General features: G+C 47.6%; 47 protein-coding genes and 1 riboswitch (2 of these 48 running past the window's edge). Of the genes, 20 read left to right on the top strand and 27 right to left on the bottom strand.

The window, feature by feature from the left end; translation table 11 throughout:
- The 4 genes in view from BUB18_RS14755 to BUB18_RS14740 are tightly spaced (at most 13 nt apart) and all read left to right on the top strand, a layout consistent with a single transcriptional unit that may run on beyond the window.
- A protein-coding gene (locus BUB18_RS14755) for a SusC/RagA family TonB-linked outer membrane protein (RefSeq protein WP_245805675.1) crosses the window boundary here: on the top strand, positions 1 to 1188 show its end. It extends 2532 nt beyond the left edge of the window; only the last 1188 of its 3720 coding nucleotides appear in the window; its start codon lies off the left edge, out of view; it ends in the stop codon at positions 1186 to 1188.
- A gap of 11 nt (positions 1189 to 1199) precedes the next feature.
- Positions 1200 to 2651, top strand: coding sequence for a RagB/SusD family nutrient uptake outer membrane protein (locus tag BUB18_RS14750; RefSeq protein WP_073082345.1), 1452 nt, complete (start codon positions 1200 to 1202; stop codon positions 2649 to 2651).
- Between the two features lie 13 nt (positions 2652 to 2664).
- A complete protein-coding gene (locus BUB18_RS14745) occupies positions 2665 to 3996 on the top strand; it encodes a zinc-binding metallopeptidase (protein ID WP_073082343.1) in 1332 nt (443 codons plus the stop codon).
- Positions 3997 to 4001: 5 nt separating this feature from the next.
- Entirely contained in the window at positions 4002 to 5318 is a 1317-nt protein-coding gene (locus BUB18_RS14740; protein WP_178372144.1) for a DUF4302 domain-containing protein, read from the top strand.
- Between the two features lie 228 nt (positions 5319 to 5546).
- On the opposite strand, the gene BUB18_RS14735 is transcribed toward BUB18_RS14740, so the two are convergent.
- The 10 genes from BUB18_RS14735 to BUB18_RS29385 form a co-directional block, all read right to left on the bottom strand.
- Positions 5547 to 6524, bottom strand: a complete 978-nt coding sequence (locus tag BUB18_RS14735; protein WP_073082337.1) for an MBL fold metallo-hydrolase — start codon at positions 6522 to 6524, stop codon at positions 5547 to 5549.
- 149 nt (positions 6525 to 6673) lie between these two features.
- Positions 6674 to 9145, bottom strand: a complete 2472-nt coding sequence (locus tag BUB18_RS14730; RefSeq protein ID WP_073082335.1) for a glycoside hydrolase family 31 protein — start codon at positions 9143 to 9145, stop codon at positions 6674 to 6676.
- Between the two features lie 105 nt (positions 9146 to 9250).
- Positions 9251 to 10801: a RagB/SusD family nutrient uptake outer membrane protein gene (locus tag BUB18_RS14725; protein WP_073082332.1), complete on the bottom strand. Its 1551-nt coding sequence runs from the start codon at positions 10799 to 10801 to the stop codon at positions 9251 to 9253.
- Positions 10802 to 10830: 29 nt separating this feature from the next.
- Entirely contained in the window at positions 10831 to 13785 is a 2955-nt protein-coding gene (locus tag BUB18_RS14720; RefSeq protein WP_073082330.1) for a SusC/RagA family TonB-linked outer membrane protein, read from the bottom strand.
- Between the two features lie 392 nt (positions 13786 to 14177).
- On the bottom strand, positions 14178 to 15782 hold the full coding sequence (locus BUB18_RS14715) for a DUF6377 domain-containing protein (protein ID WP_073082327.1): 1605 nt from the start codon (positions 15780 to 15782) through the stop codon (positions 14178 to 14180).
- Positions 15783 to 15833: 51 nt separating this feature from the next.
- On the bottom strand, positions 15834 to 16298 hold the full coding sequence (locus tag BUB18_RS14710) for a copper resistance protein NlpE (protein ID WP_073082324.1): 465 nt from the start codon (positions 16296 to 16298) through the stop codon (positions 15834 to 15836).
- A gap of 43 nt (positions 16299 to 16341) precedes the next feature.
- Positions 16342 to 17484 (bottom strand): esterase-like activity of phytase family protein, encoded by a 1143-nt coding sequence (locus BUB18_RS14705; RefSeq protein ID WP_073082322.1) that lies wholly within the window; start codon positions 17482 to 17484, stop codon positions 16342 to 16344.
- A 90-nt stretch (positions 17485 to 17574) separates the two neighbouring features.
- Positions 17575 to 18402, bottom strand: a complete 828-nt coding sequence (locus BUB18_RS14700) for a ferritin-like domain-containing protein (protein ID WP_073082319.1) — start codon at positions 18400 to 18402, stop codon at positions 17575 to 17577.
- Positions 18403 to 18420: 18 nt separating this feature from the next.
- Positions 18421 to 19122: a ferritin-like domain-containing protein gene (locus BUB18_RS14695; protein ID WP_073082316.1), complete on the bottom strand. Its 702-nt coding sequence runs from the start codon at positions 19120 to 19122 to the stop codon at positions 18421 to 18423.
- Positions 19123 to 19323: 201 nt separating this feature from the next.
- On the bottom strand, positions 19324 to 19476 hold the full coding sequence (locus BUB18_RS29385) for a lmo0937 family membrane protein (protein WP_143159953.1): 153 nt from the start codon (positions 19474 to 19476) through the stop codon (positions 19324 to 19326).
- 256 nt (positions 19477 to 19732) lie between these two features.
- Here BUB18_RS29385 and BUB18_RS14690 point away from each other — a divergent pair, with 256 nt between their 5' ends.
- Positions 19733 to 20194: a ferritin-like domain-containing protein gene (locus tag BUB18_RS14690; RefSeq protein WP_073082313.1), complete on the top strand. Its 462-nt coding sequence runs from the start codon at positions 19733 to 19735 to the stop codon at positions 20192 to 20194.
- A gap of 399 nt (positions 20195 to 20593) precedes the next feature.
- On the opposite strand, the gene thiH is transcribed toward BUB18_RS14690, so the two are convergent.
- The 7 genes from thiH to thiS form a co-directional block, all read right to left on the bottom strand.
- Positions 20594 to 21700 carry a 2-iminoacetate synthase ThiH gene (thiH, locus tag BUB18_RS14685; RefSeq protein WP_073082310.1) on the bottom strand — a complete coding sequence of 369 codons (1107 nt, stop codon included), beginning with the start codon at positions 21698 to 21700 and terminating at the stop codon, positions 20594 to 20596.
- 17 nt (positions 21701 to 21717) lie between these two features.
- On the bottom strand, positions 21718 to 22491 hold the full coding sequence (locus BUB18_RS14680) for a thiazole synthase (protein ID WP_073082307.1): 774 nt from the start codon (positions 22489 to 22491) through the stop codon (positions 21718 to 21720).
- The gene (locus BUB18_RS14675; protein WP_073082304.1) at positions 22479 to 23123 is read right to left on the bottom strand and encodes a thiamine phosphate synthase; all 645 of its coding nucleotides are present in this window, start codon (positions 23121 to 23123) and stop codon (positions 22479 to 22481) included. Before BUB18_RS14675 ends, BUB18_RS14680 begins: the two co-directional genes overlap by 13 nt.
- A complete protein-coding gene (locus BUB18_RS14670) occupies positions 23120 to 23896 on the bottom strand; it encodes a hydroxymethylpyrimidine/phosphomethylpyrimidine kinase (protein ID WP_073082302.1) in 777 nt (258 codons plus the stop codon). The genes BUB18_RS14675 and BUB18_RS14670 overlap by 4 nt, the downstream gene beginning before the upstream one ends.
- Positions 23887 to 24504 (bottom strand): thiamine phosphate synthase, encoded by a 618-nt coding sequence (locus tag BUB18_RS14665; protein ID WP_073082299.1) that lies wholly within the window; start codon positions 24502 to 24504, stop codon positions 23887 to 23889. The genes BUB18_RS14670 and BUB18_RS14665 overlap by 10 nt, the downstream gene beginning before the upstream one ends.
- Positions 24501 to 26357, bottom strand: a complete 1857-nt coding sequence (gene thiC / locus BUB18_RS14660) for a phosphomethylpyrimidine synthase ThiC (RefSeq protein WP_073082297.1) — start codon at positions 26355 to 26357, stop codon at positions 24501 to 24503. Before thiC ends, BUB18_RS14665 begins: the two co-directional genes overlap by 4 nt.
- A 77-nt stretch (positions 26358 to 26434) precedes the next feature.
- A complete protein-coding gene (gene thiS / locus BUB18_RS14655; RefSeq protein WP_073082771.1) occupies positions 26435 to 26638 on the bottom strand; it encodes a sulfur carrier protein ThiS in 204 nt (67 codons plus the stop codon).
- A 56-nt stretch (positions 26639 to 26694) separates the two neighbouring features.
- Positions 26695 to 26796: riboswitch (TPP riboswitch) on the bottom strand.
- Between the two features lie 70 nt (positions 26797 to 26866).
- Between thiS and BUB18_RS14650 the strand changes: the two genes are divergently transcribed.
- Positions 26867 to 27343, top strand: coding sequence for a lipocalin-like domain-containing protein (locus tag BUB18_RS14650; RefSeq protein ID WP_083550014.1), 477 nt, complete (start codon positions 26867 to 26869; stop codon positions 27341 to 27343).
- A gap of 9 nt (positions 27344 to 27352) precedes the next feature.
- Here the strand turns inward: BUB18_RS14650 and BUB18_RS14645 are convergent, their stop codons facing one another.
- From BUB18_RS14645 to dnaN, 3 genes are all read right to left on the bottom strand, one after another.
- Positions 27353 to 27604, bottom strand: coding sequence for a hypothetical protein (locus BUB18_RS14645; RefSeq protein ID WP_073082294.1), 252 nt, complete (start codon positions 27602 to 27604; stop codon positions 27353 to 27355).
- 20 nt (positions 27605 to 27624) lie between these two features.
- Positions 27625 to 28422: a sterol desaturase family protein gene (locus BUB18_RS14640; protein WP_073082292.1), complete on the bottom strand. Its 798-nt coding sequence runs from the start codon at positions 28420 to 28422 to the stop codon at positions 27625 to 27627.
- A gap of 356 nt (positions 28423 to 28778) precedes the next feature.
- Positions 28779 to 29897, bottom strand: a complete 1119-nt coding sequence (gene dnaN, locus BUB18_RS14630; protein WP_073082286.1) for a DNA polymerase III subunit beta — start codon at positions 29895 to 29897, stop codon at positions 28779 to 28781.
- Between the two features lie 383 nt (positions 29898 to 30280).
- Here dnaN and BUB18_RS14625 point away from each other — a divergent pair, with 383 nt between their 5' ends.
- From BUB18_RS14625 to BUB18_RS14600, 6 genes are all read left to right on the top strand, one after another.
- The gene (locus BUB18_RS14625; protein ID WP_073082283.1) at positions 30281 to 31540 is read left to right on the top strand and encodes a pyridoxal phosphate-dependent aminotransferase; all 1260 of its coding nucleotides are present in this window, start codon (positions 30281 to 30283) and stop codon (positions 31538 to 31540) included.
- Positions 31541 to 31939: 399 nt separating this feature from the next.
- Positions 31940 to 32545, top strand: coding sequence for a TetR/AcrR family transcriptional regulator (locus tag BUB18_RS14620; RefSeq protein WP_073082280.1), 606 nt, complete (start codon positions 31940 to 31942; stop codon positions 32543 to 32545).
- Positions 32546 to 32554: 9 nt separating this feature from the next.
- On the top strand, positions 32555 to 33169 hold the full coding sequence (locus BUB18_RS14615; protein ID WP_073082277.1) for a TetR/AcrR family transcriptional regulator: 615 nt from the start codon (positions 32555 to 32557) through the stop codon (positions 33167 to 33169).
- Between the two features lie 27 nt (positions 33170 to 33196).
- Positions 33197 to 34552, top strand: a complete 1356-nt coding sequence (locus BUB18_RS14610) for a TolC family protein (protein WP_073082275.1) — start codon at positions 33197 to 33199, stop codon at positions 34550 to 34552.
- Positions 34553 to 34610: 58 nt separating this feature from the next.
- Positions 34611 to 35681 carry an efflux RND transporter periplasmic adaptor subunit gene (locus tag BUB18_RS14605; RefSeq protein WP_073082273.1) on the top strand — a complete coding sequence of 357 codons (1071 nt, stop codon included), beginning with the start codon at positions 34611 to 34613 and terminating at the stop codon, positions 35679 to 35681.
- 37 nt (positions 35682 to 35718) lie between these two features.
- The gene (locus BUB18_RS14600; protein WP_073082271.1) at positions 35719 to 38901 is read left to right on the top strand and encodes an efflux RND transporter permease subunit; all 3183 of its coding nucleotides are present in this window, start codon (positions 35719 to 35721) and stop codon (positions 38899 to 38901) included.
- A 221-nt stretch (positions 38902 to 39122) separates the two neighbouring features.
- Here BUB18_RS14600 and BUB18_RS14595 read toward each other — a convergent pair whose 3' ends face one another.
- From BUB18_RS14595 to BUB18_RS14565, 7 genes are all read right to left on the bottom strand, one after another.
- Entirely contained in the window at positions 39123 to 40037 is a 915-nt protein-coding gene (locus BUB18_RS14595) for a glycosyltransferase family protein (protein ID WP_073082269.1), read from the bottom strand.
- 206 nt (positions 40038 to 40243) lie between these two features.
- Complete coding sequence (locus BUB18_RS14590; protein ID WP_073082267.1) at positions 40244 to 41659, bottom strand: nicotinate phosphoribosyltransferase; 1416 nt, start codon at positions 41657 to 41659, stop codon at positions 40244 to 40246.
- A 12-nt stretch (positions 41660 to 41671) separates the two neighbouring features.
- The gene (locus BUB18_RS14585) at positions 41672 to 42583 is read right to left on the bottom strand and encodes an NUDIX domain-containing protein (RefSeq protein ID WP_073082265.1); all 912 of its coding nucleotides are present in this window, start codon (positions 42581 to 42583) and stop codon (positions 41672 to 41674) included.
- Positions 42584 to 42679: 96 nt separating this feature from the next.
- Positions 42680 to 43366: an NUDIX hydrolase gene (locus tag BUB18_RS14580; protein ID WP_073082263.1), complete on the bottom strand. Its 687-nt coding sequence runs from the start codon at positions 43364 to 43366 to the stop codon at positions 42680 to 42682.
- Between the two features lie 11 nt (positions 43367 to 43377).
- A complete protein-coding gene (locus BUB18_RS14575; RefSeq protein WP_073082261.1) occupies positions 43378 to 43782 on the bottom strand; it encodes a hypothetical protein in 405 nt (134 codons plus the stop codon).
- Between the two features lie 11 nt (positions 43783 to 43793).
- Complete coding sequence (locus BUB18_RS14570; protein ID WP_073082259.1) at positions 43794 to 44189, bottom strand: nuclear transport factor 2 family protein; 396 nt, start codon at positions 44187 to 44189, stop codon at positions 43794 to 43796.
- A 114-nt stretch (positions 44190 to 44303) separates the two neighbouring features.
- A complete protein-coding gene (locus BUB18_RS14565) occupies positions 44304 to 45659 on the bottom strand; it encodes a M20/M25/M40 family metallo-hydrolase (RefSeq protein ID WP_073082257.1) in 1356 nt (451 codons plus the stop codon).
- A 203-nt stretch (positions 45660 to 45862) separates the two neighbouring features.
- Here BUB18_RS14565 and gcvT point away from each other — a divergent pair, with 203 nt between their 5' ends.
- The 8 genes from gcvT to BUB18_RS14525 form a co-directional block, all read left to right on the top strand.
- Complete coding sequence (gene gcvT / locus BUB18_RS14560; RefSeq protein WP_073082255.1) at positions 45863 to 46945, top strand: glycine cleavage system aminomethyltransferase GcvT; 1083 nt, start codon at positions 45863 to 45865, stop codon at positions 46943 to 46945.
- A gap of 109 nt (positions 46946 to 47054) precedes the next feature.
- Positions 47055 to 47528, top strand: a complete 474-nt coding sequence (locus BUB18_RS14555; RefSeq protein ID WP_073082252.1) for an SRPBCC family protein — start codon at positions 47055 to 47057, stop codon at positions 47526 to 47528.
- 16 nt (positions 47529 to 47544) lie between these two features.
- Positions 47545 to 48282, top strand: a complete 738-nt coding sequence (locus BUB18_RS14550) for a 2-phosphosulfolactate phosphatase (protein WP_073082249.1) — start codon at positions 47545 to 47547, stop codon at positions 48280 to 48282.
- A 598-nt stretch (positions 48283 to 48880) separates the two neighbouring features.
- Positions 48881 to 52618, top strand: coding sequence for a DEAD/DEAH box helicase (locus BUB18_RS14545; protein ID WP_073082247.1), 3738 nt, complete (start codon positions 48881 to 48883; stop codon positions 52616 to 52618).
- 493 nt (positions 52619 to 53111) lie between these two features.
- Complete coding sequence (locus BUB18_RS14540; RefSeq protein ID WP_073082244.1) at positions 53112 to 53453, top strand: DUF7674 family protein; 342 nt, start codon at positions 53112 to 53114, stop codon at positions 53451 to 53453.
- A gap of 193 nt (positions 53454 to 53646) precedes the next feature.
- Positions 53647 to 55365, top strand: a complete 1719-nt coding sequence (gene kdpA / locus BUB18_RS14535) for a potassium-transporting ATPase subunit KdpA (protein WP_073082241.1) — start codon at positions 53647 to 53649, stop codon at positions 55363 to 55365.
- A 20-nt stretch (positions 55366 to 55385) separates the two neighbouring features.
- Positions 55386 to 57419 carry a potassium-transporting ATPase subunit KdpB gene (kdpB, locus tag BUB18_RS14530; RefSeq protein WP_073082238.1) on the top strand — a complete coding sequence of 678 codons (2034 nt, stop codon included), beginning with the start codon at positions 55386 to 55388 and terminating at the stop codon, positions 57417 to 57419.
- Positions 57420 to 57436: 17 nt separating this feature from the next.
- Positions 57437 to 57671, top strand: partial view of a K(+)-transporting ATPase subunit C gene (locus BUB18_RS14525; protein ID WP_073082234.1) — the 5' portion only. 329 nt of this gene lie beyond the right edge of the window; 235 of the gene's 564 nt are visible here — the first part of the coding sequence; its start codon is at positions 57437 to 57439; the stop codon falls past the right edge of the window.

Here is a 57671-nt window from a genome sequence, read left to right as displayed (position 1 = left end):
GAAGATTTCCTGAAGGATAACCGCAATATCAGTTTCCTTAAATTACGCGGGTCTTATGGTTTAACCGCCAGCATCGGTAGTGCTACCAATTCTACTGTAGTATTTGAAAACAGTTCTTCTATCCGTCCGCGTCAGTCCGAACTGGAGCCAAGAATCGAAATCAAAAATCTGGAAAACTCCGAACTGACCTGGGAAAAACAATATGAAGGCAACATCGGTGTGGATGCAGGATTCTGGGGCGATAAGCTGAGCATTTCAGCAGATATCTATCAGAGAAATGGCTTTGATCTGATCAGCAACATGCGCACCTCCGGTATTGGTGGTGAAGGTACCAAACAGGCCAACTATGCAGATATGAAATCCCGCGGTGCGGAATTAACTATTGGCGGCCGTGTGATTAAAACCAAGCGGTTCAACTGGTCTACCAACTTCACCTTTGGTTATAATAAGAATGAAATTACCAACCTCAAAAGTAAGCCACGTATCTACGACCTGATTATTCCTGAAGGTGGCGCAACGGAAGGGCATGCGGTACGTGGACTCTATTCAATCGACTTTAAAGGATTGAATGAGATTGGTAAACCCACATTTATAGATGAAAATGGTAAGGAGGCTAATGGCGTGTATGTACAGAGTACCAATAAAAATTATCTGATTTATGAAGGTACTGTAGATCCAACTATTACAGGTGGCTGGAATAATACATTTAGCTATAAAGGATTTGTGTTGAACTTCTTCTTCTCTTATCAGGCAGGAAATAAAATCAGGCTGAATAATGAATTTGCACTCAACTACTCCGATGCGAACGCAATGCCTAAAGAGTTTCTTGACAGATGGACTTTACCACTGGACGAAAATGTTACAAATGTTCCATCCATCGCTGATTACCTGACAAGAACCAGCATTGGTTCTGTATATCCCTATACTGTTTATAACTATACCTCTGGCCGCGTGGCAGATGGAAGCTTTGTCCGGCTGAAGCAATTATCCCTGGCTTATAACCTGCCAGCTAATGTAGCAAGGCTGATTCGCGCAAACAACATTGGTATTAAACTCCAGGGAAACAACCTGTGGCTGGCATATGCTGATAAGAAACTGAAAGGTCAGGACCCTGAGTTCTTTACTTCCGGTGGTGTAGCCATGCCGTTGCCACGACAATTTACATTCTCCCTAAAAGTTGGATTCTAATTGTAGAAACTATGAAAAGAAATTATTTATATATCGCAATGCTTGCCTTGGTAGCTGGTACCAGCTGTAGCAAATACCTGGAGCATGCTCCTGATCAAAGGGCGGAGCTAAATACGCCGGAAAAGGTGGCTGAATTACTTACCTCTGCCTATCCCAGTGCGAACTACTTTGTTATGGCAGAAGCAAGATCTGATAACCAGATGGATGTAAGTGCCACTGGTATTCAAAATCCGGTGAACTCAGATTCCTATTTCTGGAAAGATGTTACTTCTACCAGCCAGGACGGAGCCACCTACTACTGGAATGCCTGCTATTCGGCAATTGCCGCTGCCAATCAGGCATTGGAAGTATGTAACAGTGCCGCCAATCCTAAAGAATATGAAGGGTCGAAAGGTGAAGCATTGCTGGCAAGAGCATACGCACATTTTATGCTGGTAACCCTTTATGCTAAGGCATATGATCCTGCAACGGCAGCTACAGATCCGGGTATTCCCTATGTTACCGTTCCGGAGAGCGTAGTGATAAAACAGTATGATCGTAAAACAGTAGCCTATGTGTATGAGATGATTGAAAAGGATATCAAAGAAGGTATGCCTTTGATCAACGATAAATATGTAATTCCAGCTTATCACTTTACCAGGAGAGCTGCACATGCATTCGCTTCCCGGTTTTACTTGTGGAAAAGAGAATGGCAAAAGGTTATCGATGAAGCCAACCAGGCTTTCCCTGCTAACGATTTTGCAGCAAACGTAAGACCATGGCTTAATTACCAGGGAGCTACCGTGACTACGAACGACCTGCAGGCGTTTTATACCAACGCTACTAACCCGGGTAACCTGTTGTTGGGTGAAACGGTTTCCTCTCTTGGTATAAATTATTATCGCTACCAGTATGCAATGACGCAACCAAGGCTGAATCAGATCATTGCGCCTTTAGGTATTTCATGGAGTGCACTTAAAACCTATAGCAATAGTTCCACCTTTTATTTTGTAATGAAATACCTGGCCTATTTCAAACGCTCCAGCCTGAACGCTACCACTGGTGTGTATTACACTATGGTGCCCCTGTTAACTACCGAAGAGGTACTGTTAAACAGAGCAGAGGCCTTGCTCATGAGCGACAGATATAGTGAAGCTCTGGATGATTTGAACACCATGGCCAAAACGCGCATTAACAACTACAACGCTACTACCCACGGGTACACGGAGACGAAGATTACCAAATATTATGAAACACGAACTACTGATAAGAAAGAAGCCTATCGTATGGCCATCCTCGACATCAGACGTGCAGAGTTTGTGAATGAAGGTATGAGATGGCTGGATATTCTCCGCCTGCAAATGCCGGTAACACATACCACCAGCAAAGGTGAAGTATATGAACTCGCAGCGGACGACAAGAGAAAATTATTGCAATTGCCGGAGGAAGTAACCTTATCCGGAGTACCTCTTAATCCTCGTTAATCTTATTGATCGTATGAAAAAATATTGCTTACATATATTAGTGCTCGCAGCCATTTTCATGGCTTCCTGTAAAAAGGAGGACAACCTGGACAAACCATTGGTAGGTCTTGGTGGCGATACCTGGGCTAAAACAGCATTGGATAACTGGCTGTACTCCACCTTTACACAACCTTATAACCTGGAAGTTAAATACAGGTGGGATGGTTCAGAACTGGATCCTACAAAAACCCTCGTACCTCCCGACAGTAGCAGGGTGAGACCCTTAATGGAGATGGTAAATTCCTCATGGATTGAACCTTACGTTTCCGTAAAGGGTGCTGAATTTATTAAACGCTATTCTCCCAAACAATATATGTTGGTAGGTAGTGTGGAATACAATACTGGTGGTACTGTAAAACTCGGGGAAGCCGAAGGCGGATTCAGGGTAACCTTGTATAATGTAAATAACTTTGTGAAGTCAAATCGTGCTAATGCGCAGCAGGTGCTGAAAACCATCCATCACGAGTTTACACACATCCTTCATCAAACTGTGGAAATCCCTAAGGAATATCCATTGTTGACAGGTGGTAGTTACACCTCCGACTGGAACAACCAAACCTTAACGGAGGCACTGTCTTTAGGATATGTATCCCAGTATTCACGAGCAGCTCCCAATGAGGACTTTGCGGAAATGGTATCCATTATGCTTACACAGGGACGTGGCGGTTATGAAACACTTCTTCGTACCGCAGGTACTAACCTCACGGTGATTCGTAAAAAAGAGTCTATAGTTATTGGATACTTTAAACAAACCTGGGGGATAGATTTTACCACGCTGCAAACCAAAGTTCAGAAAGACCTGAACAGCTACTCCAAAGCACCGGTATTTTCTCAGATTGGTTTTGGTAAGGCGTTTTCGTCAATTACCATCACCCCGGCACAAGTAGGCGGCCAATCGGATAAATTCAATACTGCGTGGGAAACTGCCAAAGCCAGTTTTCAGAAATATAGCTCCACAGCTGTATATGCATTGGAAAGCATGAACATCGTGTTTGCAACAGCTACTACAATGCAACTGAAGGTTAATTTCCGCGCTACCGCCGGAGCAAACCTGGGTACGCTGTACACTGCTACGTATACCTACAATGTGGCTGCAAATGCCACCGCTGAAACCTACGCATTCGCCTATGCAAGTGCTGATGCCAATGGCACCAGCCTCGCCGCCGCAGCAAAACCACTGACCGATTACTTCACTGGTAATTTTGCAATGAAATATTTCTACGGCAGCGACGCTGCAGTGGAATTCGGTGGTGTGCAAAAAGCTGATGATGCCACTTCATTTACATTCGGAATCTTAAACCTGTAATGAACATGATTAAAAAACTAGCGCTATATATAGTCCTTTCAGGAATGGCTCTTTCTGGCTGCAACAAAACGGATGATCCCTTTATGGATGATCCGGATACCAGATTAATGGCCAGGTTAGCAGAAAATGAGCAATTACTTACCAGTGCTGAGTTCGGCTGGAAAGCTACCATCTATCCAAAAGGAGGGAAAGGGTTTAGCTACTACTTCAAATTCGGCAAGGATAATTCAGTAGAAATGTTGAGTGATTTTGATGCGGTTACAGCTACCGAACTTAAATCATCCACTTATCGATTGAAAGCTCTGCAATGGCCCACATTGATTTTTGATACGTACAACTACATCCATCTGCCCAATGACCCGGCTCCAGGAGTAAGCGGTGGTACCGCAGGTGCAGGATTACAATCCGACTTCCAGTTTGCCATGGATAAGATGGTGGGTGATACCTTTTTTCTGAAGGGAGTCGACCGTCAAAATGTGATGACCATGGTTAGACTTACCAGTGCAGAACAGAAGGAAATCCTTGCTGGTAAAATGGCTGGAAGTATGGTTAATATGTTCTCTTATGCATTGGCGGTGCGCTACCCTACTGTTACCTTCAAAGATGGTAAGCTAATGGATCTGGCCCTGAATCCTGCAACACGTCGTATCCGTATTGGTTATATGCTGGATGAGACCAATGTATTCAGCAAAACAAGAGGCTATGCTTACACCTATAGGGGTATAATTCTCGACTCAGCAGTGGTATACAATGGGTTTGTTGTGAAAGAGTTGATATGGGATGAGGCTAAACTAACCTATGCCATAAAAAGCGGAGAAACCACCCTTTATGCCGCGGGTGGTGTAATTCCCGCAGTGCCATTGGCACCAGTGTTCGGCGTGGGTAAAGATTATACCTCTATCGATTACACACCGGCTACACTAAAGGGGACCCTGGGTACAGACTTCGACGCGGCATTTACATCCAGCGCCAACCTGTTCAAGGGTGCCAATGGTACGCTGAACACAGTGAAGATTATTATCAACGGAGATAATACCTACACACTGAGGGTTAACTACGTGACTACAGCAGCTTTTGCGGCCAACCTGATTTTTACGGTTACCAAAAATCCTGATGGCTCTTTCAAACTGGTATTTAATTCCCAGGATGGAAATGCTACCACCAGAGCTACACTTATCCAGCCACTGAAAACTTACTTCGAAAGTAGTAGCTGGAAAATCCGTTGGGTAATTAATACTATCCCAGGTTCTTCCCTTACGCTTGGCGGACTTGCGAAAGCCAATGACGATACACAGTATTTCTATGGGGTAGCAGGTAACTAACAACGATTATGATACAACAGATAATATTATGGGTTTGGGGGATCACTATTTTCATCGCTTTAATAGTAAGGTTAATACCCGCTCATATATACAAAAAGCGTGACTGGGATAAGGACCGGGCCCGGCTACTCTCCCTCTACAGTATGGGAGGCATGGCAGTACTCTGGTTTTTCTTCAGGCATTACCAATAAAAAGTAAAAAGCGCTCAGGTTTTCCTGAGCGCTTTTTTTATTCAGGATAAGCATAAGTTTCTGCTACCCATTCAAACGCCTCATCCTTCTTCCGCGCATGCCCGATTCCCGGCCATGGCAAGTGATAGGCAAATATCGGTGTAGCCGATGCCGTTAACTTTGCCAATACTTTTTTACGGGTAGCCGCTGCTAACTGTAAATCTGTATCTCCATTAAAACCCCACTCAGGATGCGGAAATAACAGCACATCAGAATGTATCAGGTCAGCCACATGCACCATGGATTTTCCTCCGGAATAAATATGCGTGATCGTGTGGCCAGGCGTATGCCCCGGCGTAATTTCCAGCCTGATGCAATCGTGCAGTACCTGCCCGTCTTCAAACAAATGCAGCTTAGGTTTGATAGTAGTCAGCACACGCTGGGTAGCTTTGGTAAACACTTTCAGCAGCGCCTTATCTTCAAAGGCTGATTTACTGAAGTCCTGTGTGTCGGCCATCCAGAAGTTGTGTTCAATGCGGGAAATATAGTATTCCGCATTGGGGAAATTCAGGGAGCCGTCATCTTTCAGTACACCGCCAATATGATCGGGGTGGCCATGTGAAATAATTATTGTGGAGATGTCGGTAGCCCGTATGCCGGCGTCTGCAAGGGAGTTCAGCAGCCAACCGGAATTTTTACCGAAGGCATTACCAGTGCCGGTGTCGATCAGTATTATTTTATCCTGCTTTTTCACCAACAGCATATTCATACCCAGGTCCACATGATCTGTGGGGCGGAAACTCTTTTGCAGCAAGTCATTCACCTGCTTAGCGGCCACACCTGGCGCAAAGTTAGGCTGTACCTTATCCATGTGGATAAACCCATCTGTAACTGTAATTAATTCAAGCTCTCCCAGCTGAAACTTATGAAAGGGGCGCGCAACGGGCGTTGCAACGGAGGCCAGCAAACTTTTAAGTGGTAAGGAGGCGCCCACGCCTGCCAGTAGCATATTTCGGATTAACGCTCTTCTGTTCATCGATGGAAATTTTTATCAAAGGTATTCGCATCGCCTGTCAGCAACAAGTAGTTACTAAAAAGAAAGCTACTTACTAAAAAGGTACTATTGCTGATTATCAGCACAATAAAGTAAGGGCCTCCCTGAAAGCAGGGAGGCCGTATCCCTACTTATAAATCCACGTTAATAAGCTGATTGGAATTGGCAATGGTCAACTGCTGTACCGGACAGCTATCAGCCGGAACAAATGATCCCTGGGGATCAAATCTGGAAATGGGCGACAGGAAAGAGAAGGAAACCTGCTCCACTGGCTGCGCCGATCCGTTTACCCGCAGCTCCTGCTTCTTATCGAAGCCGTGAAGCATCAGTTTAATGTAACGGAACTGGCTGGCCATACTTCCTGAAGGCACATCCAGCGTCAGCTTTGCGGCTGAAGGCTGATAGGTGATACTACGCTTGTAAAAACCGCCTTTTTCATAATCGAAGCTTTCTCCATCATCTTCATAATACACGAAAGTGTTCGCGTCCGAACCCTTGTAAATATGAAGCGAAAGCGTGTCAGTGGGCTTTTCCGATGTACTTTGTACAAGGGACTGCATAGGGAATATGCTGCTGCCTTTTACATATACAGGCAATGACTTGTTATTAAGTTCAATAATGCTTTCCTGGTTGCCTGCCACCGGCTCATCGTTATACAACCTGTACCAGTTGCCTGCAGGCATAAATACTTTACCAAAAGAAGCGGTGCTCTCGAAAGGTGCGATCATAAATGCGTCGCCAAAAAGATACTGGTTCTGGTACCGTGTGTCGTATACCCGTGGTTCGAAGGTGTTATCCAGCGCAAGGGTACGCATAACGGGCACGCCTGTACTGGCTGCCTCATATATCTTACTATAAATATATGGGAGAAGCCGGTAGCGCAGATTGATATAGTTACGGGAAATTTCAAGTACCTCTTCGCCAAAGGCCCATGGCTCGGCCGACTTGGTATTTACCTGCGTATGATTCCTATAGTAAGGAATAAATGCACCTATCTGCATCCATCGCGTATATAGTGCCACAGAAGGATTGCCTGAAAATCCGCCGATGTCCATGCCGGCAAAGCCAAAGCCACTCAGGCCCAGGCTATTCAGCAGCCTTACGCCTAGCAGCATATGATCATCCTCGGAGCGGTTATCACCCGTCCAGATGGCGGTGTAGCGCTGTGAGCCTGCATAGGCGGCACGGGTGAGCAAGAACGGCCGATTCTTCATTTCTTCCCTGGCACCTTCATAACTGGCTTTGGCCATTGCCAGGCTATATACGTTATGCGCCTGCAGATGCGTAACGGGCTTACCCTCGAAGTTAAACAGCACATTATCCGGCATCTTCTGGCCCCAGGTAGCAATTTCGTTCATATCATTCCAGATGCCTTCCACACCTGTACGGATATACGATTTCAGCTGGCCCTTCCACCAGTCACGACCCTTCACGGAAGTGAAGTCCGGAAAGTGACACCATCCGGGCCATACCTGGCCGGTGTAGTAGCCACCATCGCTGTATTTGACAAAGATGTCGGCCTGCTTGCCGCTTTCGTAGGCGTGGTAACCGTTTTCAACCTTAATTCCAGGGTCTACGATTACGGTCAGGTGCAGGCCTTGATCTCTGAGTTTTTTAGCTAAACCCTGGGGATCAGGGAAACGTTCCTTGTTCCAGGTGAACAGCTTGTAAGCATCCATGTAGTGGATGTCGAGGGTGATGCCATCGGCCGGTACTTTCTTTTCGCGAAGGGTTTGTGCAATGCGCATTACCTCCGTATCAGGATAATAGCTATACCTGTTTTGCTGATAGCCGAGGCTCCAGCGTGGAGGCAGGGGCATACGCCCGGTAAGCGCAGTATATTCAGACACTATATCAGCCATGCGGGTGTGATAGATGAAAAAGTAGTTCATCTCTCCTCCCCTGGCGCCGAAGGAGCTAAAGCGGTTGTTGCTGGCGCCGAAGTTGAAATCACTTTGAAAACTGTTGTCGAAAAAGATCCCGTAGTTCAGCCGGTGGTGGATACCTATATAAAAAGGGATAGTAGCATAAATCGGATCTCTGTCAACCCGGTAGGCAAATACATCTGAGTTCCAGTTCGTATAGGCTTCCCCTTTACGATCGAGATTACCTGTTTTTTCACCCAGGCCTATGAAGCGCTCCCCTTCCTGCATGTGCTTGTAGGTGGTTACCTGGTTGTTGATCCAGGAGGTGGTGAGGCCGGGCTCATCCTGGTTAATCACTTCTCCGGCTGGTGTTAAAAACGAAATGGCGAAAGGCGCTTTACTGATCTTTACCTGCAGTGAGTCAGTCGTAATATTTATCTCCTTATTATTTTGTGAGATGCGGGCGCCGCTCTGCTGCGGCTGCCCCACCACTGCATAGGAAAAATCTGCCGGCAGCGGGCCTTTATCCATTCTCACGCGTACCATCGACGGGCTATAAACAGTTACAACGGCATGTGCATTGTCCAGCGTGATGTTTACCTGTTGGCCGCTGATGGCGACATTTTTTACGTTTCCGGCGGTTTGTACAGGCTGTTGAGCCGCAGCCTGCAAACCGGCCAGAAAGAGCATGCCTACGGCTATATGCCTGCTTTTTTGCAGCACGTTCACATTATACATTGGCAATAAGATTAGTAGGAGGAAATTAGTCAGGGCCTTCTGCCCTGATTAATTTCCGGGCAACAGGCGCGGAAGGCGCCCGGCTGCCCGGAAAGAGGAAGAAGGTTAATATCCCGGATTTTGAGTAAGATTTTTGTTCACAGCCAGGTCACTGGTTGGAATCGGGAACAAGAGGTTTCTTTTGTTATCTGTTGCTTTCAGCTGCCATGGCTCCAGGTATTTGCCAAAACGGATCAAATCCTGTCTGCGCCAGCCTTCCCAGTATAATTCACGACCTCTTTCATCTATCAGGTTAGCGAGGGTGAGGCTCACAATAGGCGTAGCACCTCTTTTTAACCTGATTTGATTTACGATGGCCAGGCCTGCGGTACTACCTGTGCGGAGCAACGCTTCTGCTTTCATCAGCAGCACATCTGCATATCGGAAAAATACATAGTCATTGCTGGCTTCCTGACCGTCTTTACTGCTGGAAGAAGTAAGGAAATCAGGTGGATATTTGATCACGCGGATACCGGTTACTTCCAGGTTGTTGCCGGTTTCTTTAATGGCAACTTCCCTGGTAAAGGCCAGCGGGTTGCCTTTCCTGTCCTGCAGGGCTTTACCCGTTTGGTCGTACTGCTGCCCAACGAGGAAGCCTACACGCAACCCTGAAATATTGGTTACACCATCATATGCACCACCACGGCGGGTATCAGTGGCTTCGTACTTGTCGTAGAAGTCGGACAGGGTAGCAAAGCCGTTCCAGCCGCTTGGGTTCATGTTGTAGTGCAGCGTGAATTTCCAGCGGGCAAATGCGCTGTTACCGGAACGTACGGTACTGAAGCCAGGGCCGTTACGCTGGGTGAAGATATTCTCGGTGGACTTCACATCGTTGTCACGTGCAAAGTTATCGTAGTAGTTATCAGCTAGTTTGTAAGAACCAGGGCTGGCGATGATTTCATCCGCATATTTGATTACTTCCTGCATATCGGCTGCATCAAAGGTGGGTGCTTCCCTGTTTAGGAAGGTGCCTTTGTTGAGGTAACATTTCATGAGCAGGAAGCGTGCAGCATCCTTATTGGCCTGATAGGCAGGCGCAATTGGCCTGTCAGGTAAAGTTGGAATTATTGCCTTCAGTTCTGCGATGATGAAGTCCAGTGCTTCTGCTGATTTCAGTACTCTTGGTGCGTTCAGCAGGGTATCCTGCGGCGTACGGAAGGGTACCTGACCCCAGAGGTCCACTGTGGTAAACATGGAGAGTGCGCGCAGGAAGCGGGCTTCAGATGCCTGCACGTCATTCGGGCGGAAACTGAGTACGTTGGTAGCCGCAAACTGCAATTGCAGCAGGCTCGAAAATGCACTTTGGATATGGGAGTGGTCGGCAGTCCAGGTGTGTTCATGAAGGGCACGCCATACGCCGTTATCGTCCCAGTCGCCGGCGCGTGTAGGGCCTACGGCTTCGTCCGTACTATGGACCATCATCCCCCAGGTATTGGAAAAGTCCTGGTAAGGCATCTGTAATCCATCGTAGGCATTTTTCAGCAGGGAGGCTACGGTGATCACAGAATCTGCTTCCTGCCGGGTCAGTGTGGAACCTAACTCTTCTTTGAGGCTGCAGGACGCCATGTTCAATGTAACTGCCACTGCCAGCGAGGTTCGGAATATATGCTTAATCATGTTTTTCAGTTTTGTGGTGAATGGAATTTTTACAGGGAGAAGGACAGGCCGAACATTACCGTTCTGGCAGTTGGATACGGAGAGTATTCAATACCAAAAGAAGTAACGCCATTCACGCTTTTATCAGTATTTACTTCCGGATCAAACCCTGTGTATTTGGTGATTACGAACAGGTTTTGTCCGGTAACAGAGAGGGTAGCATTTTTAAACACGCGGCCCACATCGCCAAAGGTGTAGCTCAGCGTCACGTTATCCAGTTTCAGGAAGTTACCGTTTTCCAGGTAGCGGGAAGAAACCGTGATAGGGTTAGCCAGCGATTCGCCATTACCCAGCAGGGCTTTTGCGATGTTTCTGCTGCCGAGGTTACCAATAGGCAGCACCGTATTGGCTGTGTTGTTATACACCTGGTAGCCGAAAGCACCGTGTGAGCTAAATGCGAAAGTGAAGTTTTTATACATCACCTGTGAGTTGATACCCAGCATGGTTTTAGGGTTCGGATTAGTCAGGTAATACAGGGTGTTACCACCATCTGCATATTGTGCCTGGCCTTTGTCATCGAAGCCTTCGAATTTACGCACATAGAAAGTGTTGAGTGCATAACCGTTTGCCAGTCGCTGTGAGGTAGCGCCGGATACACCCTGACCGCTAATGGAACCCGTGAGCACCGGAGGGCCATCGTAGTTTTTCAGCTCGTTGCGCAGGAAAGTACCGTTGATACCCAATGCCCAGGTCAGGTCTTTCTTGCGGATAATTTCTCCGCGAACGCTGTATTCCAGACCTCTGTTGAGTACATTACCTGGCATGTTAATCCAGTAGGAAGATGCCGGTGCCGGCTGAATGGCAGGGAAGCTAAACAGCAGGTTGGTAGTGTTTTTATAGAAGTAGTCGATCGTACCGGTAATTCTGTTGTCGAGGATACCGAAGTCAAGACCACCGTTGAACTGTTTGGAGGATTCCCATTTCAGGTTAGGGTTAGCCACATTGGTGAGACCGGAACCGCCACCCGCGCCAAGGCCGTATTGTTCCTGGGAGGCACCTGCCGGGAACTCCTGGTTACCGGTAATACCATAACCTACGCGCAGTGCAAGGGTTTGAAACAGTTTGCTGCCTTTCATGAAATCTTCATTGTTGATATTCCATTTAGCAGCAAATGAAGGGAAGGTACCGTATTGATTGGAGCTACCGAATTTGCTGGAGCCGTCTACCCTTACGGTGGCGTTTAACAGGTATTTGTCGTAGAAGTTGAGTTCCGCCCTTGCGAAGTAGGATTGTAGTTCGCTGGTAGGATTTTTAAAGGAGCTCATGAAGGTATTTGCCTGTGTGGGCGACTGTAACTGGTGCACGTAGTCGATTGCATATGTAGGGAAGCCTAGTGCACCCAGGTTTACACCTTCGTAGTTAAACTCCTGGTATTCATAACCGAGTAAGCCTTTGAAGTTAAATGCTTTGGTTAGTTGCTTCTGGTAGGTCAGCGTGGTATTGAACAGCTGGGTATTCAGCTCGCTGTTGCCATAGTAGGCCTGGCCCAGGTCCTGTACGCCGGCGATATTGATAAACGAGGCAATCTGTGTTTTACGGATACCTACCTGGTGGTTCAGGCTGTACATGGCGCGTAATTCCAGGTTGTCGTTAAACTTGAAGTAAGGAGAAACACTTCCCAGGATGTAGGTAATGTTGGCGTTATCATCATACGCTTCTGACATAGCCAGCGGGTTGATGGAGCTACCGGCGCCGAGCAGGTTAAATGACCCGTCAGCTTTGCGCAGCGGCATGGTAGGGTTCCATTGCAGGGCCTGACCGATAAGGCTGCCGGTAAAGCCGGCGTCGTTACTGATAGGGGCCAGGGACTCCGCCGTTTGTGCAGCCATGATGTTATAGTCCACACCCAGCTGGTTTTTAGCGAGGAAGGTATTTTGTCCGTTCAGGGTAGCGGTAATTTTTTTCAGTCCGGATTTACGGATGATACCCTGCTGATCCTGGTAACCGAAAGAGGCGCGATAGCGGCCGGTTTCGTTACCGCCACTCATGGCCACATGGAAGTTCTGGGATACGCCGGTACGGAGGATAGACTCCATACCATCGGAGCTGCCACCGTAATCACCCGCAGTGAGGTTATAATCTTTCAGGGCGGAGCGATATTCGTCTGCATTCAATACTTCCAGCTTTTTCATGATGTTGCTGAATCCGGCAGAGTAGTTAGCGTCGATACGAGCTACGCCGGCAGAGCCTTTCTTGGTGTTGATCATGATCACACCGTTGGAACCACGTGAACCGTAGATGGCGGTGGCAGAGGCATCTTTCAGTACATCCATGGAAGCGATATCCAGGGAGTTGATAAAGTTCATCGGGTTGGCATCGGGGGTCTGACCCAAACCGGCGGCGTTTACACCCGGGCGGGCTACACGGCCATCCAATGGAACTCCATCGATTACGTACAGGGGCTGGTTACCGCTACGTACGGAGCTAAGACCCCTTATACGCACGGTGGTAGCAGCGCCAGGCGCACCACTGTTGTTGAGGATCATTAAGCCGGATACCTTACCCTGGATCAGCTGATCCGGCGCACTGGTGATACCGCGGTTAAAATCAGCCGCCTTAATGGAAGCCACAGCACCGGTTACGTCCTTTTTACGGGTGGTACCATAACCCACCACCACTACGTCGGAAAGGGTGGAGCTTTCAGGTTGCATGCTGATAGCTGCACTGGTTTTGCCGGTAGTGTTTACTTCCTGTGTTTTATAGCCAACGAAAGAGATGATAAGTGTGGCATTAGCCGGTATGCTGGCCAGTTTGAAATTACCCTCAGGATCTGATGCTGTTCCTGATTTAGTGCCTTTAATGGCAACAGTAGCACCTGGAATGGGTGAACCTTTTTCGTCCGTAACCTTTCCGGTAAAGCTCTTGTTTTGGGCAAACGCTACGGTTTGCACTAACACCGCAAACACCGCAATAAAGAGGTGACGAAGGAGTCGTGATTTGGTCATAAAATGGAATTTTGATTCAGTAATGAAACAAGTACTGTGACGTGGATTTCTAATAAAGTGAACGAAATAGAGTTTTTAATAATTGAACATGATGAAACTGATAAAAGGCCGTCGCCTTCTTTTTTTACGTGGATTCATATCATCAGGCTCACAACTGTAATGGAATGTTTTTAACGTGGTGAATAAATAGAGCTCAGTTTTTACCTCAATTATTGGTTGTTGAATTTGTTCCTAAGATCAAAGTAATACATCATGTCTCAGGCTAACAATTTATAAAGACAAAATATAGAAAATATTGACCACAAAATCTATATTATTTTAGTTAACTTAATGGAAATCAATTATATAAAATCAAATATTATTTTTGAAAATATCGATACCATCCGCCGGTTTTATAGCGCTTTTATAGCCATTATGCGTGTTTCAAACTCATCATTAGGCACCAGAGACCGCTTCTTGATTTTGGTTTTATAGGCGTATATCGTGTTCACGGAATATTCTAAAATACGGGCAATTTGCTCATTATCGGTAATGCCTATACGGATCAATGCAAAAATACGTAGATCAGTATTTAACAACTCATTTTCCTTCAACTGGACTTTGTTGTCGGCGTCAAATAGTTTGTTGAACTCGTCAACAAAATGAGGGAAGATTCGCAGGAAAACCCGGTCGAAATTGGTAAAGAGCTCGTCCCGCTCCTGCCGCACGTTGATGGAATTGATCAAAAACCGGAAATCAGTGGCACTTTTGCTTTCCGCCAGTTTCTGCTCCAACAGCTGCTTGATTTTTTCAATTTTCCCGATGTATTTGGCGTTGCTGTGAAAAAAGTAACCGATATATTCTTCCTTGATCTTATTGGCTTCTTCCAGCTGGTTGTTGGCCTCCTGCTGTCGCAAATGCGCCTGGGTGATGGCCTGTTGTGCCTGTTTGAGCTTCCTGATCTGCCGGAATACGATGATGGTCATGGCTACCAACGCCAGGAAAAGCACGGTCACAATGGCCGCATATATAATTAAAGAACGGTTTTGCTGCTCAGCGGTATTGATCCGTTCCTCCTCGATGATAGGTAATATATTACTTACCATCACCTTCCGCTGCCGGGCACCGTAAAAAACGGCCTCGGTCATGGCACGTTCAATATACCGCGATGCGGTTTTTATATCTCCCAACTCAAAAAGAAAAGTAGCCAGGGTATAAGCGGCCATGGTTTCTTTGGTGGAAGTACGTATATCCGCAATGGCAGAGCGGGCCATCAGGTAGATGGCTGTATCCCGCTGCTGGTTTTTCTGGTACATGGAGCCCAGGCTACAGGCCGCCACTGCTACCTGCCGCTCGGTAAGCCCCGGGTCATTCAGGTTGGGAAAGGTGGCTAACGCCCCCAGTATGTCGCCCCGCTTGTACAACTGTTCTGCCTTATGAAACCGGTATTCAAAACCGGTGGAGTCCATCAGCTGCAAGGCGGAGTCCATAGCTGCAATAGCCTGCCGCATGTATTCCGGACTAAAAAAACGGTCCTGATTATAGGCAGCCATATCGGAATAAAACCGGCTCTTTAGCTTAAAGTATTCCACCCGCAACTCGTCGGGCTTGCCATTGATGTCGATGGTATTGATGTAACCGGATGCTTCCATAAACATCCCGGACGAGAGCAAAATAAAACCAAGTTTGACTTTCGCGTTGGCGATGCGAACAGGGTCGTTCAGCTGTTGTCCCAGCTGCTGCATTTTGCTGCCATACGAAAACGCGGAATCGAAATTGAAGATTTTATAGGCCTCGTACAGTTCCTGGTAATAATTGTAGGTCAACTCCTGGCTGCCCTGCTGCGGCATCTGGCGCCTGATACTGTCAATTTTTTTGATCTTGATGGAATCGTAGGCACCAGCACGTTCAATCGTTTGGTTCAGGACTTTCAGAATACTGTCCGTATACGGTTTACCCTTAGCATGGGCAGCCAGAGATAATAAAGTGAAGAACAAACCACCGAAAATACGCCTCATAGAGTTGGTCAATAATTTTGCTGGATGATGAGGCTCAATTTAATGCAAATTTTATTGTTTCTTCAGTGTATAATTCAGGTTGCTCTGTATTATTTTTTGTTCGCCGTCGAGCATGCGCAATTCGTCTGCGCTTACTTTCTGAAAATAGCGTTGCAGGTTTTTGTCTTTATCGGGGTTGAGTACAATCACTTCGGCATTGGGGTCGCTGGCGCTGCCCTTAATGATAGTGTAGGCGCCTTCTGAGTTAAAGTCCTGGTCCCCGTTTTTGGTGGCCTGGTAGGTTTCAGTAAGTTTAAACCGCCTGTTGCCATCGGTTTCCGTTTCATTGATGGAGAGTTTGGTTAAAATACCGCCACAGTCGGCGCAGGGCAGGGTGCCGGTATAAGTAACCCACTGGCCTTCCGTGGTGCCGCCGGCGGTGATGGTAGAATCAGCAGTGCTTTGTTGCTTAGGGGCCTGGTTGCAGGCAGTAGTGAGGAGGAATAGTAAGGCTGTTACCAGTGTCAGGTATTTCATAATCAGAGGTTTTACACTAGTAACAGCAATGGCGCCAGCTTGTTTATGGAATTACCTCAAAAACAAAAAACTGGCTCTCCTCGGCGGCGGAAAAATTGTTGTCGGCCGCAAATACCAGGCTTGGGTGGCCGTTGGGCAGCAGTGGTCCGAAAGTGACCCCCTCAATATTATCGATGTAGGTGTGTAGTTGTTCAAAATTGTACAACAACTGCTTTTTTACGGGGGTATAATTATTTCCGGGGAGAGAATTAATTTCGCTTACGTCAGTGGCCTCGGAAAGGTCAGCTATATACAGTTTGATGGTGCAATCCTTTACCCCCACAGAGAAAGAACGTTCCAGTACCAACAATTTGCTGGTGCCGAGGTATAGGATGTCCGCTATGCCATTTATCCGGAAGCTGTCTTTTGACACCGGCGGATACGCTACGGGGTCCAGCTGGTAGGCATACTGGGCCAGCGGCTTCCGGGAGGCTACATCGTACCGGAGGATGCGGGTAACGGCGTTATGCACATCCACGTCCGCACGGGGACCATCTTCATACCGGGGCTCTTCCAGGCTTACGAACATTTGTTTGTTATCGGCAGAAAATGCGAGTCCTTCAAATCCGCCATTTCTCCTGGGTCCGTTGTTGCTGGCCTGCATTCGGAAAATGGCGGGCAGTGCAAAAGTATCCACGTACTGGCCGTTGCGTTTCATGATGGTAAGACCCGGATTGGCCAGGATCGTATCTTTTGCATGAACGATGCGCTCCCCTTCGCTGCTCCACACCATGAAATCATACCTGGCATTGTAGCGAAGTGCTTCCGGATCAGGCGTATGTGCCGGGTTCGAAAATTTGTTCGGATAGGCCTTCCCATCTCCCTGTAATAAGGTAGTTACATGGGTAATGCGTACACTATCGAACGACTGCTCATTAAAGTATAGTTTGGCGGTATAGAAACGTGCCGGATTCAGGTCCGAACGATCATCACAGATCAGGTAGTACTGTTGGCGCTGCGCGTCGTAATCAATGCCCGATAAGCCACCGGTGTTGGTGCCTTCAAACGGCATGTTATGTGGAAGTACCTGTTTGCCTATCAATCGCAGCTGACCAATGGCCGGCGGCAGCGATGCCGATTTACGGGTAGTGCTACACGAAGTAAAAATTATTGCTGCGAGCAGGCAAATAAGCAGGTTCTTTTTCATGCCGGCAATTTACTCCATTCTGGTTTAAATACGATAGGCCGGTGCGAAAGCACCAGCCCTTACTCCTATTGACCAACTATTATAAGCGTACTACGCTTTAATAAATAATTTGGCGATGGCTTCTACTTCTGGCCTGGTAAGCGGCTCGTCAAAGGCTTCTGTGGCAGCATCACTACTGATTTTAGCGGTGGTGGCGATGTTCACATTTGCCTGCGTGCCATTATTTTCTCCTGCATAGACGGCGTTGGCGGCAGCTACACCAATGAAGGAAGTATTTTGCGTGATCCATGGTTTAAGCGCATCGTTGTTGAGTCGCTTACTGCGTACCATGCGTACGTGTGCGGCGTGCCTTGCTTCTACGGCATGAATGCCCAATGCAGCCGTCAGTACCGCGCCTTGTTTTAACAATACACCTGCCTGACCTTTATAGGCGCGTACACCGGTATCTTCAAATGCCTGTGATAAAGCAAGGAAAGTATCATAGTTCGTAAACACATCTGCAAACACACCGCCGGCGGTAAAGTCGAAGGTGGGTTTAGCAACTGGTGTGGCGCCAGCGCCCATCAGTGCTGATTTCAGAAATTCCACATGCGCCACTTCGTGGCCTTTGATGGTGTTAAAGGCGGTGGTTTCCGCCGCAGGAATCAGGTTTGGGGCTGCCACACCCTTTGTGTAAAACTCTGCTTCCAGGTACTCGAGCGTAAGTGCGAAGTTGAGTGTTGCATATACATCAGCTGCGCTGCTGGTGGTAGCATATGCTTTGTTAAACATACTGCCCAATGCCAGCGGAATGGCTGCCAGTGCTATTTTTCCGCTGATGTTGGTAAAGCGTTTCATTACATCGCGGCGGGTATCCAGTTTATCATATACTTCCGGATCAACTTTTTCTATTTGTTGAAGGATGTTTATAAAGTCCATGGTATCAGTTTTTTGAGATTACTTAGGCAATGTGTTGGTATCGATTTGTGTTTTGATGTACGCACCTGCTGCGGCAAACACGGCAGCTGGTGTCATCGAAATATTGATGCCGTTGGCATCCACAATATCGCTGCCGGAAGAGAAGGAGCCTGGTGTGATGAGGTCCCGCAGATAGGCGGCGTGCCTGGCTTCCACACTTACAATTTTTCCGGCGAGGGCCAGGTAGTTTACGTCTGCAATGAAGTTGCCCGCACCGTTGTAAGCGGCCACGCCGAGGTCTTCGAAGGTTTGTGCTGTTTTAAGTACTGTATCTCTTTTTGTAAAATCTATTTTACTGAAATCAATGGTTAACGTAGGAATGGCTGCAGTGGCGAGTGCTGCTTTGAAAAATTCACGATGCCCAATTTCATGATCACGTATATCCGTAAATAATTTCAGCTCACCTGTGGAAATGCCACTGTAGGGAGTGGCTACAACTTGTGTATAGAATGCCGCTTCCAGCTGCTCTAACGCATACGCATAGTTGAGCACGGAGATGTCGCCAGAACCAAGGCTTACACCCATGGATGGGTTGGAGTCATTATCCTTTTTACAAGAGGCCATGCCGATGGTGGTCAGTAAACCTGCGCCCAGACTGAGTTTTTGCAGGAACTGTCGCCGCTGCGGATGGGCAATACTCTCCTTATCCCCTTTCAGGAAATGGGTTTTCGACAATTGCATAAAGAATTATTTAGGTGATGGTAAATGGATTAGAGGCTTTGCGCAATGCCTGTTGATTAGCACTTACGGAGTACTTGCAATTTTGGTTTGGTCTTTTAAATTTTTTTAGGGAGATACTAATGTCTCACTAAATAAAAAAGCCCTTTAAATACTTATTGGTAAAGCATTTAAAGGACTTTTATACGAGGGTTTGGGAATATATTAGACAGCCCTGCCTCTGATGATGTTGATCAATATGGCAATAATGGCCAGAACAAGCAAGATGTGGATAATAGAACCTGCTGAATAAACGAAGAATCCGAGTATCCACCCTATTACCAGTATGACTGCGATTAAATACAATAAGCTGTTCATATGTCACAATTTTGATTCGTTATAACCAATGGAAAATGCGTGCCAATCTGCATCGTATTCATTTTAAAATGATAGTACGTGTATGGCTGTATAAATTGTGGATAGGGTTCCACCATGCGTGAAAAAAAAGGACAGTGGCAAGCCGTGCAGTGTGGTTCGCAAATCCATTATAATAAAGCATTTGCGCGAAATGGTCGCATTTTTGGTTACTACTTATCAGCAAACAATTTATTAGTGACCATAAAATTTATTGATTATGCAACAGCAGGAAAATCTTAAAACGCTCTTGAATGATTTGGTGAAAATTAACAACGACCGGGTAGCAGGATACCAGAAGGCTTTTGATGCTACTGATGATGCAGACCTTCAGATTTTATTCAAACGCCTGCAGCAGGAAAGCGAGGAGTACGCCAGTCAGTTAAATGCTGAGTTACTAAAACTGGGCGACGAGCCGCAAACCGATTCTACCATGTCCGGTAAGCTCTACCGCACCTGGATGGATATGAAAATTGCATTTACCGGTGAAGACCGTTATGCCATACTATCATCCTGTGAATACGGGGAAGATGCCATTAAGAGAGCATATGAAGATGCGCTGAAATCAGATACCTCCATGCCGTACACGCTGAGGGAACTGATCGCAGCACAGGCAGCTTCGTTGCGTAAAGCACATGATACCATTAAGGCTAGCAGAGACGTTGAAAAAATCAATCACTAGCCTGATCGTTTTGTGCAGCATTATGTATGCTGTTCTTTTTGTTCATTCCTTCGATTTACATGGTTGTTCAGGATTACCGGACTACATTTGATTACACGGTATTCCAATCATACTTATCTCAATAAGTAATATGGCAACTACGGGATTTTAGGTACAAGGCTGCTTCTACGACGTAGAGGCAGCCTTTTCTTTGCCTGCTATATGTTGATTCAGGATGAAAAATCTATTCAGAAAGAGGGTTTCTGTTCATTTTGATAATGTGCTGTTCAGTTTGTTCATTCTGATTTTCTATTGCAGAGCTTACTTATATTTACAAGGATTGAGAGAAGTCTTATGTAATATATTTTAGACCATCTATGAAAAGCAAAAAGAGGGCGGTTTCTTCCACCCTCTTTATTTCTATGTCAGAGAGCTATCCCAGTCCTTCCAAACGGCCTCATAGCCTTGCTGTTGCAGCATAGCAGCAATTTCAGCGGCGGAGCGCTCATCGGAAATTTCAAATTGCTCGAGCGATTGCCGGTCCACCACATACCCACCAGGATTGGTTTTACTACCGGCACTCATCGCCGTTACACCCAGCTTCACTAAATGGTTACGGAAAGCCTCCTCTTCCCTGGTGGAAATACTGAGTTCTATCTCCTGGTTAAGCAGGCGGTAAGCGCAAATGAGCTGTACCAGCTCCCGGTTATTCATCTCCACCTTTGGCGCCAGCCCGCCACTGAAGGGCCTCAGCCGCGGAAAGGAAATGCTGTACTTCGTTTGCCAGTAAGTTTTTTCCAGGTATTGCAAATGCAGGGCGGTAAAGAAGCTATCCGTGCGCCAGTCCTCCAGTCCTATCAGCACACCCAGCCCCATTTTATGCACGCCTGCTTTCCCCAGCCGGTCCGGGGTTTCCAGGCGGTAACGGAAATTCGATTTCCTGCCTTTAGGATGGTGTAGCTTATAATCTTCCTGGTGGTAAGTTTCCTGGTATACCAGCACCCCGTAAAGTCCCAGTGGTATCAACTCCCGGTACGCTGACTCGTCCAGCGGCTGCACCTCCATGGAGATGTTGGAGAAGTGTGGCCGCACCAGGCTCAGGGCCTTGCGGAAATAATCCAAACCTACTACCTGCTGCGCCTCGCCGGTTACCAGCAGCAGGTGATCAAAGCCCATGGCCTTGATAGCGTTAATTTCCTGCAGTATTTCCCCGGTGCTTAGCGTTTTGCGGGCAATCTTATTATTCAGGCTAAACCCGCAATACGTGCAGATGTTCTGGCATTCATTGGACAGGTACATGGGGATGTAGAGCTGCATAGTGTTGCCAAATCGCTGCAAGGTAAGCTGGTGACTAAGCCGGGCCATGTCTTCCAGGTAGGGTGCCGCGGCAGGACTAATCAGCGCCGCAAAATCGTCCAGTGTACGGCGGGTAGCCGTGAGCGCAGTTTCCACGTCCCTGGCGGTTTTACTGTAGATGCCGGCTTTCACTTCGTCCCAGTTGTATTGGCTGAATATTTCAGTAAACATATTTTTCTCTTTAAAGGTCAAAGCTCATCGAGGAAAGCGGTGAGTGGGCTGGAAGCCATGGCCTGCCTGGAAACCGCAGCCAGGCCTGATTCGTATGCCTGTCGCCCTGCTTCCACAGCCAGTTTAAAGGCCAGTCCCATTTTTACTGGGTCCTTAGCCACGGCAATAGCGGTGTTAACCAACACGGCGTCAGCGCCCATTTCCATGGCCTGTGCAGCATGCGATGGTGCACCAATGCCAGCATCCACTATCACAGGAACTTTACTCTGTTGGATAATAATTTCCAGGAAATCGAAGGTTTTCAGGCCTTTATTGCTACCAATAGGGGATCCCAACGGCATCACCGCAGCAGTGCCGGCATTTTCCAGTCGCTTACACAACACCGGATCGGCGTGGATATAAGGTAGCACCACAAACCCCAGCCGGGCCAGCTCTTCTGTGGCCAACAGGGTTTCTATCGGGTCAGGCAGCAGGTAGCGCGGATCAGGATGGATTTCCAGTTTAATCCAGTTGGTTTCAAGTGCTTCCCGTGCTAACTGTGCCGCATATACGGCTTCTTTTGCAGTACGCACACCGGAAGTGTTAGGCAGTAGATGCAAATGCGGATGATGCAGATGGGTAAGGATGTCATCAGTTTTGTGTTGCATATCCACGCGCTTGAGGGCTACCGTCACCAGTTCGGAACCGGAGGCCAGTAAGGCTTCTTCCATTAATAGCGCGGAAGAAAATTTTCCCGTGCCGGTAAACAGGCGGGATTGAAATTGCCTGCCGGCTATAATCAATGGTTGCATGCGAATGAAGTGTTTAAACGGTTATAAAGTAAATCCACGAGCATAGCTTTGTCCGGCGCACCGGTAATCAGGCCGCTTACGGCAATTCCGTGTACCCCTGCCCGCAGGAGGCCTTCAATATCTTGCGTAACAATACCACCAATAGCAATAACGGGGATCCGGATGCCCAGGGTGGATAATTTTTGCATCACCTCCTGGTAGCCGGTCAAACCGAGAATGGGACTCAGTTTTTTCTTGGTTTCAGTAAAACGGTAGGGCCCCAGGCCTACATAGTCGGCCCCTTCCGATTGGTGTTTGGCAATATGCTCCCAGGTATTGGAAGTGCCGCCCACTATCATTTTATCACCCACGATGGCCCTGGCTTCAGCCACGGTATTATCTTCCAGCCCTACATGTACCCCATCGGCCCCGGCGGCAACAGCCACTGTTGGGTGATCGTTGATGATGAGGGTAACGTTGTAACGCGCAGTGAGGCGGCGAGCCGCCACGGCATGTGGCATCAGTTCATCAGCAGGTAGGTTTTTTATACGCAACTGGACCCAGGTGCAGCCTGCATCACAGGCGCTGCTGATGTTTTGCAGGTGATCGGCCGGCGTAATACCCTGTGAAATATATTGTAATCGGTTAATCATGTGACGGCGTTATTTAATGCAGTATGAAATCCTAACGGGGAAGTATTACTGGATAGAAAATTTTCCGTGTATACTTTGGCGTTAATGCATGCGGTGAGTAATGACTGCCCCTGCGCAAGGTTGGCAGTGATGGCAGCTGACAGCACACAGCCGGAGCCGTGCTTGGCAGTAATGGCTGTTGTTCCCGGAAATATTTTTTGGGGAGATGGCAGATACAGTGTATCCACACCTGCCTGTAACGGATGGTGGCCTCCTTTGAGCAATACATGGCAACAGGTGGCGATTACTTCGGCAGCGGCTTCCCCGGTGTCGTAGCCGGTGAGCTGTTTCGCTTCCTCATAATTGGGTGTGAGGAGGTGGATGGCGTCAAACAGTTGCTTCCATGCCTCCCTGTGCACAATGCCGTGGAAGTTGAAACCTGCGGTAGCTTTCAGCACCGGGTCCAGAATAATACGTATCCCTGGCTGCAGTTGCTTTAACTGATGCACCAGGGATGATAAAGTGTAGATATCCTGCACAATGCCGATTTTACACCAGGCTACCGGATAGGTTTGCAACAGTGGTTTTACCTGCGCCATCACCTGGTATAACGGTATCCACTCTACGCTATGAAACTGCGTACCTGTTTGTACGGTGATGGCAGTGCAAACGCCCAACCCATAGGCATTGTTGTACTCAAAGGTCTTGATGTCTGCCAGCAAACCTGCGCCCCCACTGGGGTCCAGGCCGGCTATGCTGAGCACAAAAGGTTTATCAGTCTGTACTATTTCCATGTGTGGGAATGTTTTGATACAGCCTCCTGCCAGCCCTGCTGCAGTTGTAAAAAATTGTTTACTGCCTGTTGCGGTTCCTGCCAGATGGCGCCCAACACTGCGGCGCCGCTGAAATTGCGGGCCGGCAGTTCACCGATGTTGTGCACATCTACCCCACCCAATGCCAGTACAGGAGTGGCTGCTTCCGGGGCCGGTCCTGTAAACATTTGCTGGTAGTTTGTTTTGGAGATGCTGTTGTACACCGGGCTAAGGAGCAGGTAGTCGAACAGGTTTTCTGCATCAGCAAGCTCGTTGGCATTATGTACACCTGTGCTGCTGCTGGGGTGATTTTTTACCCAGTTGTGCAGCTGCTGTGGACTAAGCGCAGCTTTGGCTTTACTGCTCCAGTGTACCCCTGCCAGGTGGTAGGTGTTATAGATCCAGCAGTTATCGCGCACGAGCAACTGCGGATATATTTTCGGATCGATGTTATCCAGCAACTGGCAGTACTGCTCCGCCTTCCATTCAGGCTTGCGCAGCAGGATGCGGCTTGCGCCGGCGGCGGCGAGTTCCTGTATGAGCAGGGCCTCGCCGGGCACAGCTTCCGGAGCGGTAATCACCCAGATCATGCTTCGTTGTTTAAGGTGGAATATATTTCTGATCCTGCAGCTTTAAAGGTGGCAGCCTGTTGCTGCATACCTGCGTGGAGGGCTTCACTTTCTTCCAGGCCTTGTGCGGCGGCAAACTCGCGTACTTCCTGTGTAATTTTCATGGAGCAAAAGTGTGGTCCGCACATGGAGCAGAAGTGAGCGATTTTAGCACCTTCTGCCGGGAGTGTTTCATCGTGATAGGAACGCGCTGTTTCCGGATCCAGGGAGAGGTTGAACTGATCTTCCCAGCGGAACTCGAAGCGTGCTTTGGAGAGGGCGTTGTCGCGCACCTGTGCGCCAGGGTGGCCTTTGGCCAGGTCGGCGGCGTGGGCAGCGATTTTATAGGTGATTACACCCTGGCGTACGTCTTCTTTGTTAGGCAGGCCGAGGTGTTCTTTCGGTGTTACATAACAGAGCATGGCACAGCCGAACCAGCCTATCATGGCGGCACCAATGCCTGAGGTGATGTGGTCGTATCCCGGCGCGATGTCAGTAGTAAGGGGTCCTAATGTATAGAATGGCGCTTCCTGGCAGCACTCCAGCTGCTTATCCATATTTTCTTTGATGAGTTGCATGGGCACGTGGCCGGGGCCTTCTATCATCACCTGTACATCATGCTTCCAGGCTATTTTAGTGAGCTCGCCCAGCGTTTCCAGCTCGGCAAACTGCGCGGCATCGTTTGCATCGGCAATGCTGCCCGGGCGTAGTCCATCACCCAGGGAGAAGGACACGTCGTAGGCTTTCATGATCTCGCAGATTTCTTCGAAGTGAGTGTAAAGGAAGTTTTCCTTATGATGTGCCAGGCACCATTTAGCCATGATGGAACCGCCTCTGGATACGATGCCGGTGGTTCGTTTGGCCGTTAACGGTACATAGCGTAGCAGCACACCGGCGTGAATGGTGAAGTAGTCCACCCCTTGCTCTGCCTGTTCGATCAGGGTGTCGCGGAACAGCTCCCAGGTGAGGTCTTCCGCCTTACCGTTCACCTTTTCCAGTGCCTGGTAAATGGGCACGGTACCGATTGGAACGGGTGAGTTACGAATGATCCATTCGCGGGTAGCGTGAATGTTTTTGCCGGTGCTGAGGTCCATGATGGTATCAGCGCCCCAGCGGCAGGCCCATACTGCTTTTTCCACTTCTTCGGCTATGCTGGAGGTTACGGCGCTATTGCCGATGTTGGCATTGATTTTCACGAGGAAGTTACGACCGATGATCATGGGTTCACTTTCCGGGTGGTTGATATTAGCGGGGATGATGGCGCGGCCGGCGGCTACCTCATCGCGTACAAATTCAGGGGTAATAAATTTTAGAGGGGTACGGGCGCCGAAGCTGTTGCCGGTATGCTGCTGGCGTTCATTATCGGAAAGTGCTTCCAGCAGCTGGTTTTCGCGGATGGCGATATATTCCATTTCCGGTGTAATGATTCCCTTTTTAGCGTAGTAGAGTTGGGAAACGTTAGCACCGGGTTTTGCTTTGCGGGGTTTGATGTTATGGGTCATGCCTGGCAGCTGGGCATTGCTCAGACTTTGTGCATATGCGCTGGAGTTGCCTTCCAGCAGGATGGTGTCGTTACGGTCGGCAATCCATTTTTCGCGGAGGCGTGGGATACCGTGGTTTACGTCTATCGCGATGGATGGATCCGTATAGGGGCCGCTGGTGTCGTATACTACCACTGGTGTGTTGGGAGTGGTAATGTCTTTGCTGTTGTGCTGGCGTGTAGGCGTGAGCGTAATTTTACGCATGGCTACCTGCACCGGGTGTAATTTTCCGGGCACATAAATTTTTTCAGACGCAGGGAATGGAGCCCGGCTTACAGGTGTTTGTGGTTGCATAAACAGAATAATTTAAAGTCAATAGGATTCCTGTCCGTTATGAAATAACGGAGATGGACATACGAAAGATTGATTAGCTATCCGCCTTGTGTGGCGCGGATGATGGTGATGTTGTCGGCGGCGGCCAATGCCTGGTGATCCCAGCTGGTTCTGGGTATGACCTGGTTATTGATGGCAACGGCGATGCCTTTGTGGCTGGGTAATTGAATAAACTGTAACAGTGCAGCAATGGTGGTACCTGGCTGCACCGCATAAAGTTTATTGTTGACAAGTACTTCCATGATGATGGAAATTAAATTGGTGAACAATAAACTTTAAGGATGTGTGGCAGATGAGGAAGTTTCAGTTTACTTTTCCCTACGGCAGTATGAACTGCTTCAGGTACTGAGGGTATCATCTCAGCTTATGCCCTTGGGCATAAACACCCCTAAAGTGGCCGTAAATGTAGTAATTATTTCTAAATATTAATATTGAGTTGGTAATTCTGTTAACTATTGTATTTTTAGTGCATGTTGAAAGTATTTCAGAAAGTATTGTTGCTGACGGGATTGGTTGGAATGGCGGCGTGTGGCAATAGTGGGAAGGAGGAAACGGAATATGTGCACGACAGCAGTTTATTGAGTATCGACAGCAGTAATGCTATCGTTACCGACAGCACCACTGCTGTTGCAGATACACTGCATATTGATACTACCAGGCTCATAGGGAAGTGGATACAGCCCGTACAGGGCCTGGACAAAGAGATGCAGGGTTTTCAATTGAAGAAGAACGGTGTGGCAAAGTCCATCAACATGTATACGCTGGTATACGAGCGGTGGCAGGTCATGCACGACACCCTCCTGTTATGGAATCACTCTGACGGTGTCAGGGATACTACTACCATTGTGGATACAACTATTATCAGGGAGCTTACAGATACTTCGCTGGTATTATTTCCTGTAAAGGCGGCAGAGGGGTATACGGAGCGATACCGCCGCAGCAAATAACCCGTTTTATCAGCTATAAATCTGCCATAATCCCACGAGGCATCCTACCACGGCCATGAATATGCCGGCAGTAGCGAGTTGCATATCCTGAATGTTTTTTCGGCCGGCGTAGAGGGAGGCGAATCCCAGCACAATAGCAGCGGCGCCCAGTACCACCGCGTTGGCGGGTGTTTTGGTAATGAAAGCGAAAGCGGCAGACATCACACCGATGATGAGCGAACTGATACAGGCAGTTTTTGTCAGCGTTGTTGAGTGTTGCATATATGTTGTTTTAAAGATTGCTATTGTTTGTCCCAGGGCGCTTTCAGCAGTGATCCTATCTGTTGATATTTATTGTCTTCATACTCATCCAGTCCGTATTGAATGGCCGTGGTATCCGGTACGGTTTTGAACGTACCAAACAAGCGGTCCCATATTGAAAATATGTTGCTGTAATTAGAGTCCGTTTCCGGTTGGTAATGGCTATGGTGTACCTTATGCATATCCGGGGAGACGATAATCCAGCTAAGGCCATTATCCAGCCATTGGGGAAGGTGTATATTGGCGTGATTAAACTGCGACATCAGTACCGAGAGGGACTGGTAAAACATGACCATCCAGAACGGTACGCCTGCGATGAGTATGGCAATCAGGAGTGCGCCTATCCGGAAGAGGTTTTCTACCGGGTGATGGCGGAGTGCCGAGGTGGCGTCTATTTCTTTATCGATATGATGAATTTTATGGAAGTGCCACATCCATGCTGTTTTATGCTGCACGAGGTGCACCAGGTAGGCGCCTATAAGGTCGAGCAGCAGCAGGGCGAGGATGGTATGCAACCATAATGGCAGGTTAAACACATATAGGAGCCCGAATTTTGCCTTTGTAGTCCAGAGGCTTGTAGTTACAATGGCAAAGGCAAATGCGATGTTTAAAATGGCTGTAGTAAGGGTAAAGAAGAGATTGGTACCTGCATGGCGGTATTTATTTCCCCGGAAGGAGAAGCGCGGTATAATTCCTTCCAGCATCCACAGGAGCAGCAGGCCACCGAGCATGATAGCAATGCGCCAGGGAGTAGGAGTATGTTCAAAAAAGCTAACCATATAGGTATCAATGAATATTAGTGGACTAAACTGGCCAACAACAAAACCTTCTCTGCATGGGATATGGGAAAAATTGTGGGATAATAACGGATGGAACCCTCCTTAATCGTAAGTGCAACGTATATACGCCATCGTTATCCAGGGCTGATGATTACAAACGTGGTAATGATTCTTAATCACTGCTTTACTGTCCTGTTTTCCTGTGGAAAAATTACGATTATTTGGGGAGTTAAAAAAGTCTTGGATGAGGCTGTGGATAAACAAAAAAGCAACCTCTTTGGGAGAGATTGCTTTATGTATTATCATAATGCTTCAAGCAAAAAACTTTTAGCAAAATATTAATGAGTGTATGCGTATTAGTTATTCAGCATGAGAGGCATTACCAGCATGAGGAGGTCTTCATTTTCTTCTTTTTCGGAAGGTTTGAGGATACCTGCTTTGGTGGCGGTGGCCAGTTCGATGCTGATTTCATCGCCTTCAGCGGCGCCGAGCATTTCGATGAGGAATTTGGCGTTGAAAGCGATCTGCATATCATCACCGGAGTACTGGCAGTTCATACGTTCGTTGCCTTCGAAGGAGAAGTCAACGTCCTGTGCGGAGAGCTGTAATTCGCTGCCGGTGATATTGAGCGCTACCTGGTTGGTGGATTTGTTGGCGAACACCCCTACGCGTTTGAGGGCGTTTTGGAAGTCGCTTTTCACCAGGGTGAGGCGGTATGGATTGTCTTTCGGAATTACCACTTTATAGTCAGGGAATCTGGCGTCGATGAGGCGGCAGATCATCTGGGCGCCTTCGTGCTGAACGAAGAAGTGGTTTTGGCTGTAGGAAACTTTGATTTCAGAGTCGTTATCGGGCAGCAGGGATTTGAGCAGGTTCAGCGGCTTTTTAGGGACGATGAAGGTGTCGGCCTGCGGGCATTTAACGTCTGTTCTTACGTATTTCACGAGGCGGTGCGCATCGGTAGCTACGAAAGTGAGGCTGTTAGGGGCCAGTTCAAAGAAAACGCCTGTCATAGCCGGACGAAGGTCGTCGTTGCTGACAGCGAACAGGGTTTTGTTGATAGCGGTTACCAGGCCGGTGGCGGACATGGTGAAGGAAGTGGTGTCGTCCGCAGCTGGTTCTTTCGGGAAGTTCTCCGGATTTTCGCCCATTACCTTGTACTTACCGTTGTCAGACGTGATTTCCACAGCGTAGGAGTTCAGATCGATGTGAAAGGTCAGCGGCTGGTCAGGCAGGTTCTTCAGGGAGTCCATCAGAATTTTGGCCGGGATACAAACTCTTCCGGTTTCTTTCGCTTCCACCTCCAGCTTCACCCGCATAACAGTTTCCAGGTCTGTGGCAACTACAGTCAGTTCGTTTTTATCAATCAGGAACAGGAAGTCCTCCAGTATCGGTAATACCGTATTGGAATTGATAACACCGCTGATCTGTTGTAATTGTTTTAGTAAAGTAGAGGAAGAAACAATAAATTTCATGATCTAAAAAGTTTGCTTGTCATTCGTTGGTTATGTAAACACCTTCCTGAAACATTCATGCGGGTTCACATGATACCTGAATTAAAGGTGTAAAAGTACTGTAAACAAAGATAGAAAGTTTTATAAATCAGCCTAATTTCGTCACATCTTATACCCATTAATCCTCCCTTTTTTCACACTTTTCCAGATCGCTGCACACATTATCGGATAGTGTAATATTGGATGTTTTGTTCAAAAAACCTGTCATAATTAGATATCACAACGATTTTTTGGCTGTTTGTTAAAGAATATGAAAAGAATCATTTGTTTCTTTTAAATTATATGCAAATGGGTTAGTTTTGCCGCGCGAAAAAAAATTCCAAAACCAACAAAAATAGCAGGTTATGAAACTGTCTCATTTAGCCGAAACACTGATAGGTTCCGAAATCATCAAACTGGCAGCTGAAATCAAGGAGAAGCAGGCCAAGGGCGAGAAGATTTACAACTTTACCATCGGCGACTTTGATCCAAAGGTTTTTCCCATCCCGGTTGAGTTTGAACAGGAAATCATAACTGCCTATAAGGAACACCTGACTAACTACCCTCCGGCGGATGGTATCCTGGAGCTGAGAACGGCAGTAGGTGAATTTATCGGACAACGTGAGGGACTGCAATATGATCCTGCAAAGGAAATCGTGATTTCCTGCGGTGGCCGTCCCATCATTTATGCGACCTTCAGAACAATAGTTGACCGTGGTGAGAAAGTGATTTACGCCACTCCATCCTGGAACAACAACCACTATACGCACTTCCTCGAAGCTGAGCACGTGGTGTTGCAAACTACTCCGGAAAACTTCTTTATGCCTACTGCAGCGGAACTGAAGCCGCTCCTGAAAGGTGCTACCCTCCTGGCGCTCTGCTCCCCGCAGAACCCTACCGGTACCGCCTTTGGTAAGCAACAACTGGAAGAAATCTGTGACCTGGTACTGGCCGAAAACAAAAGCAGAGGTGCTGACGAAAAGCCACTCTACGTGATGTTTGACCAGATGTACTGGGTGCTGACCTTCGGTGATACTCACCATCATAACCCGGTTTCCCTCCGTCCGGAAATGAAAGATTACACCATCTTCATCGACGGTATGAGTAAAGCCTTTGCTGCTACCGGCGTACGTGTTGGTTGGGCGTTAGGACCTGCTCACGTGATCGGTAAAATGAAATCCATCCTCTCCCACGTTGGTGCATGGAGCCCAATGGCTGAACAGAAAGCTGCTGCCCGTTACCTCGTTCAAAAAGAGAATGTGGATAAATACCTGGCACACTTTAAAGGTGAAATCGAAGAGCGCCTCGTAAATATCTATAATGGCTTTGATAAACTGAAGAAAGCAGGTTATCAGGTAGATGCCATCGCTCCGCAGGCAGCAATTTACCTGACCATCAAATTTGACCTGGTAGGTAAAACTACTGCAGATGGTTCCGTGCTGGCAGATCAGGCAGCCGTTACTTCTTACATCCTCAACGAGGCTAAACTGGCCCTGGTGCCATTCTCTGCTTTCGGTGCGGATAAAAACTCTCCATGGTACCGCCTCAGCGTTGGTACCTGCGTGAAAGAAGAAATTCCGGCGATGTTTGAAAAACTCGAAGCTGCGCTGGCGAAACTGAAATAAGTACATTATTATAATCCTTTTCCATTTAGGGGGTGTAGGGCGTTGGCTCTATGCCCCCTTTCTTTTTTACTGGTGTTTTGTAGGTTAGGTTAGGGAATGACACCTTCGGTGTCATTCCGGTGAGATGGGGCGCTTCGCGCCCCATGCCCCAGCTGTTTTGCACAGATGCCTGCCGCAAGTAGCAACGGGTTTGCCGGCCGGGTGCCGGCAAACCCGCCAAATCAGAGGGCCGAAGGCCCTTCGATTTGGCAAAAAAGGAAACCTGATAAACCCTTCCGGTTTTTGACTTCCTGACTTTTACGTTCAAAAAGTTAAATCCTTGTTAAACAGAATTTCCCCTTTTCTTATTAGAAAAATCTGTCTAATTTTGACCTTGAAACTAAAAAAGTCAAAAAGTTAATGCAAGCAGAGAACAAGGATGACATGCGGGACAAGATCCTCGAGGCGGCTTTGAAGCGCTTTACCATATTCGGCGCCGGTAAAACCACCATGAACGAGATCGCCGACGACCTTCGCTGTTCTAAAGCATCCCTCTATTATTATTTTCCTGATAAAAACGGGATGCACCAGGCCGTACTGGAAAGAATTGGCGAAACCTACTTCCAGGAAATGGAAAAAGAAGCCAGAACCGCCAAATCCGCCAGCAAAGCATTATACCAACTGATAGAAATACGCAGAAACTTCGTGATGAAATTCTGTCGTCTCGAATTATTTAAACTGCTTAATGATAGCAACAGCCGCGTACAGGAACAAATGATCGCCGCAAAAAAACGCGACATCGAACTCCACGCGGAAATCATTAAATACGGCGTATCCACCGGCGAATTCAAAGTCAAAAACCCATATAAAACTGCCGAAATTCTCGTGCAGGCGATGATGGGACTTCGATTCACCGTACCGGATATGGTTACGCCCAACAATGACCTCGATGATACGCTCTTTGAGGCTATTATCGAACAACAAAGACTATTACTCGACATCTTTATAAAAGGCATAAAAGCATAAACGGAAACCATGGTAGTGAGAGAAAGGATAATGGACGCCGCCAGGAAAATGTTCAGATCTTATGGCGTCAAAGGTGTAACCATGTTTGATATAGCCCGCGACTGCGGCATATCCAAAAAAACACTGTACGAGCATTTTGAAGACAAACAATCCCTGATCAGTGAATCCATGCGCGAACTGCTGGACGATCATATCAGGTTCAATGCCACCAACCAAACGGATTCCGCCAATGCCATCGAGGAACATATGCATCAGATGCAGTTCATACGTTCCAAAGCCAGGACATTAAATCCTGTTATGCTTTACGAAATAGAAAAATATCATCCGGATACCTGGAAGGAAGTAGTGAGTTTTAAGACCGATAGTATCCTGTACAGCATAAAAGAAAATCTCAGACGTGGTATCACCGAAGGTCTGTACCGTAAAAACCTGGATATTGACATCGTGGCCCGCATGCGCCAGCTACAGCTGGAAGCGGCTTTCGACCCAACCCACTATCCGGCAGACCAATACGAAATTCACAACGTAATGGATGAAGTAACCACCCATTATATCATGGGTATCTCTTCTCCGCAAGGCCAGCAGGTAGCATACCAATATCTGCATATAAAAGAAGAAGTATAAAAACACTACAAGGCTAATCTAAACAGTATGAAGCGATTTAAGTTGTCGCTTATCCTCCTGGTGGGGATAGGTGTATCTCATTGCTATGCCCAGGCTCCACTCACGCTACAGGAAGCATTGAAATTTGCCATCAATAACAACCAGGGCCTCGCCAGAACCAAAATGGAAGAGGAAATGGGTAAGTTTAAAACCGAGGAAGTACGCGCACAGGCCCTCCCGCAAATAAACGGTAATGCCAACTACACTGATAACTTACAACTGGCTAAATCTATCCTGCCCGGCGACGTTATCGGGCAGCCAGGCAAAAACCTGGCAGTGGCTTTTGGTGTGAAATACAGCACCAGCGCCGGCGCAGAACTCAACCAGCAATTATACAACCAAAGCGTTTTTACCGGCCTCAAAGCCGCTAAGGCCGGAGAGGAATACTATAAACTGCAAACACAGCAGTCCACCGAAGACCTGATCTACAACGTATCTCAGCTCTACTACCAACTGCTCATCACCCAGGAAAATATCAAAAGCCTGGATTCCAACGTGCAGAAATTATCAGCACTCGTAACTGTTACCAAATCACAGTTCGATAACGGTCTCGCGAAAAAAATTGACCTGGACAGAATTAAGGTAAACCTTACCAACTACCAGACACAACGCATTCAGCTGATCAACCAATACGCCATGCAAACCAATAACCTCAAAAGAGTAATGGGCATGCCGCTGGAATCAGCCTTCGTTATACCTTCCGCTTCCCTGAAAGATATCGAAGCCCATGCTGCACAAGTGCTGCAATATGAAGATATCAGCCTGGAAGACAGAACAGAAATGAAAGTGCTCAAGAAGCAGGAAGAACTGCAACTCTTCCAGAAAAAAGCTTATCAGGCAGAAAATTATCCAAGCCTCGCCCTCTTCGGCAGATACGCCTACAACGGTATGAGTAACCACTGGCTATACGAAAAAGGCGATGCCAACAGTACGCTTTGGTATGGTACCTCCGCTATTGGCCTCACATTGCGTGTACCCATCTTCGATGGCTTTGGCCGCCGCTCCAAAGTGAGCCAGGCAAACGTTGCCATCCGTCAGCTGCAATATACCATGGACGAAACCAAACTCGCCCTCAATATTCAGTACGAAAACTCAAAGCTGACCATGCGTACCAACATCACCGCCATTCAAACACAGAAAGAGAATATGGAACTGGCCAACGAGGTATACTATTCTACACAGAATAACTACAGCCTCGGCCTGGCAGGCCTTACCGACCTGCTCAACGCAGAAACTTCCCTGACGGATGCCCAGAACAGCTATAATGCGGCTCTCCTGCAGTATAAACTGGCCGAACTGGATATGATCAAAAGTAAAGGGAACCTGAAATCTCTTCTAAACTAAACGTATAAACGAATTACCTGCTGAAAAGCAAGAAATAAAACAATCAAACAATTTGCAGATGAAAAAAATAATTATCTGGGGACTGGTTACTGTAGGAGCTGTGGTACTGATAATGTGGAAACTTAACGCCAATAAAAAAGCGAACGAAGCCAAAATTGAATTCGTAAAACAAAGCAACATAGGTGATATCCCTGTACTGGTACAGAAAGTATCCCGCAACGATTTTGCGGATGGCTTCCTGGCCAACGGTAACTTCACCCCTATTCGTGAACTCTCTTACCTGGCCGAAACTTCCGGCCGTATTACCAAACTGCTGGTAGATGAAGGCAGCGTGGTGAAACAAGGCCAGGCAATCGCTTACCTCGACGGGGAGATCATCAGCACGGACCTGGAATCTGCAAAAGCGAATCTGCAACAGTTAAAAGTAGATAAAGACCGCTACGAAGCCGCATTTAAAACCGGTGGTGTTACCCAGAAACAGGTAGACGACGCACGCCTGCAGTACGACCTGGCTAAAACCCGCTTCGATGCTGCCAGTCGCCGCGTAAGAGATACTTATGTAAAAGCTCCGATATCCGGTGTTATCAATAAAAAATATATTGAACAAGGCGCCTACCTCTCACCGGGCAACAAAATGTTTGATATCGTAGACGTAACCCGTCTGAAACTGGCTGTTTCCGTGCCTGAAACACAGGTAGTGGGACTCAAAAAAGGCCAGAAAGTAGAAGTAACTTCTTCTGTATTCCCGGAAACAAAATATAATGCTGTCATCACTTTCATCGCAGCTAAAGGTGATAACTCCCTTAACTACCCGGTAGAAATGGAAGTAACGAATGTATCCGGCAAAGAGCTGAAAGCGGGTATGTATGGCACTGCGCATTTTACATCTCCCGAAACAGATCAAACCATTTTCATTGCACGCACAGCCTTTATTGGTGGTGTAAACAGCAACGAAGTATATGTAATGGAAAACAACGTTGCTAAAAAACGCAAAGTTGTTGCCGGCCGCATCATCGGTGATCAGGTAGAAATCCGTGAAGGTCTCCGCAACGGCGAAACCGTTATCACCAGCGGCCAGATCAACCTGACCGAAGGTGCGAAAGTAGCCGTACAGCAGGCTGCCAAATAAGACATGCGTAACAGGTGACTGATCAAACTCTTGGAACATGAAGATTACTGAAGTATCGATAAAACGGCCTACCATAGTGGTGGTGGTATTTACCATCCTCACCCTGCTGGGTATTATGAGCTATAAAGCGCTGAACTATGAGCTCCTGCCTAAGTTCAGCTCCCCGATCGTAACCATCGCCACGGTGTACCCGGGGGCCTCCCCTAATGAGGTGGAAAGTACGATCACCAAAAAAATTGAAGATGCGGTGGCATCCATGGAAAAAGTAAAGAAGATTATTTCTAAATCTTCTGAAAGCCTTTCCGTTATTACCGTTGAGCTGAATAACGATGCCAACGTGGATATCGCCCTGCAGGACGCTCAACGTAAGGTAAACGCCATCCTGGCCGATCTGCCAGGTGATGCAAAACCACCTTCGCTGAATAAATTTTCTATCGACGACCTGCCGATCATGACGCTGTCTGCCACTGCCAACATGGACGACAAAGCATTCTACGATCTGATGGACAAGAAGATACAACCTATCCTCTCCCGCCTGCCAGGTGTAGCCCAGGTATCCCTCATCGGCGGTCAGGAACGTGAAATTCAGGTGAACGTTGATCCGAAAAAATTACAGGCATTCGGTATGTCCATCATGGAACTGCGCCAGCTGATTACCAATGCCAACATGGACTTCCCTACAGGTAAAGTAAAAACCGCTGACCAGCAGATACTTATCCGCCTGGCCGGTAAATATAAAAACGTAGACCAGCTGCGTAACCTCGTGGTAAAAACTACCGATGATGGTACACAGGTGCGCCTGCTCGATGTGGCAGATGTACAGGATTCACAGAAAGATGCAGAACGTATTGCCCGTGTGGACGGTATTAACGCTATTGCCCTCCAGGTACAGAAACAAACCGATGCCAACGCGGTGACTGTATCTGAAGAAATGAAAAAGGCGATCGATAAAATCCAGCATGAATATGCAGCCAACAAACTGCAAATTCTGGTGGCAAACGATTCCTCTGAATTTACACTGGAATCAGCCAACTCCGTAATTCATGACCTTATCCTGGCAGTAGTACTCGTAGCAATTGTAATGCTGTTGTTCCTCCACAGTATCCGAAGTGCGCTGTTCGTAATGATTTCTATTCCGGCCTCCCTGGTGGCAACTTTCATCGGTATGAAGCTGATGGGTTTCTCCCTCAACCTGATGTCCCTGCTGGGTCTGTCGCTGGTGGTAGGTATCCTCGTGGATGATGCGATCGTAGTACTGGAGAACATCTACAGGCACATGGAGATGGGTAAAAACCGCGTTCGTGCCGCGTTTGACGGGGTGAAAGAAATCGGATTCACCGTAACTTCCATTACACTCGTAATCGTGGTGGTGTTCCTGCCTATTTCCTTAACAAATGAGCTGGTATCTAAAATCCTCCGTGAGTTCTGTGTGGTGGTAATGATCTCCACGATGCTGTCGCTGCTGTCATCGTTCATGATTGTACCGCTGCTCTCCTCCCGTTACGGTAAGCTGGAACATATTACCGGTAAGAATGTATTCGAGAAATTCATTCTCTGGTTCGAAAAACAATTAGGCAAATTCACCGCCTGGATGACGGGCCTGCTCCGCTGGTCACTGAATCATAAACGTTATGCGTTAGGTTTCTCCATCGTGCTGCTGGTGTTGTCTTTCATGCTGGTAGGTAAAGGTTACATTGGTGGGGAGTTTATCCCTAAGGGTGACCGCGGGCAGTTTATCGTGATGCTGGAAATGCCAAAAGATGCGTCTGTTCAGCAGTCTAACCTGAACACACGTACGGCGGAAGCATACCTGAATAAGAAAAAGGAAATCACCCGGTTGATTACCACAGTGGGTCAGACTTCTGAAGATGGTTTCGGAACCTCTCAGTCCACCGCGTACAAAGCAGAGATCACCGTAATGATGGTACCTGCAGAACTGCGGACTGACGGCTCTGACATCTACGCCGCTAAAATTAAAAAAGAACTGAAAGCATTACTGCCGGGTGTGAAAGTAAAAACTACGGATGTGAGCATCCTCGGTACTGCGGAGCGTGCACCGGTGGAGCTGGTGGTAATGGGCTCTGAACTGGATAGCGTAATGGCCTTTGCGAAAAAAGCAATGGATACGCTGAAAACCGTTCCAGGTGCGAGTGAGGTGAAGCTGTCGGTAGAAGAAGGTAACCCTGAAATTAACGTGCAGGTAGACCGTGATAAAATGGCTGCACTGGGCCTTACCCTCGATAACGTGGGGGGTACCATGCAAACGGCCTTCAGTGGTACAGCAGATGATTCCAAAGTGAAATTCCGTCAGGGAGATTACGAATATGATATCAATATCCGATTCGATGATTTCAACAGGAAGAACCTGGAGGATGTTGCTAACATCCAGTTCAGAAATAATAAAGGACAACTCATAAAATTGTCGCAATTTGCAGCCGTAACCGAAGGTTCCGGTCCCAGCCATCTCGAACGACGTGATAAAAACACCTCTGTTTCTGTACAATCGCAAGTGATGGGTCGCCCTTCGGGTACTGTTACACAGGATTTCCAGGCTAAGCTGGAAAAAATGCAACGGCCAGCAGGTGTTAGCTACCTGTTTGGTGGTGACGCGGAAAACCAGGGCGATTCCAACAGCACCTTAGGTGTGGCACTGTTGATCTCCATTGTGATGGTATACCTGATCATGGTGGCACTGTACGACAACTATATTTATCCATTCGTAGTATTATTCTCCATTCCGCTGGCGGTGATCGGTGCATTGCTGGCATTGGCGCTGACCAACAATACGCTCAACATCTTTACCATCCTTGGTATGATCATGCTGATCGGTCTGGTGGCGAAGAATGCGATCATATTGGTGGACTTTACCAACCAGATGAAAGAACAGGGCCAGAGCACTTTTGATGCGCTGATTCATGCAAACAACGCACGTCTCCGTCCGATCCTGATGACTACCATTGCGATGGTGATCGGTATGTTGCCGATTGCGTTGGCTACCGGTGGTGTGGCTTCAATCAACAATGGTCTGGCATGGGTAATCATCGGTGGTTTGATCAGTTCCATGTTCCTGACGCTGATTGTGGTGCCGGTGATCTATATGATTGTGGATAAGATAATGGCGAAATTCGGTATAGGCAAGCTGTCCAAGAAACGCTACATCCGTCAGCGGATGGTGGCTTCTTACGAGGAAGTGCCTTTAAGCGAAGCACATATGAACTAAAATGCAGGCTGGTTGATTATACCAGTATGCTCGATAATATTTAAGTCTTGTTACTAACAGTGTAACAGTTGTAGGTTTAGGTAATAGCCGGAATAATCTTATTCCGGCTTATTTTTTTATACCCGTTTCCAATTCAGGGCCGAAGGCTCAAAATTGGAAACGGGTCTTTCCGTCGCCGAAGGCGACGGAAAGACCCGTTCAAAAGTAGATTGATATCTTTGCTAGCTAATTAATTTATAATTCTTGTACTCCCCTATTCTCCAGCCGGTGATTTTTTCAATCTCGTGTAGCACACGATGCCTTGGTTTAAATCTGCCGCGGGAAGGATCGTATTTAAACTCCCAGTTTTGTTGGGCGATCACTTCATTCATGACCGCAGGATGTGTGCCTTCAAATGGTGCGAGGATATCGATTACTCCATGGAAATCGAATGCTTCTGCTTCTTCTGTAAAATCAGTGGAGGCGGCACTTTGTGAATAGTAACTACCAAATTTCTTCTGTTTGCCATTCAGCAGATATGGATTACGGCAGTAGGAATAGTGGTAGATACGGGCATCCAGCTTTTTTACTTTCAGCTTGGTACCATTTTTCTTTTCGTCTTCCAGGTAGGCTGCTTCGGAGTCATAGAGGCGGAAGCCTTGCGAATCACGGTAGCTGAACACTCTGGGATCGTTTCGCGTAATGCGGATTTCCTTACTGTGCCATTTGCGGGTAGGCCCGATATGATTGTAGTCTCCAATGAAGTGATAGAATGGAAACAGGAAGCCATCCACTTTTTTATCGTGGAGATGATCCTGCATGGCTTGTCTGATTTCTGCAAGGTCATTTTCATGGAACACTTCATCAGACTGGATGTGGAAGGCCCAGTCCGCATCGGGTGCAATTGCTTTGAGGCCGATGTTAGCCTGTTGTGCAAAAATTTTTCCTCCCTTGGTCATAGCAGGGTCCCACTCTGTATCGATGATACGGATTTTAGGTGAGCCGATTGCTTCAATTGCTTCGCGGGTACCGTCATTACTTTTGCCGACCACGGCAATGAATTCGTCTACTACAGGCAGAATTGAGGTGATAGATTGAATCACCGGGTAACCATACGTAAAACTATTACGCATGTACGAAAAGCCACTAACTTTCATAGGAAGATAGTTTTAAAATATTTAGTCGCATGTTGATAACTACAGTTTGTGCATTGGCATATCGCCCTATATAGCGGGCTGTGACAGTTGTATTCTTTCAAAAATAGCTAAAAAAGCAGGAATAAGCTAGTAGATATGTTTATGAAGGCAGGCCGCTCCGTGGGAAGCAGCCTGCCTTGTACTTTTGGGGATAACTGAAGGTATTGTTAAAGTTTCGCGTTCTGCCTCACTTCGTCAAAGGTGATGTTGGTGGTAAGCTGGCCATTTTCGAATACGGTGATCAGCTGATCTTCGAGTGCTGGATTTTCATCCTGACGCATGGTCACAAATTGTCCGTTATCCAGAACCAATTTGAGTTTGCCGGCTTTGGATTTTTTGAAAGAAGTGCGCAGGTGGCCTTGTGCATCCAGCTCTACCGGGCTTTTCTGCACGTCTATATGCTGGCCGTTTACCTGTGCGTAGGAGCATTTCAGTGCAAATTCCTGTGTATCCCGGTTTACGCGTTGCAGCAGTGCGCCGCCCATTCCCAGCACCAGGTTTTCGGCGCTGATGCCGGCATTGTCCAGTGCTGCAAAAATGCCGGGGATGGAGCTGTAGCTGATACCATCGCCCTGGATCACGCGTACCTGTGGCGGCAATACTTTATATCCTTTTTCATTCACGGTGTAACCGAATTTGTTCATCAGGATGTCTAAAACGCGCAACAGTGTTTGCACCGGGTCGCCGCTGTCGGGGCGGATAACGAGGGTACCTTTCCGGGCAAGGATCTGGTCTCTCAGTTCAGTTCCCCAGTATTGTTCACAAGCCCGGAAGATGTTGTAAGAGTCTGATACGCAGGCGATAGTTCCGGTTGGGAAGCTGTTGAGTACATGTTTGAAAATTTCCAGTTCACCTTCTTCGCCGAGCAGGGTACAAATGCTATGTTCAGTAGCAGGGATGGAAAGGCCGGGGGCGGTTTTTGCCTGGTAGTATCTCTTAGCGTAGGTAGATCCGGCGATGGTATCACTTCCGGAGAAGCTTACCAGGTGGGCGCTGCCACCGATGCCGGCGCTTTCTACAGAGCTGGCGCCGCGGAATCCGAAGTCGTTCAGTACGAAGTCGATACCTGCGAAAGCTGCTGCAGTAGCAGTTTTCTCGTAATATTGTTTCACTACTTTCTTAATCTCTCTGGATACAGATGCCACGGTACAGGGGTACCATACCTGCATCAGTAATGTTTCCAGAAAGTTGGTGAGCCAGTAGCACTCCGGGTCAGTGTTTTCGATGGTCATGAGTACGTTTCTAACGGGAACGACTGTGCCCTCTTTCACCGCCCTGATGCGTACAGGCAGTTTACCTCCGTGTTGATGGATGATGTATTCAAAACGGCTGCGGTCAAAAATATCGTTGCGACCAAACACTTCCAGTAGCTCTTTGCTGGCTTCATCCAGCTTTTCTTTGGTGATTACCACCCCTTCCAGGTATTCTTTGAGGAAGTATTGCAGCCCGTAGAAAACGGTTTCGTCGAATTTGCCGCCTCTGCTTTCCAGGTAGGAGTAGATGTATTCAGTACCGGGAATGTAAAATTTATGGTGGGAGTATTTATAGGCGTCTGCGAGGAGGATAAGATTTTCTTTTGTCATGGCCCGATGTGTTTAAGCTTGGATAAAGTATTTATTGAACAGTTGCTGCAGTAATGGTATATGCGTGTCCGTTATAATGCCATCTGCTGTCAGCTGTGGGATATCTTTTACGGTGATCCATCTGAGTGCTTCCAGGTCGTCTCCTGCGGTGGGTTCGCCGTCAACAAGGGTGGTTGCAAACAGGGTGGTAATAATTTTATTGGTTTCGCTGCGGTAGCGCCAGTCGTTAACCCGCAGGGAGGTAACGTATTCCATGGTGCTTACTTCAAAGTCGCCGCACTCTTCCTGTAATTCCCGCCTGGCGGCAGTTTCGAAAGATTCATCCGTTGGGTCAGAAAATCCGCCAGGGAGGCGCCATTCGCTTTCATTCGGCTTTTTACCGAGCAGGAGCTCCTGGTGGTTATTGCGGAATACGGCGATGTCTACCGTCGCATAAACAGCAGGGAAAAGACTGTAGGTATTGTAGATGATGCCGGCTCTGAATTCTTCCGTATCAAACACCTTATCAGAAATTTCTTCCCGCAGGGCGGTGGCGTTGTAGTCCTTCACCGGGGCGAGGGCTACCGTTTTATATTTACCGCTGTAGGTGCTGATAAAGCTATCGCGACTACCATACAACAGGAATGATTCATGTGGGAAATTGGTGCGGAGCAGTTCATCGAGCTTGTTGGACCATACCTTATCGGATTTCTGGTCGCTGATGGGGAGGACGATTATTTCCGGGAACAGCTGTTTGATCATCCGTTCGCGGGTGTAATAGTCCAGCGGATTTTTGCGGCTGCCTTTTACGGGGCTTACGCCTAATACAATCAGTACACGGTTGTGGTGCTCCTTTACCTGTCTGATTATTTCCAGGTGGCCTTCATGAAGGGAAGGCGTTTGAAACCTGGCGATAATAACTCCTGTGGGCTTTGTTACTTGCATCTTCGAGCTATTTTGTGTAATTGTTACACAAATATAAGAAGGTATTTGAATCTACCAAAATAATTTTTGTAAAAAATACACAAAATAGACTTCGGGTTAAATTTCGAAGGCCATTCCGTCTTTTTTCAGCTGGAAGTATTTTTCTTCATTGAAGCTGAAAAGCTTTGCCGGGCGGCCCTGCGACACTTGTTTTTGCTTCTCGTTATGTGCGATCAGGATGCCCAGGTGATTTATCTTCTTCTGGAAGTTGCGGCGATCGATAGGCCTGTCCAGCAGTGTTTCGTACAGCTTTTCCAGGTCTGCGATAGGAAATTTCTTATCCAGCAGCTCGAAACCGATGGGCTCATACCGGATTTTGTTTCGGAGTCGCCCTACGGCCAGGTTAATAATCGTAGCATGGTCGAAGGCGAGGTCCGGCAGGTCCTTGATATTGAACCAGGAGGCGTCCTCGGCGTCGGAGCTGGCGGCCAGCTTAAAGTTGGTTGGATTTACCAGTCCGAAATAGGCGATTGACACCACGCGGCCGCGGGGATCGCGGTTGGGCATGCCGAAAGTATATAATTGTTCGAGGTAATTGATATTCACACCTGCTTCGGTGAGGAGCTCTCTGGTAACAGCGTGTTCGAGGGATTCCTCGTCGCGCACGAAGCCCCCGGGCAGCGCCCAGCTGTGCAGGAAAGGTTCAATGGTACGTTTGATCAGCAGTACCACGATACCTTCTTTTGGAATGTATCCGAATACAACTGCGTCTACGGTAAGTTTTATTTGCTGTCTGATGGCCAATGTTAACCGGATTATTTATTAAGGTAATGATCTAATTGAGCAGTTCCTTTGTGGAGATTTATAAACAGCGGGTTTTTAGCCGGATCGAAAACGATGATGGTATTCATTTCCCAGATATCCTGCGGTGCAGGCAGTTCGATCATCACTTCCTGGTTGTTGGTTCTTACAAACAGGAGGCTGTCTTTTCCGGCCATATGAGGTTTGAATCCCTGTTGCTGCAGGTATTCGGTGATTTGTTGTTTCAGGGCCATTACGGAGTCGGTCAACGGACCCGGGGCTGGCTTATGTTCGCGGTAAATGTAGCTTTTTTCAGTGATCACGTCATACCGGGATCTGTCTGTAGTGCCTTCCCGCTGAGGGTTACAAGCAAAGAGCAGTCCGGCTGCCAGGGCCAAAAACGATAATATCTTTCCCATATCTTCCAATGTTAATGTTCGTAGCAATCATAATTCCGCTGGCGGTATATTTTACCGTCGCGGAACTCAATTATAGTGCAAATAAACGCTTTCATGGTCTGACCGCGGCGAAATTTTCCAGCGTCCACACCAATTTCTCCTCTCCATTCGGCCTCCACCACCAGTGTATTCCCGTTCTCAAAGGCCTTTAGCACGCTGTAGTGCTGGGTTTTAAGAATGAGCCGGGTAGTGGCCATACTTTCAAGGATGATGTCGAAATTCCTTTGTTTGATATCACTCGACATCTGGTTGGGGTATTCTGTCTGAATGATATTTGGATGAAAGATGCTGGCAAATTCAGCCGCGTCCACTGAAAAATTCTCCAGCAGCTGAAAGTACCGGTATACTACCGCCAGTTTTTCGTCCATTCAGGAATTTGATTACGAATTACAAATTACGCAATACTGTCCACCTATGGTATAGTCGGACAGAAACGAATTGCGAATTTATAAAATTCGTTAGTATATCAGCATCAGCTTTGATTATTTGATGGCCGCGGTGGTAGGTTCCGGGGTAGCGGTAAAGGCCAGTTTTTCGATAGTATCGGTTTTTTCAATCAGCTCAAACACCACTTTCATCACGGTGAGGGTGCCTTCATAATTGATTTTATCGGCGCTGTCTTCCGGCTGATGGTAATCTTCCATGCCGGTAAAGAAGAACAGCACGGGTATTTGTTTCCGGTAAAAGGAGGTGTGGTCTGAGTTACCAACGCCACTGGCTTCGTACACCACTTTGGTTTCCTTGTTGGTGTTTTCCAGCAATTTGGTCCAGGAAGGGCTGGTGCCCATGCCGGCAATCTGAAGGCCATGGGTGGTATTGAGCCGGCCTATCATGTCCAGGTTGAGCATATAATTGGCCTGACTAAGATCGATCGGGCTATTGGCAGTCAGGTATTTAGAGCCACTGAGGGACTGCTCATTACCGGAGAAGGCTACAAACAGAAAGTTTGTGTTCTTTAATTTAGATGCTTTTATCTGTCGCGCCAGCTCCAGCAGTGCTGCAATGCCGCTGGCATTATCATTGGCGCCATGGTACAGCACTTTTCCTTTGGTGAGGCCATTGTTATCCTCGCCGTAGCCTAGATGGTCGTAATGTGCCCCGATGATCACGGTGCGTGCGGCTTTATTATCTACATAACCAATTACGTTGGTGCCGGTTCTTTTAACCGGTTTGAGGGCTACATTAAGTTGAATAAGGAAGCTGTTGGCATTTTCGTCGTCCAGTATTTTGCTGATCTCTTTGCTCACCCATACTGCGGGGATGGAGGCTGCTGTTTCATTGGTTTCGAGCCAGCTGTTTATTTCGGGGAGAGATTCAGTGCCGTTGAAGAAAATAACGCCCGTAGCGCCAGCCTTTGCGGCTTCAGCGGTTTCGCGCTTGTACAGCTCTCTGCGCGACGTGAACTTAGTTGAGTCCAGCTCGGCCACATTGATCAGCCAGATGTTATCCGGTTCGTTTGCCTGTGGCAGCACCTCTCCTTTTGCCGCTTTGGTGGCCGTAAACGGCAGTGGGATGTATTGGGTGCCTGCGGTGAGTGGCCGGTGATTGAGTTCAAAGCTGCAGTTGGCCGCGGGTTCGCGACCTTCTTTTACAGAAAAGGTTTGCAGAAAGCCATCCGTTCCTTTGGGAACGAGGCCTATCTGCTGCATCTGGCTCTGGATGTATTCCGCAGCCAGTTTTTCGCCGGGAGCGCCGGTGAGGCGGCCTTCCAGCTTGTCGCTGCTGAGATAGCTGATGTGCTGTTGCAGGTTTGTCAGGGTTTTTCGGTCGCTCTTTTTCTGTGCGCTTACTAACACGGTAGTCACTACCAATGGTAAAAGCCAGGTGATCTTTTTCACAGCAAACTGGTTTTGGGTGTGAAGGCAAAATTACGAATTACCTCTGTGCAATAAAGAAATTCGTGCCAGTTCTTTTTTTACTATCCATTGTATATTAGCTATTTATAATATAATCCTTCGGTCTGCTAATCGTCATTCGTAGAATGGGGTTTGCTGTTGGTATAGGTCAAAATGCTATTTTTGCCGCGTTTTAAAAAATAAGTATGAAAAACACGCCTTTTACAGAAAAACACATTGCGCTGGGTGCGAAAATGGCTCCATTCGCAGGTTACAACATGCCAATATCCTATACAGGTATCAACGACGAACATCAGGCCGTACGCACCAATGCAGGAGTTTTTGATGTGAGCCACATGGGCGAGTTTATTCTGAAAGGGGAAAATGCGCTGGACCTGATTCAGCGGGTAACCTCCAACGATGCCTCCAAACTCACTGCCGGTAAAGCGCAGTACAGCTGCCTGCCAAACGATGAGGGTGGTATCGTAGATGATTTGCTGGTTTATTGCATTGAGCCAAACAACGTGTATATGTTGGTGGTGAATGCCAGCAACATTGAAAAAGACTGGAACAGAATCAGTCAGTTCAACACGAAGAATGTGGAAATGCACAATATTTCCGATAAAACCTGTCTCCTCGCCATCCAGGGCCCTAATGCCACCAGCATGCTGCAGCCGCTGACCGAGATCGACCTGGTAAACCTGAAATATTACACTTTCGCGAAAGGCGAATTTGCGGGCGTTCCTAATGTGCTGATCAGCGCTACCGGCTACACTGGAGCCGGCGGTATTGAAATATATTTTGAAGATGCGGATGGTGCTGCCGACAAAATCTGGGATGCACTGTTTTCTCTGGGTAAAGGTCTGAAACCAATCGGCCTGGGTGCACGTGATACCCTCCGCCTGGAAATGGGCTTCTGCCTCTATGGTAACGATATCGACGACCGCACTTCCCCTATGGAAGCAGGTTTGGGCTGGATTACCAAATTCACCAAGGATTTTCCTTCCCGCGCTATTTTCGAAGCACAGAAAGCAAATGGCGTAGCACAGAAACTGGTAGGTTTTGAAATGGTGGACAAGGGTATCCCCCGCCATGATTACGAAATTAAGGATGCTACCGGCAACGTGATTGGCCGTGTAACTTCCGGTACCCAGTCGCCAAGCCTGCAAAAAGCCATCGGCCTCGGATACGTTCAAACTTCATCTGCAGCGCTGGATTCTGAAATCTTTATAGCTGTACGTGACAAGCTGCTGAAAGCAAAAGTGGTAAAAGTTCCTTTCCTGGGATAAGCATAAAATTGTTGTACCGGCGAATTCAAATATGAATAGCCGGTTAATATTATTAATTTCGGTGCCTGGAATTTCCGGGTACCGGAATTTTTGTAATTACACCATATCTATGCCCACTATTCATCTGACGACCGTCATCCACGCACCGCGGGAGCGGGTCTTTGACCTTAGCCGTAGTATAGGGCTCCATAAAAAGAGTATGGAGCGCACCAAGGAAGAGCCGATTAAAGGTAAAACCAGCGGACTGATTTCCCTGGGGGAATGGGTGACCTGGCAGGCCAAACACCTGGGGAAGCTCAGGCAGTTGACCACCAAAATCACTGCCATGGATAAGAATGTTCACTTCACCGACGAAATGGAGGAGGGAGATTTTACATTTATGAAGCATGATCACTACTATAAAGAGATCGGCAACGGTACCGTCATGATTGACCTGATGGAGTTCGGCACGCCTTACGGCTGGCTGGGCAGAATGGTGGAGCGCTTTTACCTGGTAAACTATATGACGAAGCTGTTATGCCTTCGCAACGATACTATTAAGGAATATGCGGAATCTGACAAGTGGCGGGTGATCCTTGATTAATGCAAAATGCAACTGAATGACAGAAAGTAACAAACCGAGTCTGGAAGTATGTTTATCTCCGGCTCTGCTGCATCTGTATGATGTAAAAAACAGCATCGTAGTTATTATTGATGTACTGCGGGCAACTTCAACGATCTGTACGGCCCTGTACAATGGGGCGGCACGGGTGATCCCGGTGGCCACCGTGGAAGAATGTGTGAATATTGGTCGCGCTATTGACGGCATCACCGCCGGAGAGCGCGATGGTAAAGTGGCGGAAGGCCTGGTACACGGCAACTCCCCTTTCGAATATCCCCGCGAATTTATTGAAGGAAAAACACTGGTGCTCACCACCACCAACGGTACTAAACTACTGCACATGGCTAAAGATGCCATTCAGATCGTTACCGGCTCTTTCCCTAATATCAGCGCTGTTTGCGATTACCTGGTATCCCAGGGGCAAAATGTTATCCTCGGCTGCGCCGCCTGGAAAGACAGGGTAAACCTCGAAGATACCCTCTTTGCCGGGGCTGTGGTAAGCAGGATCAAATCCCATTTTGAAGTGAACTGCGATTCTGCACTTGCTGCCGAAACTATGTACGAAGCAGCGCAGGGCGATGTTTTTACTTTTATGAAACAGGCATCGCATTATAAGCGCCTTGCTAAATACGGCCTGGAAAAAGATATTCAGTATTGCCTCACGCCGGACGGTGCGAATGTGCTGCCGCTTTTCAAAAATGGAGAGCTGGTGGCGGAAGAGGTTTCTGTTAAATAATTGTTTGAAGGGGTGCCAGCGGCACCCTTTTTATTTTGTTATAGCAGGCATTTGACCGCTCTTTCCTTATGTGGGTCCGGTCCACAGTGTGTGAGTACCATTGCAATGACACCTTCGGTGTCATTGGGGGCCGCCGCCGGGCGGTATGCTCCTACGGTGTCGAGGCAGACTGCATAACTTTACCCAGCGTTACCAACAAGAGAAACCCGTCGGTAGCCGCCCGCATAGCATGGCGTCACCAGCCCAGGTCATCACATGAGGCATAGCCTTACACAGCCTTGGCAATAAGAGAAAACCGGCGGTAACCTCCCGCGCGCAGCGCGGAACCACACCAGCAAAACCGAAGGTTTTGCATCTCACAAAACTAAAAATCAATACTTTTTCTTCATTTTTTACACCTGAAAATCAACCTTTTTAAAATTCATTTTTTTACTTATTTTTAAAGAAAAGATGTGTCTTCGGCCGTAGGCTTGAATCTTTTTCATTGGAGATTTTTTGCTTACTTTTGTGGATTGCCTTTTTACCAGCTGCCGAAAGCTTTTTTTTCTTATTTTAACCCTTTGGCTGGTAAATCAAAACCAAGGCAACAACAGATAGTATGTCGCTACCCCATTTGCTAAAATATGTTTACAATAACGGCACTGATGAAGTGATCCGCAGGGGGAAGCGTATATTTTCGACCGGGGGTGTTGAGCTCATCGAGGCAGACCCCGTGCTTAAATCAGCAACCTTCCGCGTGAAGAGCGACACTCATGCCAACTACTATCGCGTATCCATCAACAAATACGGCGATAACTCAGGAATGTCCATCCGATGCCAATGTCCTTATAACCTGGGAGACATCTGCCGCCACGAGGCCGCAGCATTATTCCAGCTACAGGAAATGCTGGATAAGAACCAGTTTGAAAGCTTCGACTCACAGTTTGATCAGCAACATACCCTGATCAAAATGAAATCCATCGACATCAAAACAATTAAGCTCCTGACCTCAGGTAGCATATTTGCCACCGCGGAAAAACTGGCCAAAGAAAAACCGGCTAAAGTTACCTACGCGAAAGATGAGAAGGTAGAAGCCACCCTTACGGTCGACAAACAGGAATTCCCACTGATCATTCAACGAAACGAAGAACGCTTTTTCGATACCCATTGCACCTGCGATGAAACAGAACATGCGCTCTGCGTACATAAAGCCACGCTGTTTCTGCAACTGTTGCAGAAACACGGGCCCTTTTATTTCGATACCCTCCGTAACTGGGATAAGGAAAAGAACAAACTCCTTTCCCTCTACGGTTACTCGCTGACAGATGACCTGGACGGAAAATTTGCCTTTTCCTATAATGAAGGAAAACCCTTTCTCCGCGTGCTGGACCCTAGCATCAAACGCGTAGACGGTTCGGCTATCGGCCGCCAGCCAGCGGCACCTGTCACCCCACCCGCGGACGAAACCATGACCGTTACGCAACGCCTCGCCGTTGTATTTAACGCAAATGAACCACTGTACCCCTACTTCAGGCTGGACCTGGTTAGTGGAGAGGTAAACGATGAACAAACGGAATTCGTATCTCTCGCCAGTAAACTGGACCTCACAAAATATGTGGACTTTTACCAGTTCAAGGAAAAAGACCGCGACCTGATTGCACCGGTACGTAAACTTCAGAATGCGGAAGTAAGCAAATTCCTCAGCAAAAATTCACCCTTTGCCGGTATCTGGGAAAATATCACGCACGAAAATGCAGAAGAACTCCCTACCGAAACCAAAGAGCTGATGCTGGAATACCTGCATCCCAAACTCGCCAAACTGTTTCCGCAGCTGGCCGAACAGGGACTCATCTTCCTGCTGCCCAACCGCCAGCCGTTTAAGACCAAAAGTCTGGTACCACTGCAACTGGGCGCAGAGCGACTCAAACTCATCATCAAAACTCATACAGGCAATACACATGTGGAAGTCGAATGCTTCGTGTCCATCGAAGGCGAAGAAGTAAACGTTTCCAAAAATGCCTGGGAAAGCCCCCTGCTATTCCTCCACCAGAACGTGGTGTATATGTTCGAAAATCCGCAGGACGCCCTTCACGTGGAACTCTTCCGCCAAAACGGCAAACTGCGTATATCCAACAAGGAATGGCCGGTATATCTCAAAGATTACCTGCTGCCACTCAGCAGACAATACGATATTCAGTTCGACAGCGGCCTGCTGGCCGAAGTAAAAGACCTGAAGCCGGAAAACAGGGTATACCTCAAAGAAATGGGTGAAACCTTCATTATCCAGCCAGGCTTTGCCTACCGCGGCCAGGAAGTAGAATGGAATGATGAAGCTAAAATCACCGTCCAGGAAGGGAATAAGGTCATCGTTATACAGCGTAATAAAGAGGCAGAAGAAGAGTTTGTAAACAAACTCCGGACCCTGCACACCAACTTCTCCCAGAACGAAAATCACAACTACTTCTACCTGCGTGCAAAAGAAGCACTGAAGAACAACTGGTTTTTCCTCTTCTTTGATGCACTGAAGGAAATGGATGTTCGTGTATTCGGCTTCGATAACCTGCGCAACTTCAAATTCAGCTCACATAAGCCGGTTACTAATCTGCAGATCAGCAGCGGCATCGACTGGTTCGACGCGCAGATCGAAGTATTGTACGGCGACCAGAAAGTGTCCATCAAGGACATCAAGTCAGCGCTGGCTAACAAACAAAATTATGTACAGCTGGCAGATGGTTCCCTCGGTTTGCTGCCTGAAGAGTGGCTTCGCAAATACTCCCTGCTGTTTAAAGTAGGTGAGGAAAAGGACAAAGGACTTAAGCTCAGCAAGTATAACTTCTCCGTAATAGATGAATTATATGAATTTATCGACGATGAAGCCGTAGTAATAGAACTGGAGCAAAAGCGCCGTAAGCTGCTACAGTTCGATGAAATCCGCAATATCGACCTGCCGTCTAACCTGCACGCGCAACTGCGCCCATACCAGGAAAGCGGTTTCCAGTGGCTCAATTACCTCGACGAAATCAAATGGGGCGGTATCCTGGCTGATGATATGGGTCTTGGTAAAACCATCCAGGCGCTCACCTTTATCCAGTACTACAAGAATAAACATGGTCAGTGTATGACCCTTGTGGTATGCCCTACCACGCTGATCTACAACTGGGAAAATGAGATACGTAAATTCACACCAGAAATAACACATCATATCCACCACGGACCTACCAGACTGAAAAGCAGTGAGGAACTGGCGAAATTTGATGTGATCATTACCACCTACGGTACCCTGCGCAGTGATGTGCAGCTACTGATGAAACTGGAGTTCGACTACGTGGTGCTGGATGAATCCCAGGCCATTAAAAATCCACAGTCGAAAGTAACCAAGGCAGCACAGCTGCTGCATACCAAAAACAGGCTGGCATTGAGCGGTACCCCGATGCAGAATAATACATTCGACATCTACGCACAGATGAACTTCCTGAACCCGGGTATGCTGGGTAGTGTGGACTTCTTCAGAAACGAGTTTGCCACACCTATCGACAAATTCCAGGACGAAGAAAGAAAAGAACACCTGCGTAAACTGATCTATCCGTTTATCCTGCGCCGGACCAAGGAGCAGGTGGCGAAGGAACTGCCGGAGAAAATCGAAACGGTTATCTTCTGCGAAATGGATGCGGAGCAGCGCCATATTTACGATGCATACCGCAACAGTTATCGCTCTAAAATCCTGGGTGTTATTGAGGACCAGGGTATGGAACGCAGCCAGCTGACCATCCTGCAGGGCCTGATGAAACTGCGTCAGATCTGCGACAGTCCGGCCATCCTCAACGATACCGAGCAATACCCGAACCACTCCGTGAAGCTTCATGAGCTCACCCGTGAAATTGCGGAAAACATCGGTAATCACAAGGTGCTGGTGTTCTCTCAATTCCTCGGTATGCTGGGCCTGATCCGTGAAAGACTGCAACACATGAAAATACCATTTGAGTATTTTGATGGTAGCACCTCCACCATGGATCGTGAAAAAGCTATCCAGAACTTCCAGAATAATGACGACTGCAGAGTGTTCCTCATTTCACTGAAAGCCGGTGGTGTGGGTTTGAACCTTACCGCAGCCGACTACGTATACATCGTGGACCCTTGGTGGAACCCGGCCGTAGAGCAACAGGCCATCGACCGTACTCACCGTATCGGTCAAACGAAAAATATCTTTGCTTATCGTATGATTTGTAAGGATACTGTAGAAGAGAAAATATTGCAGTTACAGGAGCGCAAAAAATCGCTTGTAAAAGAGATTATAGCTGACGATAACGGATTTGTGAAGAAACTGACGAAAGAGGATGTATTGTATCTGTTCAGTTAATTGAATACGTAATAAAGAAAAAGCTCGCCAGTTGCGGCGAGCTTTTTTTATCCAGATAGAACTAAGCGCAAAACCATCGTATAATTATTAGGGCATGTTGCCTCAGGTTTACCCAAGTCTATTTCCTATAAGTAGTAGCATTTTAACCCAACTTTCCATGTGAATTTTATTTGAAAGATTGAAATTAAATAATTGAAATCTATATATATATTGCGCTAATTTTTCTTTAATTAACCTGTACTGTTCCCCTAATTCTTTGGGAGTGTCTCCCGTTTTTTACACCGCCGGTTTCCTCATGGAAGCCGGCTTTTTTATTTGCAGAAACGGTAGGAACCATGCAGATTCTGCATGGTTTCCGGTGTTGGCACAAGTGCTCCTCCATCACGTGTAATAATTTAAGTAGATGCTAATCAATCTTTTATAGCAGTTATTAGGCGTGGCCAGCTGTTATGGCATTCCAATAGCTTACACCCTGGTACATAAATCATTTATCATGTTACCAGATTCTAAAATCTCCCTGTTGCTGGGTCAGCAGATACAAGGCCTGGCCGTTGCCATGGAGCAACACAACGGGAGAGGTAAAGTAAGCAAGGTGATACACAGTTTTGCTGATTACACCAGCCAGATGATACGACTGGGAAAAACCGCAGAAGTGAAACGTTGCTTTACAATGGCCGCCGTACTGTATCATAACGGAAGCGCGCTGTTGAAAAATGCCATCGAAAGCGTATATGTGTACGCGTTATCCCCGATGCTGCAATGCCATACGAAAAACCTGCTGCCGGCTACCCTACGCAGGATCAGAACACATCACCTGCAAACAGCAGGGGTGTAAACCGCTAAAACTTACGATTATGTTGACTTTGATGTTGGTCGTTGCAGGACTCGCCTGCTTTGTAATCTTCTTCAGATCTGTAGACTACTTCGAAAATATATGACCATGATGACTGCACTTTTTGTCTTATCCATTTTGGTTTTTTGCTACATGATATATGTACTGCTGAAACCTGAAAAATTCTAAACGGAAAATGAACACAGAAATTCTGGGCGTGATCGCCACCTATGGACTTACATTACTACTTGCCTGGCCGTTAGCGAGATATATTGTTAAGGTTTTCAGAGGAGATAAAGTTTGGTCAGACTTCCTGCTGCCCATAGAAAAGCTCTTTTATAAAATATCCGGTATCAATCCTAAGGAGGAAATGGACTGGAAGCAACACATGAAAGCGTTGCTTACCATCAACCTGGTTTGGTTTGTATATGCTTTTTTTGCCTTGCTGTTCCAGGATAAACTGCCGCTTAATCCGGATGGAAATCCTGGACAGTCGCCCGACCTGGCCTTTAACTCGGCCATCAGTTTCCTTGTAAACTGCAACCTGCAACACTATTCAGGAGAAACGGGTGTTACCTATTTTACACAATTATTTGTACTGGCATTCCTGCAGTTTGTAAGCGCTGCCACCGGTATCGCCGCGCTGATAGTGGTTTTCAAAGCCTTTAAAGATAAAACAGTTACCCAGCTTGGTAACTTCTGGGAAATCTTCCTCAAAACCATCACCCGCATTTTACTGCCGCTGAGTATAGTCATTGCTGTTATACTCATCTTCAACGGCTCCCCAGCCAGCTTCGCCGGTAAGGATACGATTGTAACACTGCAGGGCGACACGGTGAATGTTTCACGCGGCCCTGCTGCCGGTTTCATCGCCATCAAACACCTTGGGACCAACGGTGGCGGATGGTTTGGCGCTAACTCCGCCCACCCCTTCGAGAATCCTAACTATATTGGGTTTATCACAGAAATGGTAGCGCAGGTGGTGATACCTATCGCCATGGTATTTGCACTCGGCATGTTTATACAGCGCAGAAAATTTGCTACCGTCATCTTCGCGATTATGACGATCGGGATGATATGCCTGCTTATACCCACTATGCAGGCGGAAATGGCCGGCAACCCTGCCTTGTCGCATATGGGCATCCAGCAACTCACAGGGTCCATGGAAGGTAAAGAGGTTCGCTTTGGTCCGGCGGGTACGGGCTACTGGAGCACCGTTACCACCATTATCTCCACCGGTTCTATCTGCGGGTTCCATGATAGTATGATGCCAATGACAGGCCTCATGCAGCTGCTGGGTATGATGCTCAACTGCCTGTACGGCGGCTGTGGCGTAGGTATACTTAACTACTACATCTATATCATTATCGCGGTATTTATCTCCGGCCTCATGGTAGGCCGCACCCCTGAATTCATGGGCCACAAGCTGGAAGCAAGAGAAGTAAAAATTGCCGCGCTGATTACCCTGCTCTCTCCTTTCCTGATCCTTGCCGGTACTGCGCTGGCGGCCTATGTGCTGGTACACCATCCGGATGCCAGCTGGGCAGTGAAACCGGGAGCATGGCTTAATAACCCCGGCTATCACGGGTTTTCTGAAATGCTGTATGAAGTGACTTCTGCCAACGCTAACAACGGCTCTGGTTATGAAGGTTTGGGAGATAATAATGTATTCTGGAACGTGAGCACCGGGTTTGTATTGATTTTAGGGAGATATCTGCCGATTATAGGACCGGTGGCCATTGCAGGACTAATGGCGAAGAAAAAATACATTCCGGAATCTGCCGGCACGCTGCGCACGGACTCAGTTACCTTCGGCGTCATGACGTTCGCAGTCATCGTCATCCTGAATGCCTTGTCTTACTTCCCGGCACTCGCACTTGGCCCGATCGCGGAATATTTTTCTCTCTATAGATAATTACTAAATAAGATTTTGAGATGAATAAAGATAATAAACTGTTTCCGAGAGAACTGGTTATGGAAAGCCTGAAACAGTCTTTCGTGAAGCTGAACCCTAAACTGATGATCAAGAACCCGGTGATGTTCACCGTGGAAATAGGCACCGCAGTAATGCTGGTTGTAGCCTTATATGCGCTGTTTACACATCATACTGACCAGGGCAGCGCAGCTTATAATATAGCCGTATTCGTTATACTCTTTCTCACGGTGTTGTTTGCCAACTTCGCAGAAGCTATTGCAGAAGCCAGGGGTAAAGCACAGGCAGAAAGTCTGCGTAAAACCCGGGAAGAAACGCCTGCTAAAAAATTAGAGATTTCAAGTAATGAAATCCAGCTCGTATCCTCTTCCCAGCTGCGTAAAGGTGATGTTTTTGTTTGTGATCCGGGAGATATTATCCCCGCAGATGGAGAAATTGTAGAGGGGCTTGCCAGCATCGACGAGTCGGCCATTACCGGTGAAAGTGCACCGGTAATCCGGGAAGCAGGTGGTGATAAATCCAGCGTGGTAGGTGGTACCAAAGTATTATCGGACCATATTAAGGTAAGGGTAAGCACTGAACCCGGTGAGTCCTTCCTCGATAAAATGATTGCCCTGGTAGAAGGCGCCAGCCGCCAGAAAACACCGAATGAAATTGCCTTAACCATCCTGCTGGCCAGTTTCACCATCGTGTTCATCATCGTGTGTGTAACGCTGAAGCCTTTTGCTGATTATGCCAATACTCCTATCACCATTGCGGCATTTATCTCGCTGTTTGTATGCCTGATCCCTACCACGATTGGTGGTTTATTATCTGCCATCGGTATTGCCGGTATGGACCGCGCATTGAGAGCCAATGTAATCACAAAATCAGGGAAAGCTGTGGAAACCGCCGGGGACATAGATGTGCTGCTGTTGGATAAAACCGGTACCATTACTATTGGTAATCGTAAGGCGACTAACTTTTATCCTGCTCCTGGTGTTAACGAACTGGATTTTATTCGTCTGTGCGCCATTAGCTCTCTCTCCGACGAAACTCCGGAAGGTAAATCCATCATAGAACTGGCAGGGAAGGATATTGTAAGCACCCTCCATACCAATGGCGGAACGCTGATTAAATTCACCGCTGAAACCCGCAGCAGTGGCATCGACCTGCCTGATGGCAATAAGATTCGTAAAGGCGCCTTTGATGCCATCCGCAACCTGGCAGAAAGAGCAGGCAACCCTTTTCCGAAAGAAACTTCCACCCGTGTGGAAGCGATTGCAAAAGATGGTGGCACCCCGCTGGTGGTAGCACTCAACGGTAAAGTACAAGGGGTAATCGAATTGCAGGATATTATTAAGCCCGGTATCAGCGAGCGCTTCGAGCGGCTCCGCAAAATGGGCGTAAAAACTGTGATGGTAACCGGCGATAACCCACTCACCGCTAAGTACATCGCTACCAAAGCAGGTGTGGACGACTTCATTGCCGAAGCCAAACCGGAAGATAAAATGAGTTACATCCGCCGGGAGCAAACAGAAGGCCGCCTGGTGGCCATGATGGGCGACGGTACCAATGACGCTCCAGCACTGGCACAGGCGGATGTAGGCGTAGCCATGAACTCCGGTACACAGGCCGCTAAAGAAGCTGGTAACATGGTGGACCTGGATAATGATCCTACCAAGCTGATTGAAATCGTGGAAATCGGTAAACAATTGCTGATGACCCGCGGTACACTTACCACCTTCTCCATCGCTAACGATGTAGCCAAATACTTCGCTATCGTGCCGGCACTGTTTGTGGCTTCTATCCCGGCCTTACAGGGCATTAACATCATGAAGCTCCATAGCCCTGAAACCGCTATTCTCAGCGCAGTTATTTTCAATGCGATCATTATCCCGCTGCTGATCCCGCTGGCATTGAGAGGGGTGGCCTATAAGCCCATCGGCGCCAGCGCGCTGCTCCGCAGAAATCTGCTGATTTACGGTGTGGGCGGCGTTATCGCCCCATTCATCGGGATCAAAATCATAGATATGCTCATTGCATTATTCATGTAATACTTAAACATCCAATCATGAAAAAATATCTTTTGCCTTCTATAAAATTGACAATAGTGCTGGTAGTATTGTTAGGCGGAATTTATCCGCTGCTGCTGGCAGGCATCGCTAAAATGGCTCCGGGTGAAGGCGATGGTGTAACGGTGACGCATAATGGTAAAGTGGTAGGCTACGAACAGATCGGGCAGAAATTCACGGAAGATAAATACTTCTGGAGTCGCCCGTCGGCCGTGGATTACAACGCCGCCGGCT

It is taken from the genome of Chitinophaga jiangningensis (genome assembly GCF_900142605.1).
GTDB lineage: Bacteria > Bacteroidota > Bacteroidia > Chitinophagales > Chitinophagaceae > Chitinophaga > Chitinophaga jiangningensis.
Note: the sequence above shows the minus strand (reverse complement) of the source record. Positions and strands in the feature narration are given on the sequence as shown.

Coding starts and splice junctions, on each gene's coding strand:
- BUB18_RS14750 (WP_073082345.1), top strand. CDS start 1,200: ATGAAAAGAAATTATTTATATATCGCAATGCTTGCCTTGGTAGCTGGT.
- BUB18_RS14745 (WP_073082343.1), top strand. CDS start 2,665: ATGAAAAAATATTGCTTACATATATTAGTGCTCGCAGCCATTTTCATG.
- BUB18_RS14740 (WP_178372144.1), top strand. CDS start 4,002: ATGATTAAAAAACTAGCGCTATATATAGTCCTTTCAGGAATGGCTCTT.
- BUB18_RS14735 (WP_073082337.1), bottom strand. CDS start 6,524: ATGAACAGAAGAGCGTTAATCCGAAATATGCTACTGGCAGGCGTGGGC.
- BUB18_RS14730 (WP_073082335.1), bottom strand. CDS start 9,145: ATGTATAATGTGAACGTGCTGCAAAAAAGCAGGCATATAGCCGTAGGC.
- BUB18_RS14725 (WP_073082332.1), bottom strand. CDS start 10,801: ATGATTAAGCATATATTCCGAACCTCGCTGGCAGTGGCAGTTACATTG.
- BUB18_RS14720 (WP_073082330.1), bottom strand. CDS start 13,785: ATGACCAAATCACGACTCCTTCGTCACCTCTTTATTGCGGTGTTTGCG.
- BUB18_RS14715 (WP_073082327.1), bottom strand. CDS start 15,782: ATGAGGCGTATTTTCGGTGGTTTGTTCTTCACTTTATTATCTCTGGCT.
- BUB18_RS14710 (WP_073082324.1), bottom strand. CDS start 16,298: ATGAAATACCTGACACTGGTAACAGCCTTACTATTCCTCCTCACTACT.
- BUB18_RS14705 (WP_073082322.1), bottom strand. CDS start 17,484: ATGAAAAAGAACCTGCTTATTTGCCTGCTCGCAGCAATAATTTTTACT.
- BUB18_RS14700 (WP_073082319.1), bottom strand. CDS start 18,402: ATGGACTTTATAAACATCCTTCAACAAATAGAAAAAGTTGATCCGGAA.
- BUB18_RS14695 (WP_073082316.1), bottom strand. CDS start 19,122: ATGCAATTGTCGAAAACCCATTTCCTGAAAGGGGATAAGGAGAGTATT.
- BUB18_RS29385 (WP_143159953.1), bottom strand. CDS start 19,476: ATGAACAGCTTATTGTATTTAATCGCAGTCATACTGGTAATAGGGTGG.
- BUB18_RS14690 (WP_073082313.1), top strand. CDS start 19,733: ATGCAACAGCAGGAAAATCTTAAAACGCTCTTGAATGATTTGGTGAAA.
- thiH (WP_073082310.1), bottom strand. CDS start 21,700: ATGTTTACTGAAATATTCAGCCAATACAACTGGGACGAAGTGAAAGCC.
- BUB18_RS14680 (WP_073082307.1), bottom strand. CDS start 22,491: ATGCAACCATTGATTATAGCCGGCAGGCAATTTCAATCCCGCCTGTTT.
- BUB18_RS14675 (WP_073082304.1), bottom strand. CDS start 23,123: ATGATTAACCGATTACAATATATTTCACAGGGTATTACGCCGGCCGAT.
- BUB18_RS14670 (WP_073082302.1), bottom strand. CDS start 23,896: ATGGAAATAGTACAGACTGATAAACCTTTTGTGCTCAGCATAGCCGGC.
- BUB18_RS14665 (WP_073082299.1), bottom strand. CDS start 24,504: ATGATCTGGGTGATTACCGCTCCGGAAGCTGTGCCCGGCGAGGCCCTG.
- thiC (WP_073082297.1), bottom strand. CDS start 26,357: ATGCAACCACAAACACCTGTAAGCCGGGCTCCATTCCCTGCGTCTGAA.
- thiS (WP_073082771.1), bottom strand. CDS start 26,638: ATGGAAGTACTTGTCAACAATAAACTTTATGCGGTGCAGCCAGGTACC.
- BUB18_RS14650 (WP_083550014.1), top strand. CDS start 26,867: ATGTTGAAAGTATTTCAGAAAGTATTGTTGCTGACGGGATTGGTTGGA.
- BUB18_RS14645 (WP_073082294.1), bottom strand. CDS start 27,604: ATGCAACACTCAACAACGCTGACAAAAACTGCCTGTATCAGTTCGCTC.
- BUB18_RS14640 (WP_073082292.1), bottom strand. CDS start 28,422: ATGGTTAGCTTTTTTGAACATACTCCTACTCCCTGGCGCATTGCTATC.
- dnaN (WP_073082286.1), bottom strand. CDS start 29,897: ATGAAATTTATTGTTTCTTCCTCTACTTTACTAAAACAATTACAACAG.
- BUB18_RS14625 (WP_073082283.1), top strand. CDS start 30,281: ATGAAACTGTCTCATTTAGCCGAAACACTGATAGGTTCCGAAATCATC.
- BUB18_RS14620 (WP_073082280.1), top strand. CDS start 31,940: ATGCAAGCAGAGAACAAGGATGACATGCGGGACAAGATCCTCGAGGCG.
- BUB18_RS14615 (WP_073082277.1), top strand. CDS start 32,555: ATGGTAGTGAGAGAAAGGATAATGGACGCCGCCAGGAAAATGTTCAGA.
- BUB18_RS14610 (WP_073082275.1), top strand. CDS start 33,197: ATGAAGCGATTTAAGTTGTCGCTTATCCTCCTGGTGGGGATAGGTGTA.
- BUB18_RS14605 (WP_073082273.1), top strand. CDS start 34,611: ATGAAAAAAATAATTATCTGGGGACTGGTTACTGTAGGAGCTGTGGTA.
- BUB18_RS14600 (WP_073082271.1), top strand. CDS start 35,719: ATGAAGATTACTGAAGTATCGATAAAACGGCCTACCATAGTGGTGGTG.
- BUB18_RS14595 (WP_073082269.1), bottom strand. CDS start 40,037: ATGAAAGTTAGTGGCTTTTCGTACATGCGTAATAGTTTTACGTATGGT.
- BUB18_RS14590 (WP_073082267.1), bottom strand. CDS start 41,659: ATGACAAAAGAAAATCTTATCCTCCTCGCAGACGCCTATAAATACTCC.
- BUB18_RS14585 (WP_073082265.1), bottom strand. CDS start 42,583: ATGCAAGTAACAAAGCCCACAGGAGTTATTATCGCCAGGTTTCAAACG.
- BUB18_RS14575 (WP_073082261.1), bottom strand. CDS start 43,782: ATGGGAAAGATATTATCGTTTTTGGCCCTGGCAGCCGGACTGCTCTTT.
- BUB18_RS14570 (WP_073082259.1), bottom strand. CDS start 44,189: ATGGACGAAAAACTGGCGGTAGTATACCGGTACTTTCAGCTGCTGGAG.
- gcvT (WP_073082255.1), top strand. CDS start 45,863: ATGAAAAACACGCCTTTTACAGAAAAACACATTGCGCTGGGTGCGAAA.
- BUB18_RS14555 (WP_073082252.1), top strand. CDS start 47,055: ATGCCCACTATTCATCTGACGACCGTCATCCACGCACCGCGGGAGCGG.
- BUB18_RS14550 (WP_073082249.1), top strand. CDS start 47,545: ATGACAGAAAGTAACAAACCGAGTCTGGAAGTATGTTTATCTCCGGCT.
- BUB18_RS14545 (WP_073082247.1), top strand. CDS start 48,881: ATGTCGCTACCCCATTTGCTAAAATATGTTTACAATAACGGCACTGAT.
- BUB18_RS14540 (WP_073082244.1), top strand. CDS start 53,112: ATGTTACCAGATTCTAAAATCTCCCTGTTGCTGGGTCAGCAGATACAA.
- kdpA (WP_073082241.1), top strand. CDS start 53,647: ATGAACACAGAAATTCTGGGCGTGATCGCCACCTATGGACTTACATTA.
- kdpB (WP_073082238.1), top strand. CDS start 55,386: ATGAATAAAGATAATAAACTGTTTCCGAGAGAACTGGTTATGGAAAGC.